We start from the raw sequence: 54606 nt of genomic DNA on the forward strand, positions 1-54606 counted from the left end.
GTCAGGGGGTTGTAGAGCAGCCGGTAGGCGGGCTCGGGCAGCATCCGGAAGAAGCGCTTGAGGCTCTTCACGTCGGAGAAGTCATACCCGTCCGCGAAGGCGGCGGCCTCGGCCAGCGGCCCCAGGCGCCAGCTGCGCGCCGGATCGGCCGCATCCGCGGCCCGGGCCTTCAGCCAGCGCATCCGGGCCGCCATCTCGATCTGCGGTTCCTGGAGCAGGATGGCCGTGACCATCAGGTCCGGCGTCATGAAGTTCTCGTAGCGCGGGATGGTCACGGCGCCCGACAGGAAGGCCGACGGGGCGGCCGGGCCGGCCAGGACGCAGCTCAGGATCTCGTCCGGCAGCTTGTGGATGCCGAAGTAGCAGTGCTGGAAATACGGGAAGAGCGCCGTCTGGAGGACGGTCTCGGGCTCGATGCCGGTGTTGATCAGCATGGTCCGCAGCCGGATCTGACCCTCGACCGGCATGCGGCGGTAGACCAGCACGTTGGTGTCGGCATCGTAGAGTTCGAGCCGCGGGATCTCGGACAGGCCCGGCACCTCGGCCTCGCTGACCACGAAGGTGCATTGCCCGGTGGCGTGCCAGCCGTTGCGCTTGAACGCCTCGTCGATGACGCTGGCCGGGACCTCGGCCACGCGTCGGCCGTCGACCGCGACCACGACCCGGCTGATGGCGAGGGGATTGTCCGGCACGATCCAGCCGCGGATCGAGTCGCCCTGATCGTGGTCGATGAAGTAGCGCATGTCCTGAAGCGTGAGGCGGCGGCATGCCGGCGCCGAGTGTCCGCCATGTGTCGCGGCGCGGCCGGATGCCGAGCGGCAGGGCCATAGCGCATTTTCCCGTCGGCGTGCACCATGGCGCGTTCGGCCCGGAGACGGATCCCGGCGGGTTGCCCCCGCCGGCTCGTTCTCCCCGTCTCTAAGCCATTGACGCAAAATGCGCTATCCGCGCGCGGCGCGGGGCGATCGGGTCGGCGCGCGCCGCGGCCGGACCATTGAGGGACGCGATCGATCGGCCTGGTCACGCAGGTTCCGCTTGCGCCCTCGCCGGGCAGCCGCTATAGGCCCCGCCCACCGGAGCCCGAACGGCGCCGGCCCGGACGCGCAGCTCGGCGGGAGAGCACTACCTTGACACGGTAGTCGGCACTCTCATAAGTTACTGAGCAGTCTGGACTATTTCGATGGCTTGCAGGTTCGTCGAACCTGATCGCGGTCGATACGGAGACGTAGCACAGCGGTAGTGCATTCCCTTGACATGGGAAAGGTCACAGGTTCGATCCCTGTCGTCTCCACCATTCGACGCCGTGACTCCCGGCCCGTCTCCAGATTGAACGCCCCAGACTGACGTCACGGCAGGATCGCCCACCGAGAGGGGTTCTCCGAACCCGTCGCGGCCTCCGGAATCGCGCCTGCCCGCTCCTCCCTCACGGCGTCGCTCGTGCCTCCTCTCGCGTGGCGAGACGGCGAGGCTCGAGCAGAACCGATGCCCGACCCGTCGGCGGGACCGGGATCCTACGGGATCGCGGCGCGGGCGAGGGCCGCGCGGCGCAGCCGACAGGCGGCCTCCGTGACACGGCGCGAGCGGTCCCGTCCCGCGTCCGGCCGCGCGCGGTCGCAGGTCTTCGCGACCGCGTCCAGCACGGCCGAGGCCGCCGCCATGAGGGCCAGCGTCGTCGCCGAACCGACCGAGACTAGGAAGAAGATCGTTGCGATGACTTGCGGAGCGGTCATGACGCACCTCCTCGGGTGCTTCGCGGTGATGCGGGAGACTTATGGCCGGTGCGGCGGGAACAGCGTGCGGCCGAGCACGGGCCGCGTCGCGTCGGGCGCACCGCCCGCGGGCTCCGGACGGGGGGAGAACCTCAGCTCGATCGTCCGGCCCTCGCGCGCGACGACCTCGCAGGCTTGGTTCAGCAGCAGGGCGATCGAGACGAGCCGGACGGCCTGCGGTGGCACCGCCTCCGGCTGGACCTCGATCCGCGCCCCGGATGTCCTGAGCTCCCAGATCAGGCAGTCACAGCATTCCTGCGGGTGCCCGAAGAAGATCTGTCCGGTCTTGAAGGCCGGCCTCCAGGCCTCTTCCATGCGGTTCCCGGCCATCGCGATCTCCTACAGAACAACCATTTCAGCCCGTACCGATGAGCTGAATACGCGGTCATTCCGGGCGCGAATTCCGTATCAAACAGCACATCCGGCGAGCGCGCCGGCAATCCTGCCGCCGGCTTCGATCCGGCGATCCGGGGCCCGGCGCGAGGCCCGCCCGGCCGTGGCCGACGCGCGCGGATCGGCCGCCGTCATCAATTGTCCAATACCCGATCGCCCGTCGTTTAATCCTTCGTTAACCATTCTAAACAGCTTAGTCGGATCAGAATCGCGTACACAGGGAGCAGGGGATCCGTGAGCGAGCTGCAGAGGCTTCTGAGCGATCCTCGGTTCCGGCCCGCAGACAAGGCCAAGCGCGGCGCCGCGTCCGAACCCGACCTCGGCAACGTCCTGCGCGCCGTCGCGTCGCTGCACGCGCGGGCCGAGTCCCCGACACCGCCGGCCGCGCCGCGGGACTGGGACGCGCTGATCCACCGGGTGCAGACCGCCGCCCGCCAAGCGCGCGTGATCGAGGCCCAGGCGCGCGAGCGGGAGGCGCGGATCGAGCAGGTGCTGGATCAGGTCCGCGAGGAGGTCCACGCCTCCAACGAGCGCGCCCGGATGGCCGAGATGCAGGCGCGCGAGGCCCAGCTGCGCGCCGAGGCGCAGGTCGTCGCCGCCGAGGAGCGCGCCAAGGCGGCCGAGGCCCGCGCCCGCGCCGCCGAGGATCGGGCCCGGCAGGCCGAGGACTGGCTGGACCGTGTCCAGCAGGCGATCCTGTCCGAGTTCTCGGACCTCACCGAGCAGGCCGCGGCATGAGTGCCGCCCGCGCGTGGGCCGAGCCGACGGTGCCCCATCCCCTGTCCGACCCGGCCCTGCCGCGCGACGGCCACGCCGACCCGATCGACCGGGTCGTGGCGCTGTTCTCCGGCGCCGCGGCCGCATCCCCCGCGCCCGCCTCCCCGGCGGCCGAGGATGACTGGTCGACCTCCCTGACCGCCGTGCGCGGCGCCGCGGCGCGGGTCCGCGCCCTGCAGGCGAGCGCCCGCGACTCCGTCCGGGAGGCTCAGAGTTCCGTGCGGGCGGCCGAGACGGCGCTCCGCGCGGCCGAGGAGCGGGCCCGCCACGCCGAGGCGCTCCTGCAGGCGGCGCTCGCCCGGGCCGAGCGGGCCGAGGCGCAGGCCCGCGCGTCGGACGAGCGGGCCGAACGGGCGGAGGCCCAGCGGGCCGAGGCGCGGGCGTGGCTGCGCCGGATGCACGAGTGCATGGTCAACGAGTTCGGCGCCCTGTCCGGAGCGGCGGATCAGCCCTGAGCCGGCGCGCACCGGCCGGGATCGCGCGGACCCGCGATGCGTCGGCCTCGGCCGAGCGTCCGACGCCGCCATCACGCGCGATGGCCGCCGCGACGCGGGCCGGCCGCGCAGATTTCCCTCAGGTTCCCGCAATTACGAGCACTCGCCTTAAGTCGTCGAAAACAATTCTCAGGATATGGAATTCTGATCTCGTCGCCTCGACACCGTCCGCCTGGCAGGATCGCCGTGACCCTCAGCCTCGTCCTCAGCACGTCCCTTCCGCTCCTCACCGGGGCGGTGGCCCTGCTGTGGGCGGGCTTCGTCGCTCCGGAGCGGGAGGAGCGTCCGGACGTGCCCGGCGCCCGCGACCTGCGCACGTGGTGAGCGCCGGATCCCGGTTCCGGCCGTGAGGCGCCCGCCGAACCGGCCCTCCGGAGGCGGAGAGACCCCGAGAGGCCCCGCGCCCCGTCCCGGGCCGCTTCCGGGGACGGCACCCGGCGCGCTATGACGCGCCGGACGCCCTCGCGGCGAGGGCCGGCTCACGGAGGCTTCCCATGGATCTCGGCTTGAGCGGACGCCGGGCGCTCGTCTGCGCGGCGAGCAAGGGACTGGGCAAGGGCTGCGCCCTGGCGCTCGCCCGGGAGGGCGTCGCGGTGACGATCACGGCCCGCACCGCGGAGACGCTGGAGCGGACCGCGGACGAGATCCGCGCCGCGACGGGCGTCACCGTCACCGCCGTCGCGGGCGACATCGCCACCGAGGCCGGCCGGGCCGCCGCGCTCGCCGCCTGCCCCGAGCCCGACATCCTGGTCAACAATGCCGGCGGCCCGCCCCCCGGCGATTTCCGCGAGTGGGACCGCGACGCCTGGATCCGGGCGCTCGACGCCAACATGCTGGCGCCGATCGCGCTCATCAAGGCGACGGTCGACGGGATGATCGACCGCGGGTTCGGCCGGATCGTCAACATCACCTCCGGCGCCGTGAAGGCGCCGATCGAGCATCTCGGCCTGTCGAACGGCGCCCGCTCGGGGCTGACGGGCTTCGTGGCCGGCCTGGCGCGCAAGACCGTGCGGCACGGCGTGACGATCAACAACCTGCTGCCCGGCCCCTTCGACACCGACCGGATCCGCGGCAACGCCGCCGCGGGGGCCGCCAAGGCCGGCACCTCCGTTGAGGCGTTCCTGGAGGCGCGGGCCCGCGACAACCCCGCCGGCCGCTTCGGCCACCCCGACGAGTTCGGCGCCGCCTGCGCGTTCCTGTGCAGCCAGCAGGCGGGCTTCATCACCGGGCAGAACCTGCTGATGGATGGCGGCGCCTATCCCGGCACGTTCTGACGCGGACCGGCCCGACCGGCCCTCCGCTTGCAGGGCCGGATCAGATCATGCGGTGAGGACCATGAGCGTACGCGAGACCCTCGAGGCCCGGCTGGCCCGGATCGCCGCGGGGGACCCGGCGGTCTTCACCCGCCTCTACCCGGAGCAGGCCCGCGCGGCGGCGGACGCCGCCGATGCGCGCCGCCGGGACGGGATCTCCCTCGGCCCCCTCGACGGCGCGATGGTCTCGATCAAGGACCTGTTCGACGTGGCGGGCGAGACGACGCGCGCCGGCTCGGTCCTCTTGGCCGACGCGGCGCCGGCGCGGTCCGACGCCCCGGTGGTCGCCCGCCTGCGCCGCGCCGGCGCGGTGATCCTGGGCAAGACCAACATGTCCGAGTTCGCCTTCTCGGGGCTCGGCCTCAACCCGCATTACGGCACCCCCGGCAACGCCGCCGATCCGGCGCGCATCCCGGGGGGCTCGTCCTCCGGCGCCGGGGTCTCGGTGGGGCAGGGGACGAGCGACATCGCGATCGGGTCCGACACGGGCGGCTCCGTCCGGATCCCGGCCTCGCTGAACGGCGTCGTCGGCTTCAAGCCGACCGCGAGCCGCGTGCCGCTGGAGGGGGCGTTCCCGCTGTCCTACGCCCTCGATTCCCTGGGGCCGCTCGCCCGGACGGTCGCGGATTGCGCGGCCGCCGACGCCGTGATGGCGGGCGAGGAGCCCGCGCCGCTGGAGGCGCTCGCCGTCGCCGGCCTGCGCATCGGCGTGCCGCGGGGCCTGCTGTTCACCGAGACGGAGGCGCCGGTCGCCGAGGCCTTCGAGCGGGTGCTGTCCCGCCTGTCCCGGGCCGGCGCCCGGATCGCCGATCACCCGATCGACGACCACCTCGCCGCCATGGACGCGGCGCTCCCGGACGGCTCCCTCGCGGCGATCGAGGCCGCGGCGATCCACGCCGACTGGCTGGACAGCGCGGCCGGCCGCTACGACCCGCGGGTGCATCGCCGCATCGTGGCCGGCCGGAATGCGACGGCCGCGGGCTACATCCGGACGATGCGCCGGCAGGCCGCGCTGATCGCCGCCTTCGACCGGCACCTCGCCCCGCTCGACGTGCTGGCGCTCCCGGCGACCGCCGCGACGGCGCCGCTCACCGCCCCGCTGGCGGCGGACGACGCGGCCTTCCTGGCGGCCAATCGCCTGATGCTGCGCAACACCGCCTTCGGCAACTTCTTCGATCTCACCGGCCTGTCCCTGCCGATGCCGGGCCTGCCCCGGCCGGCGGGCCTGATGCTGCTGGCCCGGCACGGACAGGACCGCCGGCTCCTGGCGATCGGGGCCGGGATCGAGGCCGCGCTGGCGGGGTGAGCGCCCCGCGCGGCCCGGGCCCGCTCAGCGGATCTGGCGGGACAGCGCCACGCCGAGGCGCTCCGCGCCGATCTTCGGCTGGCCGCCGGCCACGAAGACGACGAGATCCTTGCCCGGATTGACGACGACCACGCTGTTGAAGCCGTCGGTCCCCCCGACCTTCAGGAAGACCGGCCGCTGGCCCGCGTCCGGGTCGCCGATCTCCTCGATCCAGGCCATGCCCTGCCGGAAGGTCTGTCCCTCCGGCTGGTAGAGCGGCGTCATCGCCTCGCGCAGCGCCCGGGTGAGCGCTGGCGGCACGGGCGCGCCGTTCACCGCCTCGTGCCCGAGCGCCGCCTCGCCGAAGGCGAGCATGTCGGTGGCGGTCGAGCGGAGCGCTCCCGCGGCGTACCACGCGAAGACCGGCCAGGGCATGACCGGCTGGCCCTCCATCCCGTAGCCCTGCGCGAGACGCGCGCGGTCGGCCGGCTTCACGGTGACCGCCGTGCTGGTCATCCCGAGCGGCCCGGTGATCCGCTCGTGCACGAGGCTCTCCCACGGCGCGCCGAGACGTTCGGAGAGAACGTAGCCGAGCAGGCCGATGCCGGCATTCGAGTACCGGTAGGGGGCGGGCAGGGCGCAGCCGCCCGCCTCGGATCCCTCCGGGCTCCAGCGCGACACCCAGGCCAGGAACGCTTCCGGCGGGTAGGTCCGGACGCTGCGCTCCGCCAGGGCACGCGGCAGGTCGCCCGGCAGCGTCGGCATCCCCGAGGTGAAGTCGGCGAGCTGCAGCGGCGTGATCTGGGCCGTGCAGGGCCGGAGCCGCAGGTTCGGCAACAGCTCCTGCAGCGGCGTGTCGGGACGCAGGCGGCCCGCATCGACGGCCTCGGCGAACAGTGCGGTCGTGAACACCTTGGTGATCGAGCCGATCTCCACGATCGTGTCGGACCGGTAGGGCGCGCCGCCGGCCCCGTTGAACCCGAAGTAGCTGCGCCGCCCCCGGTGGCTCACGCCCACGATCAGGCCCGGGATCGCCCCGCGCGCGACCCAGGCGCCGGCCAAGCGCTCGACGACCGGCCGCAGCGCGTCCACCTCCGCGCCGGCCGCGAGGTCGGCCGGGCGCCCGGCCCCCTCACCGAAGCCGTCCTGCGCGCCGCCGGGACCGGCGGCGAGCGCGAGGACGAGGGCGGCGAGGCCGGCCGTCACGATGGGTCGAGACCGTCCGCCGGCCCGACGATCCGTGCTGTTCATGGTCCTCCTCCCGATCCGTCACCGGCGCGCCGGGTGCGTCAGATTGGAACGGATGCATTGACGAACACTGAATACAGAACGGAAATCGCGCGGCTCATAAATGATGATGCGTAGTTGATACAGGTATTGACTGAGTGCGGGCCATTGACATTAATCTTGGCTCGCAAGCAGCATGATGCACGATCCGGACGCGGACAGCGTGCCGGTCGCGGGAGGATCACGCCGTGCATTTCATGCGGATGATGGGGCTCGTGGCCCTTGTGTTGAGCGGCCTGGGCCTGGCGGGCCCGGCGTCGGCGGCCCCGCTCTCACCGGCGCCGCTGGCCGGCGACGCGAGCGGGCTGACCCGGGTCGGCTACTGGTGCGGGCCCGGATTCCACCTCAACCCGTGGGGCCGGTGCGTCCCGAACGCCCGCCGGTTCTACGGCCCGGGCCCGGCCTTCTACGGAGCCCGCTACTACGGAGGCCGGCGCTTCTACCGGACCTACAACTATCGCTGGCACCGCAATTACCGCTGGCATCGCAACTATCGCTGGCACCGCAACTATCATTGGCATCGCAGCTACCACTGGCGTCGCCGCTGACGAACGCGCCGGCGGCGCTCCTGACGGTCTCGCCCGGAGCGCCGCCGGCCCCACATACCGCTTCCCAGATCCGCGGCCGGCCGGACAGCGGCCGCCGCGGCGCCGTATTCGGAGACCTGTGACGATGCGCCTCCCGCTGATTGCCTTCGCGACCGCGATTGCCCTGACCACGGGGGCGGCGGCGCAATCCGTGCCGGAGCCACCCATCCAGAGCCCGCAGGACGCCGCCTGCCGCGAGCAGGCGCGGGCCCAGATCTTCAGCTACCCCAACCCGAACAACCTCAGCCTCTACGACCTCGGTTCGCAGATCTGGCACCTGTGCATGGCGTCCTATCACGGCCGCGGCCCCAACCCCGGCCGCACGGAGCAGCGCTTCTAGGCAGCGCTTCCAGGCAGCGCTTCCAGGACGGCCCCGGGCCGCGGTCGCGGCCGCCGGGACGGCCCCTCGAGACAGCTCAGCGGAACCGATCATGACGAGCAAGCTCCGCGGCACCGGGCAGCACGGCCACGCACCGCCCGTCGCGCCCGATGCGGGCCGGCGCGCGTTCCTCGGGGCCGCGGCGCTCGGCGTGGCGCTGTCGACGGGCGCGCGCCCCGCGTCGGCGACCACCGCCGCGCCGGCCACGGCCGCGGACGAGACCTTCATGCGGGCGGCCATCGCCGAGGCGCGCCGCGCCGACTTCCCGTTCGGCGCCGTCATCGTCGCGGAGGGCGAGATCCGCGCCCGGGGCCTGAATCTCGGGAAGCAGCAGCGCGATCCCACGGCGCACGGCGAGATGGTGGCGATCCGCCGCTTCCTCGCGGAGCACGGGCCGGAGGCGCTGCGGGGGACGACCCTCTACACGTCCGGCGAACCCTGCGCGATGTGCATGGGCGCGATCGTCTGGTGCGGGATCTCGCGCGTCGTCTTCGCCGCCTCGCTGCAGCAGCTCGCCACGAAGATCGACCAGATCATGATCACCTGCACGGAGGTCGCGGACCGGTCGCCGTTCCGCCCGATCGCGATCACGGGCGGCGTCCTGGCGGAGGAGGCGCTCGCGCTCTTTCCGCCCGGCGACCGCCCGTCCAAGTAAGGGACTGGAAGACGGCTCGGGCGACCGCCCGCGCGGCCCGGCAATCCGGTGGGACGCGGCCGTCGCTCCCCCGGAGGTCCCGCCGCATCCCACCGGATTGCCGGGCCGCCCGCCCTGGTGCACCCTGCCGGCGATTCCCGGACCTCGCCCCGAGCCCCCGCCTCGGGCGCCCGGGGATCGCGGGACCGCCTGCGCCGGGCGGCGATCCCGGAGGGCCGACAGGGCCGACCGGCAGGGAGCCGTCGCATGAGCGCAGCCACACCGTCGACCGTCGCGGACCGGGATACGGACCCCGCCGATCGCGCCGCGATCCGCGCGATGCGCGTCGACCTCGCGGCCGCCTACCGGCTGATCCATCGGCTGGGCCTCGACGACAGCATCTACACCCACATCTCGGCGCGGCTGCCGGGCGCCGGGCACCGGTTCCTGATCAACCCCTACGGGATGCGCTTCGAGGAGGTGTCGCCGGAGAACCTCGTCACCGTCGACATCGACGGGAAGGTGCTCGAGGATCCGATGGGGCTCGGCATCAACCCGGCCGGGTTCACGATCCACAGCGCCATCCACGCCGCGCGCCACGACGCGATCTGCGTGCTGCACACCCACACGGTCGCGGGCGTGGCGGTCTCCTGCCAGGAGGAGGGGCTCCTGCCCCTGAACCAGTGGTCGATGCAGTTCACGGGGCGCGTCGCCTACCACGCCTACGAGGGCATCGCCCTCGACCTCGACGAGCGGGAGCGGCTGGTGGCCGATCTCGGCGACAAGCCCGTGATGGTGCTGCGCAATCACGGCCTGCTGACCTGCGGCCGCACGGTCGGCGAGGCGTTCCGGCTGATGCACAACATGGAGCGCTCGTGCCGGGCGCAGCTGGCGATCCAGGCGGCGGGCGCGCCGGTGATCCGGCCCTCCTCCGCCGTCGCCACCAAGACCGCCGGGCAGTACGCCGCCGGCTACGACCGCGTCGTGGTCCAGGGGGCGCCCGACAACGAGTGGGCGGCGTTCAAGCGGATGCTGGCGCGGACGGATCCGGATTTCTTCGCGAACGGCTGAGGGCGGCACGGCCGCCGGCTGAGCCGTTCGGTCGATGCGCCGCTCTCCGTCATCGCGAGCGCGGCGAAGCGACCCAGGGCAGCGCGACGTCCGACCTCGTCACGCCGACCGGACTGCTTCGCTCCACCCGCAACGACGGCGGTGCCGCGATCGGCGACGGCGTGAGACGTCGAGCGGGCGTCTCCCGCTCAGCAGGAGCGAGACGCCGCAGCACGGGCCTCACCCGTCTGCCCAGGCCCCGCTCGACCGGTAGGTCTGCTTGAGGAACGCGATGAAGGCCCGGGTCTTGGCCGGCACGAAGGCCCGGCTCGGGTAGACCGCGAAGATGCCGGCCGAGGCCGCCGCCGCGTAGGCCGGCAGCACCACCTCCAGCAGGCCGTCGCGCAGCTCCGCGTGCACGTCCCAGGTGGAGCGCAGCGCGATCCCGAGGCCGCCGATCACGGCCTCGCGCACCACCTCGTTGGAATGGGTGCGCAGCGGCCCCGAGGCGCCGACCGTGCAGGGGCCCTCCGGCCCGACCAGCCGCCAGGGATTCTGGTTCTCGGTGGCGAGGCAGACATGGCCGCGCAGGTCGTCGAGGCTCTGCGGCCGCCCGGCCGCGTCGAGGTAGCTCGGCCGCGCGCAGAGGACCCGCTGCACCGGCGCGAGGCGCACCGCCGTCAGCCCGGAACTCTCCAGCGCGCCGACCCGGATCGCGAGGTCGTAGCCGCGCTCGACGATCGACTCGAAATCGTCGCTCAACTCCAAGTTGAGCACGATGCCGGGATGGAGGGCGAAGAAGGCCCGCAGGTGCGGGACGATGTGCAGGCGCCCGAAGGAGCTCGGCGCCGTGACCCGGAGCGTCCCCCGCGCCCGCGTCGCCGTCTGCGACACGAGGCTCTCGGCCTCCGCGATGGCGTCGACGATCGGCGCGATCCGCTCGAAGAAGGCCGCCCCGACATCCGTGGGCGCCACCCGCCGCGTGGTGCGATGCAGCAGGCGCACGGCGAGCCGTTCCTCCAGCCTCTTCAGCCGCTTCGACACCACCGCGACCGACAGGCCGAGCTCCGAGCCGGCCTGGGTGAGGCTGCCGGTGCGGACCACCCGGGCGAAGATCTCCAAGTCGCTCTGGTCGTGCATTGTCAACGCTGCGGAAAAAATCAAATCCCTTTTGCCGCCTTTCTCGCGGATGCCAAGCGATCTATCGAGGAGACATCAAAAAATTTTCACGGCGCGTTCGATTTTTTCTGACGCGCGTCGCCACGCATCCCCGAGGATCGCCATGTCGAAGCTCGTCGTCGCCGAGGATCTCCGCACCTTCGTCTCCGAGGAAGCGCTGCCCGGGACCGGTCTCTCGGCCGACCAGTTCTGGTCGGGCTTCGCCGCGATCGTCCGCGATCTCGCACCGCACAACCGGGCGCTGCTCGACCGGCGCGACGGCCTCCAGGCCGACATCGACTCCTGGCACCGCGACCATCGCGGAGCGCCGCACGATCCGGCGGCTTACGCGGACTACCTGACGCGGATCGGCTACCTGCAGCCGGAGCCCGAGACCGTGCGGGTGACCACCGAGAACGTGGACGCGGAGATCGCCGCCATCGCCGGGCCGCAGCTCGTGGTGCCGATCTCCAACGCCCGCTACGCGCTGAACGCCGCCAATGCCCGCTGGGGCAGCCTCTACGACGCCCTCTACGGCACCGACGCGATCCCGCAGGACGGCGAGCTCGCGCCCGGCGCCGGGTTCAACCCGGCCCGCGGCGCCGCGGTGGTGGCCAGGACCAAGGCGTTCCTCGACGCGACCGCGCCGCTGAGCGTCGGCTCCTGGGCGGATGCCGTGGGCTTCTCGGTGACGGACGGCCGCCTGGCCGCCGATCTCGGCGCCGGTCGCAGCGCCGGCCTGACCGGATCGTCCGCCTTCGCGGGCTACACCGGCGACGCCGCGGCGCCGACCGCGCTCCTGCTGCGCCACAACGGCCTGCACATCGAGGTCGTCATCGACCGCGCGAGCCCGATCGGCCGCACCGACCCGGCCGGCATCGCCGACGTGGTGCTGGAGGCCGCCCTCTCGACCATCATGGACATGGAGGATTCGGTGGCGGCCGTGGACTCGGCCGACAAGGTCGCGGTCTACCGGAGCTGGCTCGGCCTGATGCGCGGTGATCTGACCGCCACCCTGTCCAAGGGCGGCCGCACGGTCGAGCGGCGGCTCGCCGAGGACCGGACCTTCACGGCCCCCGATGGCGGGCGCCTGACCCTGCCGGGACGGTCGCTGATGCTGGTCCGGCATGTCGGCCACCACATGTACACCGACGCCGTGACCCTCGACGGCGCCGAGATCCCGGAGACGTTCCTCGACGCGGCCGTCACCGCGCTGATCGCCCTGCACGACCTGAAGGGCACCGGTCCGCTCCGCAACAGCCGGACCGGCTCGGTCTACATGGTCAAGCCCAAGCTGCACGGTCCCGACGAGGTCGCCTTCGCGGTGGCGCTGTTCGGGCAGGTCGAGGCGCTGGTCGGCCTCGCGCCGCGGACGCTCAAGATCGGCGTCATGGACGAGGAGCGGCGCACGACGCTCAACCTCAAGGCGGCGATCGCCGCGGCGTCGGACCGGCTGTTCTTCATCAACACCGGCTTCCTCGACCGGACCGGCGACGAGATCCACACCTCGCTGGAGGCCGGCCCCGTGGTCCGCAAGGATGCCATGAAGGCGACCGCCTGGATCCAGGCCTACGAGGACGGCAACGTCGATGCCGGCCTCGCCTGCGGCCTGCCCGGCCACGCGCAGATCGGCAAGGGCATGTGGGCCGCCCCCGACCGGATGGCGGCGATGCTCGACGCCAAGGGCGCCCACCCGGAGGCGGGCGCCAACACCGCCTGGGTGCCGTCGCCGACCGCCGCGACGCTCCACGCGCTCCACTACCATCAGGTGGATGTCCGCGCCCGCCAGGCGGCGCTCGCCGGCCGGGCGCCCGCGACCCGCGCCGCCATGCTGACCCTGCCCCTCGCCGAGGGCGCGTTCGCGCCGGAGGCGGTGCGGGAGGAGCTCGACAACAATTGCCAGGGGATCCTGGGCTACGTGGTCCGCTGGGTCGACCAGGGCGTCGGCTGCTCCAAGGTGCCGGACATCCACGAGGTCGGGCTGATGGAGGACCGCGCCACCCTGCGGATCTCCAGCCAGCACATCGCCAACTGGCTGCGCCACGGGATCGTGGACCGCGACGAGGTCGCCGCGGCCCTGCGGCGCATGGCCGAGGTCGTCGATCGCCAGAACGCCGGCGACCGGGCCTACCGGCCGATGGCCCCCGGCTTCGACGGGCCGGCCTTCCGCGCCGCCGAGGCCCTGGTCTTCGAGGGCGCCGGCCAGCCGAACGGCTACACCGAGTTCGTGCTGCACCGGTTCCGCCGGGAGGCGAAGCGCCTGGACGCCCGCGTTCGGGCGGCCTGAGGCCGCTCCCGGATCCCGGACGCGCAGCGCCCCGAGACCGCCCCGGGCCGGCCGACGGCCTGTGCGGCCTGAAACGCCGCGCCGCGGATCTGCCAGGGTCCGCGGCCTCTGCCGGTCGGGACGGGCCGACCGGTCAACGCCGCTGCCACGCCTCGGCCACGCCGTGCCGGTCAGCGGCGCTTGCGCGTCATCACGTAGACCAGCAGGTTCGCCACCGCCCGGTAGAATTCCGCCGGGATCGCCTGGTTGACCTCGACATGGTCGTACATCGCCCGGGTGAGCGCCTTGTCGACGACGACCTCGATCCGGTGCTTCTCGGCGATCTCGCGGATGCGGAGGGCGATCAGGTCCGCGCCCTTGGCCAGAACCGTCGGGGCGTCGTTCTCGCTCTGGTCGTAGCGCAGCGCGATCGCGTAGTGCGTCGGGTTCGCCAGGATCATGGTGGCGCGGGGCACCGCCGCCATCATCTGCTTGCGCAGCCGGTCCTGCGCCAGCGAGCGCATCTTCGCCTTCACGAGCGGGTCGCCCTCGAGCTGCTTGAACTCGTCCTTCACCTCCTGCCGCGACATCCGCAGGTCGCGCTGCCAGCGCACGCGGGTCCAGACCAGGTCGCCGGCGACCAGCGCGATCGTCGCGACGCTCACGGCCGAGACGAGGCGCACCGAGAGGGTCAGCAGGAATTCGGGCAACCCGACTGGATCCACGAACATGACATTGACGATCTCGTGGCGATCCGCGTGCAGGACCATGTAGGACATGCCGCCGATCGCGAAGAACTTGAACAGATTTTTCCCGAACTCGACGAACCCCTGCAGACTGAAGAGCCGATTCCAGCCGGCGACGGGGGAGATGCGGGACCATTTCGGCTGGATCCGATCGAACACCACGCGCGGCGCGTTCTGGAAGATCGAGGCGGCGATGCCGGCCACGAGCAGGATGACCAGGACCGGCAGCAGGAAGCGGCCCATCTCCAGGGCGAGGGCGTGGACGAGGCGCATCGCGTCGTGGCTCGTCTCCACGCTGAAGTTGCGCGGCTGCTCCAAGATCAGCGCGAGCCTCTGCACCAGCGGCAGCCCCTGATCCCGCGCCACGAAGACCAGGAAGATCAGCAGTCCCAGGATGGAGGCGAAGACGGGCGCTTCCCGCGAGAACGGCGTGTTTCCTTCCGCGATCGCGTCGCTGATCTTCTTCTCGCTCGCCGCCTCGGTCTTGCTCTCCCTGTCCTCAGACATCGCGGCGCCCCGAACTCGGGCCGCCGACGGCACCGCGCCGGTCGGCCCGGCGGGACGCGTCCGCCGGAGCGGCGCCCCGGAGCCGTCCCCGACCGGGGACGGTGCTAGCGGAAGTAGGTCTCATCCGAGTCGGCCGGGGTGAGTTCGATCTCGCCGCGCGACGCCATCTCGAGCGCCTGGTCGGTGATCGCGCGGCGCGCGTCGAGCACGTCCCGCTGGGCGGCGGGCTCGCCTCCCTCCAGCTCGTGCTCGACGAGGCGCCGGGCGCGGGCGGTCAGCGCGCTGAGCACGACGTTCCGCAACGGCCCGTTCGTGCCCTTCAGGGCGAGGATGACCTTCTCGTGCGGGACCTGATCGAAGAGCGTCGTCCGCGCCCGCGGCGTCATGTGGATGATGTCGTCGAAGGTGAAGAGCAGGCTCTTCAGGATCTCGGCCGATTTCGGGCGCGTCTGCGTGAGGTTGTCCAGGACCTCCTCCATGCTCTGGCGCTCCATCTTGTTGACGATGTCGGCCATGCGCGAGTGGGTATCCGCCGCGGCATTGCGCGCCAGGTTGATCATGAAGTCCTCGTGGATGGTCTGCTCGATCATCTTCATGGTCGCGTCGACGATCGGCTTGAACGTCAGCATCCGCCGCATGACGCCGTTGCGCAGCGGCGCCGGCAACTGCGCCATCACCTTGGCGGCGCAGGCCGGCTTGACCTTGGACAGCACGAGCGCCGCGGTCTGAGGGTGCTCCTTGATCAGGTAGCCCGCCAGGGCGGTCTCGGACCCGTTGGAGATGCGGTCCCAGATCGAGCGGCGTACATGCTCACCCGGGCCGGGATCGACGAAGCGCGGATCTGGCGCGTCGAGGGCGCCGCGGACCGGACGCCGCGCAACGCCGCGGATCCGAAGGCTCCGGAGAACCGGCGGATCGAGATTCTCCTGCAGGGATCTCCAGGATGAAGGTGTCCCGGACCGGGCGGATCGTGGCGGCCGCCCTCGGCCTGCTCATCGCGGGGAGGGCCGCCCCCGTCGCCGCGGAACCGGCGGGCGGCCCTCCCGCCGCCCCGGCCGCAGAGCCGCAGGCGCCGACGGGCGATCCGGTGCAGTCGGTGCGCACGCTCCAGTTGCTGCAGGATCGGGTCGCCGCCGGCTCCCGGGCCGCCCACGAGAGCCAGCCGCTGCTGATCGCCCGGATCAACGCGGATCTCCTGGCCGTCCCGCCCGAGATTTGGGGCCGCCGGAGCAATATCCGGGCCGCGATCACGTTCGCCCTCAGCGGCGGCGGTCCTTCCGTCCTGCGCCGGCTGACGGCGCAGGACGGCCTCGGCGAGCCCGAAGCGACGCTCGCGCGCGGGGCGCTCGCCTATGTCGAGGGGCGGGAGGCCGAGGCGCGGCGCCTGCTCCAGGACGTCGACACGACAGATCTGCCGCCGACGCTCGCGGGCGCCATCGGCCTGACGCAGGCGTCGCTCGCCGTGCCCGACCAGCCGATCCGGGCGATCGCCCTGCTCGACCGCGTCCGGGTGCTGCTGCCGGGCACGCTGACCGAGGAGGGCGCCCTGCGCCGCGAGATCTTCACCCTCGGTCAGATCGGCGACCTGAAGACGTTCGAGGCGCTGGCGATCCAGTACCTGCGCCGCTTCCCGCACTCGATCTACGCGGGCAACTTCCGGCAGCGACTGGCCTATCAGCTGACGCAGTTCGATATCGGCCACGACGCGGAGCGCTTCGCGACCCTCAACAGGATCCTGGACGAGCTCGGTCCCGAGAGCCGGCGCGACCTGTATCTGGTGGTCGCCCAGACGGCGATCCAGGCGGGTCAGACGGCCGCGGCGCTCCGCGCCAGCGAGAAGGCCCTCGCGCTGTGCGCGCCCGGAAGCGCGGAGGCGACCCGGGGCCAGCTCTACCGGGCTGCCGCCGAGATCGTGAGCCTGGCGACGTTCCAGTCCGGGTCGCGGACGCTGAGATCGCTCGACAGGGCCAAGCTCACGGCCCGCGACCTGCCCCTCCTCGAGACGGCCCTGTCGACCGCCGAGGCGATCGGACGCGGGCTCGCCGGCCGGCCCGGCCTGCCGGAGGCCGACGCCGCCGCGAAGCCGGCGCGGGCGGCGCCGGATCCCACCGACGGGCCCGCGAGCCTGATCCCGAAGGCGCAGGCCACGATCGACCGGATCGATCTGATGCTCAGCAAGGCGACCCCGTGAACACGATCTCCACCGCGGTCCAGAAACCCGTCCCCAAACCCGATCGGGATGTCGCACCGTCCCCGCATCCGGCGGCCGACCTTCAGGCGCTGCCGGATCCGGCGGTGCGGGGCGCCTTCGACCTGGTCCTGCGTGCGGTCTCAGGGGGAACTCCCGCGGCCCGACCCGAGACCGACGGAGGTGAGATGGACGAACCGGAGGGCGCGACCGGGGAGGATCGGCGGCCCGAAGCCGGCGCATCGCCCGCGCCGCCGCCGTCACCGGGCGATCCCGGCAGCGCCGCCGCGGCGCTCGCCGAGATCCTGAGCGCGGCCGTCCTGTCGGCCCGTCCGGAACTGCCCGCGGGACACGGAACCGGTGCTCCGGGACCGGCCCCATCCGCCGCATCCCCGGCGGGCCCCGACGCGGCCCCGGAGACCAGCCTCGTGGGAAATCTCGAGGCGGCCCGCGCGGACGCGTCGCCGCGCGCCGGGCCGAGCCCGGGCACCCTGCTGCAGGGCGGCCCCCCGCAGGTCGAGGTTCTCGACCGGGCGGTTCACTTCAAGCCCGTCCTGCCCGAGGCGGCCCGCCACGCCCTCCCGGCCGCCGCAGCGGCAACGTCCCCGTTGCCGGCCGTCCCGAACGCGGCGGACGCTCAGCCTCGACCCGTCCGCCCCGGACCGGTGGCTCCGGCCGTCGCCGGGCCCGATCCTGCTCCGATCGCGCCGGCCGCCCAGATCGCCGCCCAGATTGCCGCGCAAGTCGCCACCCAGATCGCCGGGACGGTCGCCGGGAAGGTGAACGCAGCGCCGCCGAAGGCGACGGTCGCCCTCGCGACCGATCCCGAGCCTCGAGCCGGCGATGCGTCGGCCCGCGCCGATGCGTCGGCCCGCACCGCGACGGGGATCGATGGGCCGGGGGGGCTCACGGCACGCGAGGACAACCGTCCCCGCTCCGGCATCGCCGGACTCCTCCTCGCCCCCACCGGCCGGCAGGGGCCGCCGGGCGTCCCCATCCCGGGTCCCGGCAACGGATCCGGGACCGAGCCGGCCCGACTCGCCGCCGTCCTGCCGACGATCGCGGCGGCCATCACGGAGGAGATTGAGCGCGCGACCGCGGCCGGACCGGAGCGTCGCGTCGGCGCCGATCCGGCGATCCCCGCGGCTCAGGACGGGCCGCTCCGGGTGCTCAAGATCCAGCTCCGGCCGGAGAGCCTCGGGATCGTCACGGTGGAATTGCGGCTCGTCGACGGTCAGCTCGAGACCCATCTGCGCGCCGCGCGTCCCGAGACGGCGGCGATGCTGCAGCGGGATTCGGCGATCCTCACCGAACTGCTCAAGCACGCGCATTACCGGCCCGAGATCATTGTCGAGCCGGTTCGCCCCGGCGACGCCGGGTTCTCCGCGGGCGGATCACCGTCCCAGGGCCAATCCGGGCTCACCGACGGCGGCGCCCGGCCGGGTCACGGCGGGGACGGGCAGCGGCAGGCAGACCAGCGCGCGGCGCAGCGGCCGACGCTCGGCAGGCGCGACGGGGAGCGGACAGATGAGACGGTACGTCCTCGCGACGGCGGCGTTTATCTGTAGCGCCGCCCCGGTCGCCGGGACCGTGTGCGAGGCCGAGATGGGCCGTGCCGCGGCCCGTTACGGCGTGCCCCTCGGCGTGCTCTACGCGGTCGGCCTCACGGAGACGGGTAAGCGCGGCTCGCTCCAGCCCTACGCCATGAACATCGAAGGGGCGGCCTATTTCGCGACCGGGCCCCAGGACGTGCTGGCCCACTTCGCCGCGGCGCGCCGCCGGGGCGCGCGCCTGATCGATCTCGGCTGCATGCAGATCAACCACCACTATCACGGCGAGAAGTTCGCCTCGGTCGAGGCCATGATCGACCCGCGCGCGAACGTGGACTACGCGACGCAATTTCTTCGGGATCTGAAGCGGCGGGAGGGCAGCTGGACGATGGCCGTGGCGCGCTATCATGCCGGCCCGCACAACAACGCGGCGCAGAAGATCTATATCTGCCGGGTCGTGGCCAACATGGTCGCCACGGGCTTCGGCCAGTGGACGCCGGCCGCGGCCCATTTCTGCCGGTGATCGTCCCGGCCGGGGCGGAAGAATGCGGACCGGGCCCGGTCAGGGAACCAACCGAAGGACCGGGCCCTTTCGGCAGAGGCCCCGTCACCGGCCCGGAGGAGCCGCATGACCGACGCCCCAGACCCGCCGGAAGGACCGCCCGGGAAAACGGCGCTGCTGGTGGTCCTCACCCTCACGGCCGTTGCCGCCGCCGCGTACGTCCTGATCCACATGGACTAGGTTGCCCGGCGACGCACCTACAGGGTCCGACAATTCCCGTAGCTGACCTTGACGTCGTTGCGCTCCTCGGGATTGAGCTGCGCCTCGACGAAGTTCATCTTGTTGAGGTCGATCAGAAGGAAGTAGACGCCGTTCTGACACTTGATCGCGTTGCGCGGCGTGCGCTCGTTCAGCCGCGGCGAGGCTGTCTGGCACTCGTAATAGTCGGAGCGCCCGGCCGAGATCACGGTCAGCAGGCCGCCGCTGGAGACCAGCGAGAATGTCCGGGCCTTCTGGGATTGCAGTTTGGCGCCTTCGGGTGCGGCGACATCGAGACTGGTCGACGCCTCCACCGTACACGTCATCGGACGGCGCAGCTGGGGGACCGCGGGCGTGATGCTCAGCAGGAGGAGCGCACCAGCGAGCGCTACCCGTTCGGCGATCATCGGCGAGGGATCCGTGATTCGTGGGTAGTTTCTACCCAGAAGCTAGACCGTTATCCATCCTTGTAAATGCCGCCTGCTCGGATCGATGGGCCGATCAACAGATTTGCCGCCCGCTCCATTGCATCGCGCCAAGGATTACGGGCCAGGCCGGTTCTTCCGCCGGGACCCGATCCGACCGGAATGCCGGCGAAGCGCGCTCTAATCCGCCAGGGCGTCCGGATTGTCGTTGGCGGCCGGATCGGGATCGCGCCGCGCCGCGATCTCCGTACCGATCTCCATGAGCAGCAATCGGGACAGGAGTTGCATCGTCGCCGTGCCGTGCGCGACCACGAGTTGATGGGCCAGGATCGTCGCCTCCACCATGCGGTCAAAACCGTCGTCGTCGGACATGGCGGTGCAGTAACCTGGTTGAATGCCGAGCATACAACTTAAAGGTAAGGATCCGGTTCGACCGCCCGCGCAGAAACAGGATTTCCCATGATCCCGACCGTCCAGGCCGACGCGCTCCTGGGGAGACTGGCCGAGGCCCTGGGGAGCCCGGTCGAGATCTTCTTCGCCGAATGCGCGCCGGCGACCGGGCGCACATCCGGGGACGCGTCGCCGGATTGCGACGCGCTGCCGACGCTGGAGCTGCTCCGTCTGTGGGAATCGCTGCGGGAGCCGGTGCGCCGGGAGCGGGTGCTGGCCGCCGCCCGGCAGGAGGCCCGAACCCTGCGGGCGAGCCGCGCCGAGGACGCGGCGGCCGGCTGACCGGAGCTCACCGCGCGCGCAGATCCGGGACGCGGCTGTCGGATCGGGCCGTCTCGATCAGGGGCCCGCGGCGGGCGGCGCGGGTACGGCCGCGAAGGTCAGGGCCGTCGCGGGCAGGGCGGGCGTGGCCAGCCTGTCCTGCTGAGCCGGCTTCTCCGGCTTCTCCAGCTTGGCCGTTCGCCTGTCGCGCTTCTCGTAGAAGGCGTTGCCGCCGGCGACGGCCACGTAGTGCATGTTCGTGTAGGGGAAGCGGTGGCCCGCGGTGTGGAAGAACATCGCCTTCCCGACCTTCGGGTGCCGCTCGCCGGCCAGGACGGCGTCGGCGGCGTCGGCGACCTTCTGCAGGTCCTTCTCCTGCATCGGCTTGGTGAGGACGCCCGGCGCGAACTGGCCCGGCTGCCCGACCACCGCGCAGATGCCGCCCGGGAAGATCGCGTTCTCGAGCCGGTTCATCACGACCGTGCCGACGGCGACCAGCCCGTCGCTGTCGCTCCTGTTCGACTCGAAGTACATGGCGCGGCCCAGACAATCGCGCTCGGCGTCGCTGACGACCATCGGCGGCTTGCGGTCGGGGATCGATCCCGTCGTGAGCACCGGCGACGCGGTGTTGCAGGCCCCCAGGCCGCCGGCCGCCGCCAGAACGATCAGTGCAGGACCGACCTTCGTCCTCTCGCTACCCCGCATGCATCCGCGCTCCGTGCTCCTCCAGCCTGACCAGCCAGGCGGTGTTCCACTCCGACCGGACGAAGGCCAAGCTTGACGGCACGTTCGCGGCGAGGATGTGGCGAGGCTGTCCCGTTTCGGGACCGGACCGGGAGCCTCAGTGCTGGCCCTGACCCGCGGCCAGGACGGTCACGCCCAGGGCGATCACCCCGATGCCCACCAGCATCGTCGGGTTGAGCGCCTCGCCGTACAGCCACGCGCCGCCGAGCGCCGCGCCGATCATGCCGATCCCCGACCAGATCGCGTAGACCACGCCGATCGGCAGCATGTCCATGCTGGTCGACATCAGCCACAGGGCGGTGCCGTAACCGAGCGCCACGATCACCGTCGGCCCCGGGCGGGTGAGGCCGTCGGCGGCCTTCAGCGCCAGGGTGGCGGTCACCTCCGCGCCGATGGCGAGCCCGAGGATCAGGTACGGATTCATGGCACGGCGGACTTTCGGGCTGCGCGGGCTGGGTGAGTCGGGCGGTCGAGGCGTGTAGAACCAGGTTCGAATCGGACGCCCGCGCGGACGGGGCGGCGCTGGGCCGGCCCGGATCCGCGTCGAAACGGCCGCGGACGTCGGCGGTCGCCGGACACAAGGCCACAGATCCGTGAACATTTCCGAACCGGCGGCTCGCCGCTTCGCGGGCGACGGACCGGCCCGGCGCCGGGGCCGATTGGGGCTTTCGTTAAGGCCTGCTGATCATGGTGACCGCGCGCCGTCCCGCCCCGGGGCCGGCCGCGCGACAGCGACGATCCAGAGCGACACAGATCCAGCATGACCGCGTCCTTGGCGATCCCGGATTCTCCGGCCCGCGCGCGCCGGGGCCGCCGCTGGGGCGCGATCGCCGCGGCGGGCGGCGCCGCGATCGCGGGCTGCGCCTGGACCGCGGCCGCGCTGATCAACGTCCCCGATCCCGTCACCCTGACGGCGCTCGCGGTCATCGAGCCGTCGTCGGTGGGCACGTGGTTCCCGAGCCGGATCGTCCAGGCCCCGGCCCGGGCGAGCGACCTGCCGGCGCGGCCGCGCCCGATCCTCGACCGCGTCCCCTGGAAGGGGAAGACGGTCCCGCTGATGACGGTGCTGGAGGCGACCCACACCAACGCGTTCCTGGTGCTGCAGGACGGCGTCCTGATCCACGAGTGGCAGCGCGCAGGCACCGGACCGGAGACACTGTTCCCCTCGTGGTCGGTGGCGAAGTCCATCGTCTCGCTGCTGGTCGGCGCCGCGGTGGCGCGGGGTCAGCTCGCCGAGACCGACCGGGTCTCCACCCTCCTGCCCGAGCTGCGGAACGGCGCGGTCTTCGGCCAGATCACCGTGCGCAACCTCCTCGACATGGCGAGCGGCATCGCCGTGCCGGAGAACTACGACCCCCGGCATCCCCTGACCGGCACCGCCGGCATGTACCTGACGCGCGATCTCACGGCCTTCGTGCGCGACAACGCCCACCTGGCGTTCAAGCCCGGCACCAAGGGCCGCTACCGCAGCATCGACACCGAGCTGCTCGGCCTGATCCTCGCCCGGGTCGAGGGCAAGCCGCTGGCCGACATCCTCTCGGAGCGGATCTGGAAGCCGATGGGCGCCCAGGCCGACGCCACCTGGAACCTCGACCGGCCCGGCGGCATCGAGAAGGCGTTCTGCTGCATCAACGCGACGGCCCGCGACTTCGCCCGCCTCGGCCTTCTGGTGGCCGACCAGGGCCGGTCGGGCGATCACCGCATCATCCCGGGCCGCTGGATCGAGCGGATCATGACGCCGGCCCGGCGCGACGTCGACGGCTGGCAGTACTCGGCCCAGTGGTGGCACGCCCCGGGCGGCGAGGACGACGACATCTCGGCGATCGGCGTCTACGGCCAGTACATCTACGTGAACCGCGCGACCGGCACGGTGATCGTGAAGCTCAGCGACCACGGCGCCGAGCAGGACGAGGTCGACACGCTGGCGGTGATGCAGGCCATCGCGGGCGACCTCGCCGCCGGCCGCCCCGCCGCCCGCAAGGACCCCTGAGCGGGCGACCGCGGTCCCGAGTCCCGATCGGGCCGGGATCGGGCCGGGATCAGGCTTCTGTCGGGCCGGCTCCCGGCACGGAGGGCTGCCGGGCGATCGGGCTCAGGGGCGCGAGGTCCCGCGCCCGCCAGTTGCGCAGGAGCCGCCAGCCGACCCGCTTCCAGGCGATCGACGGCACCGGCGAGGCCGGATCCACGAGGGCGCTCAGCGCCCGCGTGTAATCGAGCACGAGGCCCGGGGTCCAGGTCATGGACCGCGCCCCGTTGCGCAGGAAGGCCGCCGCCCAGAACTCCGGCGTGGTCAGCGCCGCCGCGAGGCGCCGCCAGGGATGCCCGCCGCGGCTGAACGCGCCCTCCACGGCGATGTCCAGCGCCCGCGCCACCGTGGTGGAGCAGTTGCGGCTGATGAAGTTGTAGGTGGTGTCGCGGCTGTACTGCGCCCAGAACGCCCGCAGCCGGGCGGCGTCGATGCCGTTCAGCGTCACCGCCACCGTCGCGGGGCACCAGTCCGCCACCTCCGCGGCGTGCGAGGGCAGGAAGCGCCCGGGCACGTCGTTCTCCGGGCCCGCGCGCAGGCTCGAGCGCAGGTTGGCGGGGGAGCGGTCGATCTCCACCGCGGGGTAGTGGCTGACGTAGAGGTCGTCGCCCTGCTGCAGGGCCGCGTGGCCGGTGGAGAAGCGCCCGGCCTTGTCGACGGAGGCGACGTAGCGCCGGATCAGCCGCTGGCCGGCGGGGGTGGTCGCCTGCCCGGTGGGCGTCCAGACATAGACCGTCAGGCTGCCGGGCTCGTCGCCGCCGACCGACACGACCGACACGGCCGGCTCGGCGGTGCCCAGGCGCCGGGTGCGCAGCCCGACCAGCGCGAGGTTGGCGCCGTTCAGGATCAGGAACATGCCGATGCAGTAGCCGACCGTGCCGGCGTACCAGGTCGGCCAGGGCTGGAGATGGAACAGGCCGAAGGCGATGCTGAGGCCGCCGAGGGCGACCGACATCCGCCAGCCAGCGAATTTCAGCAGGCCGGCGATCGTGATCCGGACGAGGCCGTCGACCACGAAGGCGACGCCGAAGATCATGGCGAGCAGGAAGGTGCTGTGCTTCGTGGCCATCATGATCAGCACGGCCATGACCGACAGCAGCGCGCCCTTGGCGAGGCGCAGGCGGCGCGCGGCACCGATCGCGGACGCGCCGACGAGGAGGGAACTCACGCCCTCGGCCAGGAGGATCAGGCCGAACCACCGGTCCGGGACGTGGAGCGCACCGTCGAGGGAATCGATCACCACCAGGAGGCCGAGCGACGACCACAGCAGGCCGGTGGCGGCGATGAGGTGCCAGTGACGGCGGACCGCGGCCCGGCCGACGAGCAGCATCCAGAGGGGCGGCATCCGGCCGCCGACCGCGTCCGCGGCGCCCGGTCCGGGCGCTTCGAGCGCGGAGAGCGCGCGCGGGATAGTGGTCGCACAGGGTCCGGACATAGGGGTCGCCCTCGATAGCGCGCGTCGACGGGCCTCTCGCACGGATGCCGCCGTGCCGTCACGGCCGGAACGAGGCTCCCGACGCGCGAGCGTTTCGCGACGCGCCCGGCGCGCACGATCCACGCCTTGCCTGAGAACTTTGTTAATCGCGGCCCGGTCGCGGCGCCAGCGCCCGCGGAGAGGCCGTGGAGAAGCGCCACGGCCCCCGGGATCCCGTCGCGCGCCGCCCGACCGATGGTCAGCAGGGACGCGGGCCGCGGTCCGATCGACCCGTAACCGGGCGGCATCCGCGATCCGTCCCTGTCTCCGCCGCTGATTCGCGCCCCTGCAGCCCGTCATCGCGCGGCCGTTCGCAGTCATCGCGGACAGCCTCACGGACCGGAGGCCGAAACTGCGCACTGTTTGCGAGACGCCGCAGGCCTGGCAACCTCATGTTGCCTCGCAAGAACAGAAAATGTTCAAAGAACATCCTAAGATAAAGTATAGACAAAATAGACAGTTTTTGTATAGTTACACGCCAATCTTGGCACACTCGAAGCAATTCGGCGCATGCTTGGGCGGTAAAAGCTGATCCTAGCCTCAGCTTTATCGATGCGCCGGTTTTCATGCCTCGAATTTCGGTACTGGGGGATTCATGAACACCATCGATCTGAACGAAAAGACCTCGGACCTGAACACAGACCTGATCAAGTGCACGGCATCACTGGTCGCGGCCTACGTGTCTCGGAATGCGGTGGGCGTGGGCGACCTGCCGGTTCTGATCGACCAGGTGCACACGGCCATATCGGTGCTGCAGGGCGGCGGCTCGGGATCCGGTCCCGGCTGGACCGGCCCGACGGCGGCGCAGATCGAGGCTTCGATCCAGCAGGACGGCCTGATCAGCTTCATCGACGGCCGGTCCTACAAGACACTGAAGCGTCACCTCACGGCGCACGGCCTCACGCCGGAGCGTTACCGGGCGAAGTACGGCCTGCCGGCCGACTACCCGATGGTGGCCCCGGGCTACGCCGCCAAGCGCTCGGAGATCGCCAAGGCGATCCAGCTCGGACACAAGGCGGCCTGAGGCGGCCAGGCCCGCACCGCCCTGGATCGGCGGCCCCGTCCGGGCCGCCGCGGGACACGGGCGCGGGAATGCCTGACGGCGGATCGCCCGATCCGCCCGTCCCGGTCTCCGCGCTGGGGTCGGGGGGCCCCCGGGGGGGCCAGCGCGGAGACCGACCCCGATGACCCGGTGGGGCGGGGCAGGGCGGATCCCGCGAGCGCCCGCCGGTCGCGGGATCCGCTCAGACCCGGGCGACCGCCAGGGTCCCGTCATCGATGGGGACGAACCGGACGCCCGCCCGGCGCAGCGCCTCGACCGCGTGCAGGCGGGACCGGCTTCCCCGATGCTCGCTGTCCTCTTCCAGACGCCGCACGGTGGAATGCGACAGGCCGCTCGCCTGAGCGAGCTCCATCATCGACCAGTCGAGGAGCGCCCGCGCGGCCCGCAGGTGGTAGCCGCTCACGGAATGCTCCAGCCCCTCGTGCAGGCCGCCGGGGGGCGGGGCGTGGTTGCGGACGGGGTATTTGAGCCCGCAGCGCCCGAGATAGGTCCCGTCCGGATCCCAGACGGGCATCGTGAGGATCCGGAAGTGCCAGAGCTCGCCGTTGGCGAGGCGCTCGTGGGCGCCCCCCTGGAAGAACGCCCGCCGCTCGATCTGCTCCAGGGCCGCTGCCCGGAAGCCCGCGCGCTCCTCGGGAACGATCAGGATATACGGCTCGGCGCAGATCTCCTCCAGCGGGAGCCCGTGGACCTGGGCGACGGCGAACGGGATGTCCCGGACGCGGTCGAGCCCCATCGAGAAGGTCGTGATGTGCTCCGTGAGGTAGAGCGCGCTCTGCCGGCGGCGCTCTTCCTGCCGCAGGCGCGCCAGCTGCTCGCGGTCGCTCACGTCGAGCGCCGTGCCGCTGAGGGCGACGGGCCGCCCCTCCGCCGAGACGCGCACCTCCATCGTCAGCGAGAGCGTGCGCACCGTGCCGTTCGTCCGGATCACCCGGACGATGACCTCGCGGGGCACGTGCCCCTGCCGGATGTCCGCCAGCGCCGGCATGAGAGGCCGGTCCTCGGGATGGATCAGGCTCAGCAACAGGTCGTAGCGCGCCTTCGCGGCGTTCGGAACGAGCCCGAGCAGCCGGTAGAACCCGGGCGACCAGACCTGCTCCTCGCCCGCGAAGATCCAGCTCCAGGCCCCACTCACGCCCCGACTTTCCGTGAGAGTCAGGAACTCTCCCGACGAGAAAGTCAGAGCGCTTAAAGCAGTATGGAACATCTCAGCACCGTTCGAACCGTATCACCGTTCCCGCCGTTCGGCCACGAGAATTTTTTCGGCACAACACTTCACCATTCATCCGGAATTTCTTCAGATCCGGCACGTATCTCCATCGATATGGCGCCCGCGATCGACAAACATCTTGCATCGACATTCCAGCCCGAGGCGGTTTGTTCCCGATCGAACGGATTCGTTCCTGCCGCGCTGTGAACGGAGGTTTCCGGGATCCCCGACCGCATCCCGCCCCTCCGCGCGTTCGGCACACACCGTCACGACAGCAACGCGACCGGATCTCGCTCGACAATGACCCCTGTCGCGAAGTAACTTCTCTGACCTTCGGTGTTTAAGAATGGTGATTTTCCGCTCTGGCATTGAATCGAACTTCAGAAAAGCGCGACGTCGATGTTCTATGACGAGTCATGCACGCATATTACAGATTTTATTGTGAATTTTATTGATTGTATATGATTCATAATCGGTCATTGTGCGAATATTACAATACGTTTGCCAAATTATCGATATGCAAATCCCACGAAATCGAGCGACTGGCGCGCTGATCCTTGGATCGTCGAGGCTCCTCAGACGGGCGCGCGACGGGGCCACGCGAGCGCGGCCGGCGCGGCGAGGTCGGAACCGGGACCGGTGGCGATTGACAGGCCGGGCCGTACAATGCGGGGACACGGGGTCGCGCACCGGGAGGAACCGCATGAGGGTCGCCTGCATCGGCGAGTGCATGGTCGAACTGTCCGAACGCCCGGACGGGAATCTGGTCCGGGGCTTCGGCGGCGACACGCTGAACACCGCGCTCTACCTCGCGCGCCTCGGCGTCGCGGTGGACTACGTGACCGCGCTGGGCGACGACATCTGGAGCGACGAGATGGCGGCGGCCTGGGGCCGCGAGGGCATCGGCCTCGACCGGGTCCGGCGCCTGCAGGGCCGGATGCCGGGCCTCTACATCATCCGCACGGATGCCGACGGCGAGCGCAGCTTCCACTACTGGCGCGACCGGGCCGCGGCCCGGGACCTCTTCACCGAGCCGGGCGCCGCCGAGACGGAGGCGGAGCTGGAGCGCTACGACCTCGTCTACCTGTCCGGCATCAGCCTCTCGCTCTACGGCGAGACCGGGCGCGCCGCCCTGTTCGAGACGCTGTCGCGCCTGCGGGAGCGGGGCGGGCAGGTCGCCTTCGACACCAATTACCGTCCCCGCGGCTGGCCCGACCGGGACGAGGCCTGGGCGGCCTTCCGCGCGGCCCTGGACCTGGCCGACGTGATCTTCGCCTCGGCCGAGGATCTGGACTGGCTGTTCGGCGCGGCGGGCGAGGACGAGGTGCTGCGCCACCGCGGCCGGGCCGAGATCGTGCTCAAGACCCTGGACGGATCCGGCCCCGTCGCCCGGGTGCTGCACGGCCCGGCCGACACCGCCGTGCCGGCCGGGCGCGCCGCGCGGGTCATCGACACGACGGCGGCGGGCGACAGTTTCGCGGCGGGCTACCTCGCGGCGCGCATCGCCGGGCTGGCACCGGAAGCCGCCGCCGCTGAGGCGCACCGCCTGGCCGGGGCGGTGATCGGGCATCGCGGCGCCGTGATTCCCCGGGACGCGATGCCGGTCCCCGCCGCCCGACCGCCGGGTCCGGACGTCTGAGGGAGGCGGGGCCGCCCTTGAGGCGGACAAGCGCAACCGCTACCTCTCTGCCAGCGGGGGACGGCTCCCGCAGCGTCATCGCCGCGCGTGGTGCGGCCGAGAGGGCACCCGTGGCGCCGATTCCCCCGCCGATCCAGGTTCCCGAACCCGACGCCGCGGCGGGCGGCGGCGCGCCGAAGACGCGGGTCAGCGCGCGCGGCCGGCTGCGCACCTATTTCCTCACCGGAATCATCGTCGCCGGCCCGCTCGCCATCACGGCCTACATCACGTGGTGGTTCATCGCGCTGATCGACTCGTTCGTGAAGCCGCTGGTGCCGGCGAGCTACCTGCCGGACCATTACCTGCCGTTCTCGATCCCGGGCCTCGGCCTCGTGATCGCGTTCCTGGCGGTGACGCTGCTGGGCTTCCTCACGGCGAACCTCGTCGGACGCTCGGTGATCGAGTTCGGCGAGGTCCTGCTGGCGCGGACCCCCGTGATCTCCGGCCTCTACAAGGGCCTGCGGCAGATCTTCGAGACGCTGTTCTCGGCCAACGGCACCTCGTTCCGCACGGTGGGGCTCGTGGAGTTCCCCGTGAAGGGCACGTGGTCGGTGGTGTTCCTGTCCGCCCCGGCGGCCCACGAGGTCGAGGGGGCGCTGCGGGCCCGGGGGGCGCCGGCGGACGACCTCGTCGGCGTCTTCCTGCCCTGCGCGCCGAACCCGACCACGGGCTTCTTCTTCTACCTGCCGCGCGCGGAGGTGGTGGAGCTCGCCATCAGCGTCGACGACGCCGCCAAGCTGGTGATGTCGGCCGGGGTGATCCAGCCGGAGGACCCGCAGGGCCGCCTCAACGCCATGGCGGCCACCCTGCGGACGGCCCAGCAGGCCGGCGGACCGCTGCCCCGCCGGGAGCCGCAGGACGCGTGATGCGGCGCCCGGTCGCCGGCTTCGTCGCCGTCTCGGCGGCCTGAGCCACCCCGTCTCGCGCCACGGTGCAGGACGTCCCGCTGCCCTGGGTCGCTTCGCTGCGCTCGCGATGACGGCAGCGTCGAAGCGGAGGCGACCTCCGGTCCGCTCAAGGGGCCTTCCCGAGGCGCCGGCGCGCGATCCAGGCCTCCTGCGCGCCGAGCTCACCGCTCCTCGGCTTGAGGGAGACCGTGGGATTGGCGGCCATCGTCCACGAGAAAGGCCGTCCCGCGCGCGCGGGACGGCCCTGAAATGATCAGACTGCTATCGGCTCAGCGCTGCAGCGAGGCGGTCTGCGGCGCGATGGTCGGCGGCGTCGCCTGCGCGACCGTCACGGCGCTGCGGGGCGCCGTCGGGCCCCAGCCGGAGGCGCATTGCAGGGTAAGGGCGAGGCCCAGCGCGATGCAGAGCCCGTTGGCGGCCAGCCAGAAGGGCCGGGACGCCCGACGCACGGCGGCCTGCAGCTCGTCCGCGGTCTTGCCCGCCGCCTCGGCGGCGCGATCCGAGATCGGCAGGAGCCAGGGCTCGGTCGGCAGGGCGTGGGCACCGGCCATCTCGTGGGAGCCCGGCAGGCCTTGGAACAGTCCGTTCGACATGTCCGTCCTCCAGATTCGTCCGTGATGTCCCGGCTTACCGGGCCATTCGTTCATCTCCAGTTAAGGGAAGAATATGGCTGATGCAAGGTCACGAGGCCTGTCCGGAGCCTCTTGGACCGCCCGTACGGCGCCGCCAAGCTTCCGCGCGATCCCGTCAAACCTCTGAAACGAAACACTTTTTCAGAGAGCCTGTGACATCGGCGCATCGGAGTACCGATCCGGTCGCGCGGCGGCGATTCCGGATCCGGCCGTTCAGGAAGGCCGGACTTTCCTGAACGGATCCGTTCAGGAAACCGTTCATCCGGCCCCGATCAGCCGGATCGCGGCCTCCCGCTCGAACAGGTAGAGCAGCACCCGCAGCGCCTGTCCCCGCGGACTCTTGAGGCCGGGATCGCGCTCCACGATCATCCGCGCGTCGTCGCGGGCGGCCTCCAGCAGGGCGGCGTCGCTCTCCAGCCGCGCCAGCCGGAACGCCGCCATGCCGGATTGCCGGGTTCCGAGCACCTCGCCCTCGCCGCGCAGCTTCAGATCGGCCTCGGCGATGCGGAAGCCGTCCTCGCTCGCGCGCATCATCTCCAGCCGGGCCCGGGACACCTGCCCGAGGGGCCCCCGGTAGAGCAGCAGGCACGAGGAGGCCTTCGAGCCGCGCCCGACCCGGCCGCGGAGCTGGTGCAGCTGCGCCAGCCCGAAGCGCTCCGCGTGCTCGATCACCATGATGGTGGCCTCGGGCACGTCAACCCCGACCTCCACCACCGTGGTCGAGACCAGGAGCTTGGTCTCCCCGGCGGCGAACCGCGCCATGGCGGCGTCCTTCTCGGGGCCGGGCATCTTGCCGTGGATCAGCCCGACCGCGTCGCCGAAGTGCTTCCGCAGATCGTCGAAGCGCTCGGCCGCGGCGGCGAGGTCGACGAACTCCGATTCCTCCACCAGCGGGCAGATCCAGTAGACCCGCTCGCCCCCGGCGATCGCCCGGGCGAGGCCGGCCACGACCTCGTCGATCCGCTCGGTCGGCAGCGTGATCGTCCGGATCGGCTGCCGGCCGGCGGGTTTCTCGTCGAGGATCGAGACGTCCATGTCGCCGAAGAAGGTCAGCGCCAGGGTGCGGGGGATCGGCGTCGCGGTCATGACCAGGAAGTCCACCGCCTCGCCCTTGGCGCCGAGCGCGAGGCGCTGGTGGACGCCGAACCGGTGCTGCTCGTCCACCACCGCGAGGCCGAGGTCGCGGAACGTCACCGCCTCCTGGAACAGGGCGTGGGTGCCGACGAGGATGTCGATCTCGCCCGCGGCGAGGTCGGCCAGCGTGCTCTTGCGCTCCGCGGCCCGGTCGCGGCCGGTCATCAGGCGCAGGCGCAGGGGGCCGGCCAGCGGCCTCAGCCGCTCGAAATGCTGCCGCGCCAGGATCTCGGTGGGCGCCATCAGGGCGGCCTGACGCCCGGCCTCGACCGCCGAGGCCATGGCGAGCAGGGCCACCGCGGTCTTGCCCGAGCCGACATCGCCCTGGAGCAGGCGCAGCATCCGCCGGGGCGCCGCGAGGTCGGCGCGGATCTCCGCCACCGCCCGGCCTTGCGCGCCGGTCAGCGCGAAGGGGAGGGCGGCCTCGAGGCGCCCGCTCAGGGCGCCGTCGCCGGCATTGACCCGGCCGGCCTTGCGCCGCTGGCGGGCGCGCAGGAGCGCCAGCGCCAGCTGCGAGGCGAGGAGCTCGTCGTAGGCGAGCCGCTTCCGGGACGGCGTCGCGGGCGGCGGCTGGAGCGGGTCCTCGGCCTTCGGCGGCGCCTCCTCGGGGCGGTGCTCGAGGCGGAGCGCGTCCGCGAAGGCGGGCAGGCGGTTCCGCTCCAGCCAGGCCGGGTCCTGCCATTCCGGCAGGACCGGCAGCCGGTCGAGGGCCGCGACCGCGAGCTTGTTGATCGCCCGGGAGGTCAGCCCCTCGGTGGCGCCGTAGACCGGCTCGACGGCGGGGAGTTCCGCGAGGCCCGCCTCGTCCACGATCCGCGACGGGTGGATCATCTGGCGGGTGCCGTCCCAGAGGTCGATCCGGCCGGTGATGTAGCGGTGCGACCCGAGCGGCAGCATCTTCTCCACCCGGGCGCGGGGCATGCCGAAGAAGACCAGGGAGATGTCGCCGGAGGCATCCTCCACCAGCACCCGGTGCGGGCGCCGGCCGGGCCCGGCCTGGGCCGGGCGGTGCGCCACCACGGTGACGCCGATCGTCACCGGCTCGCCGGTGGGGGCCTCGCTGATCGAGCCCATGAGCTTCCGCGCCACGCCGCCCTGGGGCAGGTGGAACAGCAGGTCCACGACCCGGGCCTCGCGCTCGGGGGTGCCGAGCAGCTTCTCGATGAGCGGCGCCATCTTCGGCCCGATCCCCGGCAGGGCGCGGGCCGGCGCGAAGAGCGGGTCGAGGATGCTCGGCCGCAGGGGCGGGGCGACGGCAGGCGCGGGGGCGGCCTCCGCCGCCGGCGCCTCGGCCGTGTCGGAATCCTTCAAGGCCGGGTCCTGAGTCGCGCGTGCATCTGTCATGGCGGTTCGGCGGACATGGTGCCGGAGGCGCCTTATCATCCGGTGCATCCCGGCGCGCCAGTGCGGCAGGATGGAGACCGACCCCGGAGACCGAATCCATGGCCCGCGACTTCCTGCCGGGTTTCGACCGGCACCGGATCGAGACCGCGCCCGGCGTGACGATCAACGCCCGCTCGGCCGGGTCCGGGCCGCCGGTGCTGCTCCTGCACGGCCACCCGCAGACCCTGTCGACGTGGCTCCACGTCGCGCCGCGCCTCGCCGAGCGGCACGCCGTGGTGGCGATGGATCTGCGCGGCTACGGCGATTCGGCCAAGCCCCCGGGCGGCGAGCGCCACGTCGCCTATTCCAAGCGCGCCATGGCGGCCGACGCGGTGGCGGTGATGCGGGCGCTCGGCCACGAAAGGTTCGCGGTGGTCGGCCACGATCGGGGCGGGCGCGTCGCCCACCGCCTCGCCCTGGATCATGCGCAGGCCGTGGAGCGGATCGCCGTGTTCGACATCGCGCCGACCGCGACCATGTACGCGCGCACCGACAAGGATTTCGCCACACGCTATTTCTGGTGGTTCTTCTTCATCCAGCCCTATCCCCTCCCGGAGACGCTGATCGGGGCCGATCCGGAATACTTCCTGCGCCACCACGTCGAGGGCCAGTCGAAGACCCCCGGCTCGACCCCGCCGGAGCTCTTCGCCGAGTACCTGCGCTGCTATTCCGACCCGGCCTGCCGCCACGCGATCTGCGAGGATTACCGGGCGGCCGCCGGGATCGACCTGGAGCACGACGCGGCCGATGCCGAGGCCCGGATCACCGCGCCGCTGCTGGCGCTCTGGGGCGCGAAGGGCGTGGTCGGCCGGACCTACGACGTGCTGGAGACGTGGCGCGAGAAGGCGACCGACGTGTCGGGCCGGGCGCTGGATTGCGGCCACACCCTCCAGGAGGAGCGGCCGGACACGGTTGTCTCGGAGCTTGCGGCGTTCCTGGGTTGACGGACTGCGGCGCCGTGGCCCCGCGTCGCCGGTCTTGGCAGATCCGCTGAAAAGCGCAGATACGAGACGTGCCGGGCTCGCGAACAGCGTCCCCGGTTGATGACTTCGACACCGCCGTCATCGCGAGCGGAGCGAAGCGACCCAGGGTGGCACCAGGCTTCCTGACGTCCCGCTGCCCCGGGTCGCTCCGCTCGCGAGGACGGGGCCGCGCATCAACCGGAACCTTGGGAAGCCCGACGCCACACTGTCCCGAGCGGGACGCGTCGATCGTGCAGGACACCATGCCGGAGGACACAAACACCGTCTTCGAGGTCGCCGTGGTCGGGGCCGGGGCCGCGGGGCTCGCCGCCGCCCTGGCGGTCGCCCGCGAAGGGATCCCCACGGCGCTGGTCGGGCGCCACGCCCCGGTGGCGGACGGACGGACCGTCGCGCTCCTCGACGGGTCGGTGCGCTTCCTGGACGCGCTCGGCGCCTGGGAGGCGGTGGCGCCGCACGCGAGCCCGCTCTGCACGCTGCAGATCGTCGACGACACCGGCAGCCTGTTCCGGCCGCCGCCGGCGCGGTTCCGCGCCGCCGAGATCGGCCTCGACGCCTTCGGGTGGAACGTCGAGAGCGCCCGCTTGGTCGAGAGCCTGCGCGCCCGCGCCCGGGCGCAGGACAACCTCACCCTGGTCGAGGCGGACGCCGCCGGCGCCGTGCCCGGCGAGGCGGCCGCCCGCGTCGCGCTGGCGGACGGGCGTGCCGTCGAGGCCCGGCTCGTGGTGGGGGCCGACGGGGCCCGCTCGCCGCTGCGGGCCGCCAGCGGCGTCCGCGTGCGCGACTGGACCTACCCGCAGAGCGCCATCACCACGATCCTGGCCCACGCGCGCCCGCACCGCGACGTCTCCACCGAGTTCCACACCCGGTCGGGGCCCTTCACCCTGGTGCCGCTGCCCGGCGGCCACCGGTCCAGCCTCGTCTGGGTGACCGGGGAGGGGGCGGCCCGGCGGCTCGCCGCCCTCGACGACGCGGCGCTGGGGCAGGCGGTGGAGCGGCAGGCCCGGGCGATGCTCGGCGCCATGCGGGTCGACGGCCCCCGCGGCCTCGTGCCGATGCGCGGCCTCGCGGTGGCGACCCCCGTGGCCCCGCGGCTGGCGCTGATCGGGGAGGCGGCCCACGTCTTCCCGCCGATCGGCGCGCAGGGGCTCAATCTCGGCCTGCGCGACGCCGCGACCCTGCGCGACGCGGTGCTGGCCGCCGTCCGCGACCGCCGCGATCCCGGCTCCCGCGCCGTGCTCGACGGCTACGCGCGGGCGCGCCGCGTCGACACGGCCGCGCGCACCGCCGCGGTCGATCTCCTCAACCGCAGCCTGCTCACCGACCTGCTGCCGGTCGACGCGCTGCGCGGTCTCGGCCTGCTGGCGATGACGCAGCTCGGACCGCTGCGGCGCCTGGTGATGCGGGAGGGCGTGCTGCCCCGGATCGGCGCGCCGGAGCTGATGCGCGCGGCGCGCTAGGACCGTTCCCGATCGTCTCGCGCCAGCGGCGCCCCCTTTCCCGCGCGGGAGAGGGGACCCGCGCCTCGTGCGGCACCGGCAGTGACAGGGAGCGGTCGGACGGCGCTTCCCGGAGGCGGCCTCAGGCCCGGCGCGAGCGCCCGGACGCCGCGACCTCGGCGCGCGCCGGGGCGGGCCTCAGAGATCCGGCTGGGCGGCGACGTAGGCGCCGAGCCGGGTCGCGAGATCGACCGGGCCGCCGCCTCGGGCCTCGCCCGAATCACCGATGAGGATCACCGGGATGCCGCGCTCGCGCAGCTGGCCGCGGAGGCGGGCCGCGCGGCGGGCGTAGGCGGGATTCCGGCGGGTGGGCGCCTGGAGCAGCACGGCCGCCGGACGGGCGATCACGGTCAGGACGTCGTCGGCCGCCTCCATCGAGGCGGTCACGCTCGCGTATCCGAGGCTGGCCAGCTCGCCCGAGAGGGACCGGTCCACGGCGCGGACGCCGTCGTCGACCACGAGCACTTGTTGCAGCGCACCCATAAGCTTGAGCGGTACTCCATCCCGGACGGCTTGGAAAGATAGCCGTCACGACAATCCGATGCAGAACCCGCGAAGAGGCGGATCGGATCCGTCGGTTCGTGTGCAGATGCGAGATTATCCGCGCCGCCTGAGTGCCGGATGAACCGGCGATCGTCCGCCGTTCAGGCGGAGGGGACGGTCGCGACGGTGGCGGCGATCGCCGCGACCGCCCCGTTCGCGCCCCCGTCCGCGCGGAGCGGGCGGAAGCCCGTGCTTCGCCACGCCAGGGGGTCCGTCGCCGGGATCACGCCGCGGGTGAGCGGGGAGGCGGCGCAGGCCGCCCCCCGGCAGGCGAGGTCGCCGTCGGCGCCGGCGGCGAGGTCCAGGAGATCGCGGGGTAGGAAGGCCTGCCCGGGCTCGGCCAGGGTCGCGGCGAGGTCGTCCGGGCCGGGGCGGGTCAGTACGAGCGCCTCACCCAGGACCAGCGAATCGAGGCGCTGCGGGCCCGCGGGCCCGGCGCCCCGCGGGGTCAGCCGGGCGGGCGCGCGGTGGACCACGTCGAGGACCCGGACGGTCCAGGGCAGCGGCAGGGCAGCGAGAGCCGATTCGACCCGCGCCGGGACCACCAGCCGGGTCGGAACCGGCCGCAGCAGGGCGGCGCGGAACCCGGTCTCGTCGAAGGGCAGAACGGTCTCCAGGCCGGCGCCGGCCGCCAGGGCGGTGCCCAGGCCGGTCACGAGGCCGCGCAGGTCGTGGCCGGGCAGGAGCGTCAGGACCCGCTCGTCCGCGGTCAGGGGCAGCGCGTCGAGATGGGCGGCGACCGCCGCCGCCAGCGCCGCGGCGGTGCGGTAGACCGGCCGGCCGGGATCGCCGCCCGCGAAGGTGACGAGGCCGCGGCCCGGCGCCGGCTCGACCACACCCCGCTCCAGGGCCATCGCGTCGAGGCTGATCACGCCGTCCGGCACGCTCGGGCCGAAGGCCGCGAGGTAGCGCAGGGCGAAATGGCGCATGGCCGCGCGGGTGAGGTCCTCGGCGGGCCGGCGCGCGCCGCGGCGGCCCTCCGTCAGCACAGCGACGAGGCCCGCGGCCTCGATCCCGGCAGAGAGCTCCGCCTCGTCCCAGAGGGCGGGCATCGCGCAGGGCAGGTGGCCGGCCGCCTCGACGGCGAGGTGGGCGAGGGCCGATTCGGCACCGCCCGAATACCATAGCCCGATCCGGCTGCCGGCCGGGAGCCGCCACGCGGCGATCCCGCGGGCGAGCCGACCGACGATCTCGGCGGCGGCCGCGTAGGTCCAGGTGATGGACGGGCGCCCGCACCACGCGACCCGGTCCCCCGAATCACGCAGGAGGGTGCGCTGCGGGCCCGCCAGGGCGGCGGCGAACAGGCGGGTCGCGAGACCGTCGGACAGGCGTCCGGACAGGACTCCGGACAGGCCGTCGGGCCCGTCCTCGGATCGCGCGGACGCGTCCGGTGCGGCGTCTTCCGCCCACTCCGCCACCGCCAACGCGCTCAAACCCGCCGCCCCCGCCGATCCTGCAGAACGCCTATCATCTCGGCCCGACAGGGTTAACCGACCGCTAAGAGCGGCCGCGCCGCTGGACGCCGCCGATCGCTGCCGGAGGGCGTCCGGAAGGCCTTCGGCGGCGTCCGGCGGCGCGGCCCGATCACGCGCTCGTGCCTCGCGGCCGCGCAACGTCGCGCTTGCGGCCGGGCGGATGGGAGCCTATCGGGGGCCGGGCGCGGTCGGGACGGTTCCGACAGCTTCCCCGGCCGCGGTGTCATGCCTTCGCCTCATTCGAGGGGAAAGGCAGGCCGCCCGGTCGCCGGGGAGAGGGATGCGCGCAGACGGCGCCCGTCCCGCCCGATGGCCGGACCGATTCATCCGGAGTTCCGGGCGGCGCGCCAACGCGGCGGGCAGCCGGACGCTCCGGCGGACCTGCCGCCAGGCCGGCTCCGCATCCTGCCAGCCACACCACGTCTCTTCCAAGGGGTCAGAGCCGATGTCCTTCACCCGCACCGCGACGCTCGCCCGCGCCGCCCTCCTCGGCCTCGCGGGCCTCGGTCTCGCGGCCGCGCCGGCCCTGGCGCAGCCGAAGAAGCCCGCCGCGCCCGCGCCGGCCGCCCCGGCGCCGACCGCCCCGGGCACCCCCGCGGCCAACACCCCGGCCGCCCAGACGGGCCCGCAGATCGTCGCGGTGAAGTCCGAGCCGAGCCAGGCCGACTGGACCAAGGTCTGCGGCAAGGACCAGGGTTCGGGCACCGACATCTGCTACACGACCCGCGACTTCGTGTCCGACCAGGGCCAGCCGGTGCTGGCCGTGGCGGTCTACGAGATGAAGAACGCCGCCCAGAAGCAGGAGGTGCGCGTGGTGCGCTACCTGCTGCCGCTCGGCCTGCTGCTGCAGCCGGGCATCCGCTTCAGCGTCGACGGCCAGGCGGCGACCGCCGGCCGCTTCGCGGTCTGCTTCCCGAACGGCTGCTTCGCCGAGGCCGGCGGTGTCGATGCCGGCGTGATCGCCGCGATGAAGAAGGGCACGACCCTGAACGTCTCGGTTCAGAACCAGACCCAGCGCGAGGTCACCTTCGCGGTGCCGCTGGCCGGCTTCGGCAAGGCCTTCGACGGCCCGGCCATCGACCCGAAGGTCCTCGAGGAACAGCAGAAGAAGCTCCAGGCGGAGCTGGAGAAGCGCTCCGAGGATATGCGCAAGAAGCTCGAGCAGCAGCAGGGCGCCGCCCCGGCCGCCGGCGCGGCTCCGGCGCCGGCCCCGGCCGCCAAGTAAGCGCCATCGACCCGCCGCGCGGCGGGTCCGTACCGGGGGCCGGGCCGCGAGGTCCGGCCCTTCGCGTTCGAGCCGCCCGGCGACGGGACCTAACGCGTCCCCGGGGTCGCCGAAGCCGGCTGGACGATCAGCACGCGCAGGTCCTGGTCGGGCACGTAGTCCCGGGCCTCCCAGCGGAACGTGGTCGGCCCGGTCTTCCGGATGTCCGTGCGGCAGAAGCTGACGACCGCCTCCGGGCTGCCCTTGTCGACCGTCAGGGTGAAGCGCCCGATCGGCGCGGCCCAGTTGCGCGCCGTGGTGACGATGTAGGGCACCACGGTCGCCCGCAGGGTGCCGCCGGGATCCGGCGCCTTCGCGTGCAGGCGCCGGATCGCCGCGAGCCCCGCCTCGTCCAGGCAGTAGGTCGCCCGGTAGGCCGCCCGGGATGCCGCCTTCGGGTCGAGCAGGTGGAAACCGGTCACCGGCGCGTAGCTGTGCGCGATGCGGACCTCCTGCCCGGGCGGGAAGGTCTGGAGCCAGTGGAACTTGGCCTCGCCGCGCCACAGCCCCTCGGTCATCCGGTCCGGCGTGTCGGGGACGTCGGGGAAGAGCCCGGCCTTGACCAGCGCGGCCCATTCGGGCGCGCCGATCCGCTTGGCCGCCGCGCTGATCGCCTCGAAGCGCAGCGGGTTCAGCGGCAGGCCGTGACGGCGCAGCAGGTCCGTCACCTCGCGCTCGCCCACGAAGGCGCGCTCCTCCAGCTCGGGCTCGAGGGGCTTGCCGTCCACCGTGACGGTGAAGCCGACGAAGTTCGGGCTGTCGGGCCGGGGCAGCGCCAGGGCCGAGAAGCTGAGTTCCCGCCCGTCGATCGGCGGCAGCGGGAAGGCGATCCGGACCGTGCGCGCCTCCTGAACCTGATTGCGGAACAGGTAGGACACGTCGATCCGGTCGCGGGCGATCGACAGGTCCTCGCTCACCAGCGCGATCCCGGGCTCGCGCCGCAGGACGAGGCCGCCGGCATCGAGTTCGGCCGCGCTGTCGTTGGCGCGCGCCGTGCCCGTGAGCAGGCCAGCGAGCAGGCCAGCGCGCAGGAACGCGGCGGCGAAGCGCGGTTTGGCGACTATCAGGCGGGCTCGTCCGACGGCACGGGCCGTCGCGGCAGACGAGCGCCCGCCGCTTGCCAGGACCTTCACGGACCGGGCGCCTCAGTTCGTGGCGCGGTCGCGCATCCGGTACGCGCCGGCGGCGTCGCGCTCGAACATCTCGGCGATGCCGGCGTGGCGCAGGGCCTCGCCCGACGTGTCGGGCAGGAGGTTCTGTTCCGACACGTAGGCCACGTACTCGGTCTCGGCGTTCTCGGCGAGCAGGTGGTAGAACGGCTGGTCCTTGCGCGGCCGGACCTCCTCGGGGATCGACAGCCACCATTCCTCGGTGTTGTCGAACACCGGGTCGACGTCGAACACGACGCCCCGGAACGGGTAGATCCGGTGGCGCACCACGGCGCCGATCGCGAATTTCGCGGTTCTCAGTGTTACGTCCGACATGGTTCAACCCGTCCAGATCGGACAGATAGGTCCGATGACGGATCGTGTCACCCGGTCGCCGCGGAAGTCGGCGTTTCCGCGGCGCGGGCCAAGCGGTCCCGGACGGCGATCGCCTCCGGCAGCGGCCGCCACGGGACGGTCATCTCGGCGATGCGCCCGGCCGCGTCGAGGCACCGCTCATCCATCCCGTCGAGCCGCTGCGGGCCGGCCGCCGCGCCGAAGAAGGCGGCGGCGTGCACGGGGCCTTCCAAGATCGCGCGGCTCTCGAAGGCGTCGACCACCGGCCGGATCGCCGCCGTCTCGCGCACGGGCTCGGCGGCGAGCGGGGTGTCGAGCACGCCCCCTCGGCCATCTGCGCCAGCATGGCGTCCCGGTCCTTCGCCGCCAGGACGGCCGCGAAGGCGCGAACGCGGGTCAGGTCCATCGGAGGTCCCCTACGGGATCCGGATGCCGAGCTCGGTCGCGATCGCCCGGGCCGTGGCCTCGCGCCGGGCCGTGATGTCGGCCGCCGCCGCCCGCACCCGCGCCACGGTGTCCGGGGAGGCCGTGTGGGGCGTGCCGCTGTCGAAAGGGGGCTCGGGGGCGTACTGGATGCCGAGCTGGATGGTCCGGGCGGCCTCCTCGCCGCGCAGCGCGGCGGCGAGCTGCAGCGCCCCGTCGATGCCCGCGGTGACGCCGGCCGCGAACACCCAGGTGCGCCCGTCCGCGTCGCGGTCGATCACCACGCGCGCGTCCACCGGCTCGGCGCCGAAGAACGGCAGCAGGTGCACGGCGTTCCAGTAGGTCGTGGCCCGCCGCCCGACCAGCAGGCCGGCCGCGCCGAGGATCAGGGCGCCGGTGCAGACCGAGAGGACGTGGCCGGCCCCGGCCGCCTGGTCGCGGATCCAGCCGAGCACGGCCGGGTCCCGCATCAGGGCCTCCTGGCCGGTGCCGCCCGGGACGTGCAGCACGTCGAGCCGCGGGGCTTCCGCGAGCGTGGCATCCGGCAGCATCCGGAGGCCGCGGACGTCGCGGACGGGCTCCGGGCCCGGCGCGTAGACCCGGTAGGTGCTGTTGGGCACCCGGGACAGGACCTCGAACGGGCCGGTGAGGTCGATCTGGTCCAGCCCCTCGAACAGGAGCGAGCCGATCTGCAGGTGGGTGTCGGGCGGGATCATGCCGGGTCTCCGTGGTGGACAGGGTGATCCTAGCGCGTCAGGATCTGGCCGAAATGCCAAAGAGCCCTCGTTTCTCGCCAGATCCGCCGCGCCCGGTCGAGGTGCTGGCCTTCCCGTCGGTGCAGCTCCTCGACGTGGCCGGGCCGCTCCAGGTCTTCGCCACCGCCAACGAGCACGGCGGCGCCGGGATGCCCTACGCGCCGCGGGTGATCGCGGCCGGCGACCCGGGGCTCACCGCCTCGGCGGGCCTGCGGCTGGTCGCCGACCCATTGCCGGATCCCGACGCGCCGGTGGACACGCTGGTGATCGCGGGCGGCCCCGGCGTCGTCGCGGCCTGCGACGACGCCGCTCTGGTGGCCTGGGTGCGGGCCCGGGCGGGCCGGGCCCGCCGGGTCGCGTCGGTCTGCACCGGCGCGTTCCTGCTCGGGGCGGCGGGGCTCCTCGACGGGCGGCGGGCCGTGACCCACTGGAAGCATTGCGGGGCGCTCGCCGCCCGCTACCGGCGCGCCCGGATCGAGCCCGACCCGATCTTCGTGCGCGACGGCCCGGTCTGGTCCTCGGCGGGGGTGACGGCGGGGATCGACCTGGCCCTGGCGCTGGTCGAGGAGGATCTCGGCCGCGCGACCGCGCTGACGGTGGCGCGCCACCTCGTGATGTTCCTCAAGCGCCCCGGCGGGCAGGCGCAGTTCAGCGCGGCGCTGGCGCTGCAGGCGGGCGAGGAGCGGTTCGGGCGGCTCCACGCCTACGTCGCCGAAAACCTGGCGGGCGACCTGTCGCTGCCGGCGCTCGCCGCAGCGGCCGGGATGAGCGCGCGCAGCCTGAGCCGGCACTATCACGCGGCGACCGGTCTGACCCCGGCCAGGGCCGTGGAGCGCCTACGGGTGGAGGCGGCGCGGCGCGCGCTGGCCGAGACGGCGCAACCGGTCAAGCGCGTCGCCCGGACCTGCGGCTTCGGCTCCGAGGAGACGATGCGGCGCAGCTTCCTGCGGCACGTCGCGGCGACGCCGCAGGAGTACCGGGCGCGGTTCGGCGGGTGATCACACGGTCTCGCGGCGTTCAAGAGCCGCCAGGATGGTCTCGCGCACGCCTTCAAGATGTTTGTGGATGTCCGCATTCGGGATGCGGAGGAGGGCGAAGCCGAGCGACTCAAGGATTTCGGTCCGCGCGGCATCCCGAGCGATCTCGGCGTCCGTCGAATGCGTCGCCCCGTCCACCTCGACGATGAGTCCGGCCTCGATGCAGGCGAAGTCGATGATGAATCGGTCGATCGGGTGCTGTCGGCGAAACTTCCAGCCGTTCAGGGCGCGGTTTCGCAGGACGCGCCAGAGCTTGGCTTCGGCCGAGGTTTGAGTGCGGCGCAGGTTGCGGGCCTGCGGGATTGACTTATTCACCGCCCGGCTCCGGCAGTTCGGCCGCTCATTCAGCGAATGATTTGGCCGTTCCGCTTGCGTGGGCCTGTCTCGACGAACCTCTCGGATCGGACGTCGACGCTGGCGGCAAAGCGCGACGCGCCCCCTCTCCCGTGCGGGAGAGGGTTGGGGTGAGGGTCGAGAAAGTCCAGGATAGGGCACGCCGTCGACGCGCGTGTAGGCACACGCCTTCTTCGGACAGACTTGATCCCTCACCCTGTCCCTCTCCCGCACGGGAGAGGGGACCCGCGCTTCATCCTGCCGCTGCTGTGCCGCACACGATGCGCCAATCGAGTAGTCCGCACGGGAAAGGCGTATCGCGGGCTCGGTAACCCTCACCCCAGCTTGTAGACCGCCGCCAGATCCGGGTCCTTGGCGGCCACGAGCTTCGCCAGGTCCACGATGACCTTGGCCTGCTTCCAGGTGGCGTCGTCCTGCATCTTGCCGTCGAGCATCACGGCGCCGGTGCCGTCCGGCATGGCCTCGACGATCCGCGCCGCGAAGGCGACCTCGGCCGGGTCCGGCGCGAAGACCCGCTTGGCGATCGCCACCTGGCTCGGGTGCAGCGTCCAGGCGCCGGCGCAGCCCATCAGGAAGGCGTTGCGGAACTGCGCCTCGCAGGCATCGCCGTCGGAGAAGTCGCCGAACGGGCCGTAGAAGGCCTTGATGCCGTTGGCCATGCAGGCGTCCACCATCCTGGCGATGGTGTAGTGCCAGAGATCCTGCTGGGCGGTGGCGCGGGGGGCATCGCCGGAGGGATCGCTGAGCACCCGGTAATCCGGGTGGCCGCCACCGACCCGGGTGGTCTTCATGCCGCGCGACGCCGCGAGGTCCGCCGGCCCGAGGCTCATGCCGTGCATCCGCGGCGAGGCCGACGCGATCGCGTCGACGTTGGCGACGCCCTCGGCGGTCTCCAGGATCGCGTGGACCAGGATCGGCTTCGTCACCCCGTGGCGCGCCTCGAGCTGGGCGAGCAGCTGGTCGATGTAGTGGATGTCCCACGGTCCCTCGACCTTGGGCACCATCACGACGTCGAGCTTGTCGCCGACCTCGGCCACGATCGTGAACAGGTCGTCCAAGATCCAGGGCGAGTTGAGGGCGTTGATCCGGGTCCAGAGGCCGGTGCCGGTGGCGGCGAAATCGGTGGCCTGGGCCATGGCGACGAAGCCCTTGCGGGCCGCCTCCTTCTGGTCGGCCGGGACCGCGTCCTCGAGGTTGCCCAGCACCACGTCGACGGTCCCGGCGAGCTCCGGCACACGGGCCCGGACCTTGTCGTTGTGGGGCGGCACGAAGTGGATCATCCGCTCCAGCCGCACCGGCAGTTCGCGGAACGGGGCCGGCGCGCCGGTGGCGAGGGGCTGGAAGAAGCGGCGGGGCAGTTTCATCGGGTGCCTCTTGTCAGGGCTGGCGTCTGAGCCCCGTTAAGGCAGCTTGGGCGGGCGCGTAAAGCCGCGCCGCGCGGAAGTGATCTCGGACTTTCGTGACGCTCGGGCTTCCGGCCCGGCGCGCCGCAGGGCCCGCGGAGCCTCAGCCCCGGCCGCCCCGGCGCCCGGCGAGGCCGATCCGGTTGAGGATGCCGCCGCCGTCGCCGCTGCCGGCCACCACCACGAGGCGCCGGACCTCGCCCCGCAGGAAGGCCTGCAGGAAGCGGTTGTAGTCGCGGAACGAGACGCAGCCGTTCGAGGCGCCGGGCTGCCGCAGCATGTAGGTGTGGGCCAGCAGGCCGTCGCGGCCGTGGATCGCGGCGCTGCCGCCCACCGGGTTGAGCCGGATCGCCCGGACCCCGTGGAACAGGCGCTCGCGCTCGGTCAGCGTGTAGGTGCCGGGCGGGGTCGAGCCGCGCATGCGCAGGTGGACGTAGCGCGGGTTGTCCATGTGCTCGCCGAGGCCGGAATGGGCCTCCAGCACCTCGCCGGAGGGCAGCGTCACCGTGCGGGCGGTGATGTCGTAGACGGCCGTTCCGGCCACCGAATCGGGCTCCGGGCTGATCCGGGTGCGCGGCGCCTCCTGCGGCAGGGCGTCCGGACTGGCATAGGCCAGTGCCTGACGGGGCTCCTGGCGGCTGTCCTGGCGGCTGTCCTGGCGGCTGTCCTGGCGGTTGTCCTGAGACGGCGCCGCGGCGCCGACGCCGAACAGCTTCTCGAAGAAGGACGGCTCCTCGGCCATCGCGGCGCGGAACACGTCGCGGGTCCGGGGCAGGGCGCGGCTCGCCACCCGCGCGGGCGGCGCCGGTGCGCGCCGCAGCTCGGGCGGGCGGGCCACCGGCAGCGGCACGAGGGCGGGAACGGGGGCGGGTGCGAGGGCGGCGGGCGTGGGCTCGGCCGCGGCCATCCGGACCGGCGCCCCCGTCCCCGTCTCGCCGGTCCTCTCGCCGGCCCTGTCCGCGACTCTCTCGGCGACTTTCTCCGCAGCTTTGACCTGGGCCATCCGGACCTGGGCGGCCCGCGCCCGCTCCGCCTGCGCGACCTGCCGGGCGATCTCCCGGACCGCCGGGGACGGGGCGGCGGCGACCTGGAAGCCGGCGACCGGCGGGGTTTCGCCCCCGAAGGCCGTGGCGGTGCCGGCGCCCAGCGCCGGGCTCCGGTCGAGCATCCAGGCGAGGCTCGGCCGCGGCGCCGCCGCGGCCTGCGGGACCGGGACGGCGGCCGGCCCGGCCGCCGCGACGGACTCCGCCTCGGGGCGGGCCGGCCCCTGCGGGTGGCTGAACACGGCCCAGCCGGCGAGGCTCACGCCGGTGAGAGCGATGAGCGTCGTCAGCCGGGCGCGGCGACGGGCGCGCCGCATGGCGCTCGGGTAGGGCGCCCGGGTGCGGACGACCGGGTCGTAGGCGGTCTCGACGTAGCTGGGGCGCGGGGGCGCCGGTCGCCGGGATTCCGCGCTCGGATACGCGGTCTGGAACGCGGCGAGGGACAACGCAGCCTGGGCCATTCGGGAACTCGCGTACGCGCTTCCCCTGGGCAGCCGCCGCCGTTCGCCCGCGAGAGCCGTTCTCGCGCACGTGGCCCGGGTCACCCGTCTGGGGAGGACATCAACCGTCCACCCCATTAAGCCGTGCTGTGGTTAATCCCCGCTAAAGAGACAGTTTCCGCCGGCGTTCCCGTGTTGGGACACAGCCTCAGGTGGCCCGATTCGGCGCGTCCCCGGCCGCGTCGGCCGCCGGCTCCATCGGCCCGTGCCGGCGCGCGACCAGCAGGCAGAGCAGGGCCACCGGCACGCCGATGAGGGACGTGCCGACGAAGAACCACGCGAACCCGGTCCACTCGATCACGAAGCCCGAGAACCCCGCGAGCAGGCTGCCGGGCAGGGCGCAGAGCGAGGTCAGCAGGGCGTACTGGCTCGCCGCGTGCGCGGTGGCCGAGAGCCGCGACATGTAGGTGATCAGCACGATCGACGCGAAGGCGTAGGCGAAGCCGTCGATCCCGACGGTCAGCGCGAAGGTCCAGAACGCCGCGCCGCCGTGGCCGCCGTGCCAGGCGAGGTAGGCCAGCGCGAGGTGGGAGGCCGAGGCCGTCACGGTGCCGATGAGCAGGCTCGCCATCATGCCGATCCGCGGGATGATGGCGCTCGCCAGGAAGGTGCCCCCGAGCGCGATCCAGAAGCCGAACAACTTCGTCACCGTCGCGATGTCGGTGTTGGTGTAGCCGAGCGTCTTGAACAGCGGGATCGCCATGGCATTCGAGACGTAGCCGGGCATCCGGAAGCCCGCGACCAGCGCCAGCACCGGCAGGGCGAGCGGCCCGAGCCGGGCGAGGAGATCGCGGATCGGCGCCCAGACGGTCTCGACGAAGCCGCCGGTGGCGGGGGTCTCGGGGACGGGGGGTTCGGGCGCCAGCAGGGCCGCGACCGTGCCGGGCGCCATGAGCGCGGCCATGCACAGGTAGGCCACGCGCCAGCCATACGCGTCGGACAGGTAGAGCGCGCCGGCGCCGGCCGCGAGGTTGCCGATCCGGAAGCCGATCTCGGCCCAGGACGACATCAGCGCCTGCTGCTCGGGGGGCGCGGCGGTGATGCGCCAGCCGTCGATCACCACGTCCTGGGTGGCGCCCGCGACGCCGAGCGCCAGGGAGAACGCCACCGTCCAGGCGAGCCAGTGGGCCGGGTCGCCGAAGGCGACGCCCGCCAGCGCCAGGGCGACGAGGATCTGCGTGGCGACGATCCAGCCGCGGCGCCGCCCGAGCCAGCGGCCGATGAGCGGCGCGTCGTGGCGGTCGAGGAAGGGGGCCCAGAGGAACTTGAGCTTGTAGGCGATGGTGAGCTCGCTCATCAGCCCGATCGTGGCGAGCGGCACCTTCGCCTGGACGAGCCACGCCGACTGCGTCGCGTAGACGAGCAGGAACGGGATACCCTGCGCGAAGCCGAGCCCCAGCACCGCGGCGACGCGCCGGTCGGTGAACAGGGGCGTGAGGAAGGCGCCCGGCGCGGCCTTCACCGGCTCGGGCGCGCCGGTGATCGGCGCCGGGTCTGCCATCCACGCGTCTCCTCAAGCCGCCCCGCAGGATGAGGGGTCTCGCCGGGGCGCGACGCCCCCGCCCCTCACGCCGCCTTCTTCCCCCGCTCGGCGATCTTCACGAGACTGCGCAGCACCTCGGTGGCGGTCTTGAGCCGCGCCGGGACCGTGGTCAGCTCGCGCACGAACACCACGCTCATGTCGGGCCGCACCTTCGCGAACGAGGCCTGCTCGGCGACGAAGGCCACGAGACCCTGCGGGTTGGCGTAGGACTTGTCGCGGAAGTGGACCACCACACCCTTCGGCCCGGCCTCGACCTTCTCGACGTTCGCCTTGAGGCACAGGATCTTGATCGTGCCGATCTTGAGGAGCTGCTCCACCTCCGGCGGCAGCGGCCCGAACCGGTCGATCAGCTCGGCGCCGAAGCCCTCCATCTCGGCATCGTCCTGGATGGTGGCGAGCCGCCGGTAGAGCGCCAGCCGGACGCCCAGATCCTCGACGTAATCCTCCGGGATCGTGACCGGCGCGCCGAGCGCGATGGTCGGCGACCACGCCTCCTCGGGCACGTCATCGATGCCGGCCTTGAGCGCGGTGACCGCGTCCTCCAGCATCTGCTGGTAGAGCTCGTAGCCGACCTCCTTGATGTGGCCCGACTGCGCGTCGCCGAGCAGGTTGCCGGCGCCGCGGATGTCGAGGTCGTGGGAGGCGAGCTGGAAGCCCGCGCCCAGCGTGTCGAGGCTCTGGAGCACCTTGAGGCGCTGCTCGGCCTGGGCGGTGAGCTGGCGGTTCGCCGGGGTCGTGAACAGCGCGTAGGCGCGCGCCTTCGAGCGCCCGACCCGGCCGCGCAGCTGGTAGAGCTGCGCGAGGCCGAACATGTCGGCCCGGTGGACGATCAGCGTGTTGGCGGTGGGGATGTCGAGGCCGGATTCCACGATCGTGGTCGAGAGCAGGACGTCGAACTTGCCCTCGTAGAAGGCCGTCATCACGTCCTCGAGCTGGCCGGCCGCCATCTGGCCGTGGGCGACCGCGACCTTGATCTCGGGCATCTCGGCGTCGAGGAATTTCTTGACCTCGGCCAGATCCTCGATCCGCGGCACGACGTAGAAGGACTGGCCGCCGCGGTAGCGCTCGCGCAGCAGGGCCTCGCGGATGGTCAGCGGGTCGAACGGCGTCACGAAGGTGCGCACCACCAGCCGGTCGACCGGCGGGGTGGCGATGATCGAGAGCTCGCGAACCCCCGTCATGGCGAGCTGGAGCGTGCGCGGGATCGGCGTCGCCGAGAGCGTCAGCACGTGGACGTCCGCCTGGAGCGCCTTCAGCCGCTCCTTGTGGGCGACGCCGAAATGCTGCTCCTCGTCCACGATGATCAGGCCGAGATCCTTGAAGGCGATGTTCTTCGCCAAGAGGGCGTGGGTGCCGACCACGATGTCGACCGTGCCGGCGATGAGCCCGGCGCGGGTCTGCTTCATCTCCCCCGCCGAGACGAAGCGGGAGAGCTGCGCCACCTGGACCGGCAGCCCTTTGAAGCGCTCGGCGAAGGTCCGGTAGTGCTGGCGGGCCAGCAGCGTGGTCGGGACGATCACCGCCACCTGCTTGCCGGAGATCGCCGCCGCGAAGGCGGCGCGGAGCGCCACCTCGGTCTTGCCGAAGCCGACATCGCCGCAGACCAGCCGGTCCATCGGACGCCCGGCATTGAGGTCGTCCAGCACCGCGTCGATGGCGTTGGCCTGATCCTCGGTCTCCTCGAACGGGAAGCGGGCGGCGAACTCGCCGTAGAGCCCCTCGGGCGCCTGCAGGGACGGGGCCTTCCGGACGAAGCGCTGGGCCGCGACCTTGATCAGCTCGCCCGCCATCTCGAGGATGCGGCGCTTCATCTTGGCCTTGCGGGCCTGCCACGCGCCGCCGCCGAGCCGGTCGAGGGCGACCTCGGAATCCTCCGAGCCGTAGCGGGTCAGGAGCTCGATATTCTCCACCGGCAGGAGCAGCAGGCCGCCGGTGTATTGCAGTTCCAGGCAATCGTGCGGGGCGCCGGCGGCGTGGATCGTCTTGAGGCCGACGAACCGGCCGATGCCGTGGTCGGCGTGGACTACGAGGTCGCCGGGCTGGAGCGCCTGCACCTCCAGGATCACGTCCTGGGGCCGCTTGGCCTTGCGCTTCTGGCGGACCAGCCTGTCGCCCAGGATATCGCCCTCGGAGACGACGGCGAGTTCGCCCGCGGTGAAGCCCGCCTCCAGGCCCCAGACGGCCACGGCCGCGTCGGTGCCGCGCTTGAGCGCGTAGACGTCGGTGAGCCGGGTGATCGCCACGGGCTTCCTCAGGCCGTGGTCGGTGAGCACACCGCAGAGCCGGTCGCGCGACCCGTCGGACCAGGCTCCCAGGATCACGTGATGACCGGATCCCTGGAGATCGCGGATATGCGCCACCGCGGCGTCGAACACGCTGGCATTCTCGTCGGCCCGCTCGGGGGCGAAGCTCCGTCCGGCCTTGGCGCCGCAATCGATCACCGCGCGCTCGGACGATTCGGGCTGCGCGAACGGGGTCAGCCGCGCCACGGTGGCGGTGCCGATCCGCTCCTTCAGCTCGTTCGGCGTCAGGTAGAGGGCGCGGGGCGGCAGGGGCTTGTAGGGGGCGACGCCGGGCTGCGGCGTCTTCATCGCGCCCTCGCGGGCCTGGTAATAGTCCTGGACGAGCGCGATCCGCTCGGCGGCAGCGTCCTCCACCTGCGGGTCGAAGACCAGCGGCACGCCGCCGAGATAGTCGAACAGCGTGTCGAGGTGGTCGTAGAACAGCGGCATCCAGTGCTCGAGGCCGGCGTAGCGCCGCCCCTCGCTCACCGTCTCGTAGAGCCGGTCGTCCCGGGTCGCCGCCCCGAAGCTCTGGATGTAGTTCTGGCGGAAGCGGCGGATGGTCTCCGTGGTGAGCTGGACCTCGCTCATCGGCATCAGGTCGAGCGAGCGGAGCTGCCCGGTGGTGCGCTGCGTCTCCGGGTCGAAGGCGCGGATCGATTCCAGCGTGTCGCCGAAGAAGTCGAGGCGGATCGGGGCCGGCAGGCCGGGGGGCGACAGGTCGAGGATGCCGCCGCGAACCGCGTACTCGCCGGTGTCGCGCACCGTCCCGGTGCGCAGGAAGCCGTTGGCCTCGACCCAGGCCACCACGTCGTCCATCGACACGACGTTGCCGATCGCCGCCGAGAACGCCTCCTTGGCGATGTGGGCGCGGGGCGGGACCCGCTGCACCAGGGCGTTGACCGTGGTGCAGAGGATGCGCGGGCGGTCCTCGGCCGAGCGGGTGCGGGCGAGGCGGGCGAGCGCCGTCATCCGGGCGGCGGCGACCGCCGTCGTCGGCGAGACCCGGTCGTAGGGCTGGCAGTCCCAGGCCGGCAGGCTCATCACGTCCATCTCGGGCGCGACGAAGCCGAGGGCCGCCTGGAAGGCCGCCGAGCGCCCGGAATCGCGCGCCACGTGGACCAGCACCGCCGGCGCGTCGACGGTGGGCGCCAGGGCGCGGGCGAGGTCGGCGAGCGCCAGCGCGTCGAAGCCCTCCGGGGCGTTCGCCAGGACCGGGCTGTCGCCGCGCTTGAGGGCGTCGATCGCCCGGGCGAGCGCGGAGGATTTCGGCAGCGCGAAGCGCGCGACCTGCGGCTTGGCGGCGGGGGGCTTCGGCTGAGGCTTGGCCATCGGGTCTTTCGCGGGAAATCCCGCCGGGCGCGTCAGGGGAGGAGGTCGGGTGGCGTTAGCCGATCGGGCCGCCGCGATAAAGCGTCCCCGCGGTTACGGCTGAACGCATCCTATATGGCGGTTCTGCCGCGGCATGGAACGGCTGTTCGGCCGCGCTTCGGGGACACGCATGGCCCGGCCCAGAGCACCTTGCGGATCGCCTCTCCCAGGGGAGAAGAGACAGCCCCATCGTCTTTGCGAGCGCAGCGAAGCAATCCAGCGCCGCCACACCTTCGGACGTCGCGCTGCCATGGGTCACGTCGCTGCGCTCGTGATGACGGAGCGGGCCGCATCGGCCGAGAACTCCGATCGGATGAGACGGAAGCCCGCGGCTTACGCCCCTCAGGCGTCCGGCCCGACGATCTCCGCCAGCGCCGCCTCGACCCGGCCGCGGAAGAAGTCCGCGTTGGGCATGTGCTCGGTCATCGCGGCGGCGCGCGCCGTCGCCTGCCGCAGGATCTCGGCGCGGAGCGCCGGATCGGAGCGCTCCATCATCTCCAGCATGATGCGCACCACCAGCTCGGTGGCGATCGACCGGGCCGGGTGATCGTAGTTGGGCTTCGGTTCGTCCATCGCGGGCTCTCTCGACCGGTCGCTCTCAGGAGTGGATCGGCGCGTCGTGCCGGTGGAACGCCCGCACCCGCCGCCAGACCGACGTGTCGTAGTTCGTGGGCGTCTCGACCTCGCCGGTCAGCCACTTGAACAGGTCGCGGTCCGGCACCTCGATCAGCGCCTCGAACTGGTCGAGCTCCGCTTCCGAGAGGTCGCCGATCTCGGCATCGGCGAAGCGGCCCATGATCAGGTCCATCTCGCGGATGCCCCGGTGCCAGGCGCGGTAGAGGAGGCGGCGGCGGCGCGGATCGAGGTCGGCGCTCGTGCGGGTGGTGCCGGACATGGATGTCGGACCTCGGCTCAGGGAATGGCAGGGCCTAGATAGGCGTCCGGGTCCGGCGGATCCAGAACGGGGCCGCGGCCGGGCGGGTTACAACCGGGGCGCGAGAGGCCAAAAACGAATTGCCTCCGGCGGGCGGTCCGTTATCTCGGGCTGCAACGCCCCGGACGGGGCGGCGAGCGGGAGTCCAACGATGCCGAAGGCGATCCGGGTCTACGAGTACGGCGGTCCCGAGGTGATGCGCTTCGAGGACGTGCCCCTGGCCGAGCCGGGCCCCGGGCAGATCCGGGTCAGGCAGGCCGCCATCGGCGTCAACTTCATCGACATCTACTTCCGCACCGGCGCCTACAAGTCCCCGCACATGCCCTACACCCCCGGCAAGGAGGGCGCCGGCACCGTCACGGCGGTGGGCGAGGGCGTGACCCAGTTCAAGGCCGGCGACCGGGTCGCCTACGGCTCAGTGGCAGACGGCTGCTACGCCGAGGAGCCGGTGATCCCGGCCTCGGCGGCCGTGCCGATCCCCGACGGGGTCGACGAGAAGACCGCCGCCGCCATGATGCTCAAGGGCCTGACCGTCGAGTACCTGCTGCACCGGACCTACGCGGTGAAGCCCGGCGACACGATCCTGTGGCAGGCCGCCGCCGGCGGCGTCGGCCTGATCGCGTGCCAGTGGGCCAAGCACCTCGGCGCCACCGTGATCGGCACCGCCGGCAGCCCCGAGAAGGCGGAGCTCGCCAAGCAGAACGGCTGCGACCACGTCATCCTCTACCGCGAGGAGGACGTGGCCAAGCGCGTGCGCGAGATCACCGGCGGCAAGGGCGTGCCGGTGGTCTACGACGGCGTCGGGCAGGCGACCCTGATGGGCTCCCTGGACAGCCTCGCGCCGCTCGGCCTGCTGGCGAGCTTCGGCTCGGCCTCCGGGGCGATCACCGGGCTCGACCTCGGCCTGCTGGCCCCGCGCGGCTCGCTCTACGTGACGCGCCCGACGCTCGCGACCTTCTCGTCGAACCGCGCCACCCTGGAGGAGGCGGCCGCCCGCCTGTTCAAGGTGGTCCGCGACGGCGCGGTGAAGATCGCCGTCAACGCCACCTACCCGCTGGCCGAGGCGCAGCAGGTCCACCGCGACCTCGCGGGCCGGGAGACCACCGGCTCGATCGTGATGCTGCCGTAGGGAGCGGCCGTGACGCCCGGCAACGCCGACCTGCTCCTCGTCGTCGACGTGCAGGTCGACTTCCTGCCGGGCGGGGCGCTCCCCGTCCCGGGGGGCGACGCGGTGATCGGCCCGATCAACGCGCTCCAGCACCGCTTCCGGCACGTGGTGCTGATGCAGGACTGGCATCCGGCCGATCACGTCTCCTTCGCCGAGACCCATCCGGGGCGGGCCCCGTTCGAGACCGTGACGCTGCCCTACGGACCGCAGGTGCTGTGGCCGCGCCACTGCGTCCAGGGCAGTCGCGGGGCCGCCTTCGCGCCGGACCTCGCCACCGACCGGGCGAGCCTGGTGGTGCGCAAGGGGCTGGATCCGCGGGTCGACAGCTACTCGGCCTTCCTGGAAGCCGACCGGGCCACGCGCACCGGCCTCGCCGGGGCGCTCCGGGAGCGCGGCATCACCCGCGTCGCCGTGTGCGGCCTCGCCACCGATTTCTGCGTCGCCTGGAGCGCGCTCGACGCGCGCGACGCGGGGTTCGACGTCCTCGTGGTGGCGGACGCGGTGCGCGGGATCGACGTGGACGGGTCGCTCGCGCGGGCCTGGGCGCGGATGGAGGCGGCGGGCGTCCGCCGGATCGCCGCGGCGGAGATCGCTTGAGGGCGTGCAGGGACCGGGAGGCGAACCGCCGCACGCCGCGCGGGAGACCGGCCCCGCGCCGACGCGTTGGCCCGACATCAGCATCCGACAGGAGCCTGCATGTCATCCAAGCACCCGAAGACCGACACGCCCACGGACGCCGACCTCAAGGGCAATCCCGGGATCGGCACCTCGAAGGGGATGAGCGGCGCCGACCCCGCGGATCTGCAGGCGGATTCGACCTTCGAGGGCGACGTCGACAACGAGACGAAGCTCGATGGCGGCATCGACCCCGACCACCGGCCGCGCAAGAACGCGTGACCGAGAACGCGTGACCGGATGCCCGGGCCGGTGCGGCCCGGGTCGATCTCAGCGACTGCGCGCCGGCGCCTTCGGCCGGTGCGGTGCGGGGGCCGCGGGCCTGGCGCTCGGGCCGCCTGCCGGAACGTAGACCTGGGCCGGGCTCGCGGTGTAGCCCCGGAGCTGGGCCGCGTTGGCGGCCCCGAAAGCGGATGTGCCGTCCGCGCGGGCGGCGCCCGCCGCGAGGGCCGATAGAAGCGCGGCGGCCAGGGCCAGGCGGGCGTGCTTCGGCATCGACAGGGTCCTCGTGTTCGCGCGGGCTCGAGAAACCCTGATCCGTACCGGATCGCTCCGCCCTGCGATCGACCCGGCCTTCCCGACGTGCGGAACCGCACAGGCGCCGTGTCGTGCATGACGGCGGCGGCTCCATCGCTTTCCGGTTGATCGCTTCCCCACCGTCGTCGTTGCGAGTGGAGCGAAGCGATCCAGGGTAGCGCCACGCTGACCGATGTCCTGCTGCCCGGGGCCACTTCGCTGCGCCCGTGATGACGGAGCGGGGGCCTGCCCCGGAGGCCGTGTCAGAGCGCCAGCCCGAGCTGGAGCGGCGCCTCGGGCGCGTCCTGCGCGAAGCCCGACAGCGACACCCCGATCAGCCGCGCGCTGCGGCGCAGGGGGAACAGGCCGGCGAGCAGGTCGAGGCCGATCCGCTCCAGGGCGGCCCGGTCGGCCACCGGCACGGCGAGGGACTTCGCCCGGGTGACCTGCGCGAAATCCGAGAACTTGAGCTTCAGGGTCACGGTCCGGGCGCGCATGCCCTTGGCGTCGGCGCCCGCCCAGACCTTGTCGAACAGCGGCGCCAGCCGGGCGGCCAGGACCTCGAAAGCGGCGGTGTCGTCCGAGAAGGTGGTCTCGGCCCCGATCGACTTGCGCACCCGGTGGGCGCGGACCGGCCGCGCGTCGATCCCGCGGGCGACCGCGTGGTAGTAGGCGCCCGCGGAGCCGAAGGTCTCGCGCAGGCGCTCCGGCGTCCAGGCGCGCAGATCCGCCCCGGTCTCGATCCCGAGCCGCTTCATCTTCGCCTCGGTGACCGGGCCGACGCCGTGGAACCGGCCGATCGGCAGCG

56 protein-coding genes, 1 tRNA gene and 1 pseudogene (2 of these 58 cut by a window edge) are annotated in these 54606 nt (G+C 72.6%); 28 read left to right on the forward strand and 30 right to left on the reverse strand.

Features of this window, described 5'->3' with window-relative positions:
- Positions 1–743, reverse strand: the 5' portion of a protein-coding gene (locus LXM90_RS14790) for a hypothetical protein (protein ID WP_020093239.1). It extends 301 nt beyond the left edge of the window; only the first 743 of its 1044 coding nucleotides appear in the window; the start codon lies at positions 741–743; its stop codon lies off the left edge, out of view.
- Between the two features lie 476 nt (positions 744–1219).
- On the opposite strand from LXM90_RS14790, the gene LXM90_RS14795 reads away from it, so the two are divergent.
- A tRNA-Val gene (locus tag LXM90_RS14795) sits at positions 1220–1294 on the forward strand.
- A gap of 217 nt (positions 1295–1511) precedes the next feature.
- Here LXM90_RS14795 and LXM90_RS14800 read toward each other — a convergent pair.
- Positions 1512–1730, reverse strand: a complete 219-nt coding sequence (locus LXM90_RS14800) for a hypothetical protein (RefSeq protein WP_020093240.1) — start codon at positions 1728–1730, stop codon at positions 1512–1514.
- Positions 1731–1769: 39 nt separating this feature from the next.
- Positions 1770–2099 carry a hypothetical protein gene (locus LXM90_RS14805; RefSeq protein ID WP_020093241.1) on the reverse strand — a complete coding sequence of 110 codons (330 nt, stop codon included), beginning with the start codon at positions 2097–2099 and terminating at the stop codon, positions 1770–1772.
- Between the two features lie 297 nt (positions 2100–2396).
- Between LXM90_RS14805 and LXM90_RS14810 the strand changes: the two genes are divergently transcribed.
- The 5 genes from LXM90_RS14810 to LXM90_RS14830 all read left to right on the forward strand — a co-directional run bounded on the left by LXM90_RS14810 (position 2397) and on the right by LXM90_RS14830 (position 6052).
- Positions 2397–2900 (forward strand): hypothetical protein, encoded by a 504-nt coding sequence (locus LXM90_RS14810; protein ID WP_020093242.1) that lies wholly within the window; start codon positions 2397–2399, stop codon positions 2898–2900.
- Positions 2897–3394, forward strand: coding sequence for a hypothetical protein (locus tag LXM90_RS14815; protein ID WP_020093243.1), 498 nt, complete (start codon positions 2897–2899; stop codon positions 3392–3394). Before LXM90_RS14810 ends, LXM90_RS14815 begins: the two co-directional genes overlap by 4 nt.
- 225 nt (positions 3395–3619) lie before the next feature.
- Positions 3620–3757, forward strand: a complete 138-nt coding sequence (locus LXM90_RS14820; protein WP_020093244.1) for a hypothetical protein — start codon at positions 3620–3622, stop codon at positions 3755–3757.
- Positions 3758–3927: 170 nt separating this feature from the next.
- Entirely contained in the window at positions 3928–4707 is a 780-nt protein-coding gene (locus LXM90_RS14825; protein WP_020093245.1) for an SDR family oxidoreductase, read from the forward strand.
- Positions 4708–4768: 61 nt separating this feature from the next.
- Positions 4769–6052, forward strand: coding sequence for an amidase (locus LXM90_RS14830; protein WP_234080750.1), 1284 nt, complete (start codon positions 4769–4771; stop codon positions 6050–6052).
- 24 nt (positions 6053–6076) lie between these two features.
- Here the strand turns inward: LXM90_RS14830 and LXM90_RS14835 are convergent, their stop codons facing one another.
- Positions 6077–7282 (reverse strand): serine hydrolase domain-containing protein, encoded by a 1206-nt coding sequence (locus LXM90_RS14835; protein WP_081636480.1) that lies wholly within the window; start codon positions 7280–7282, stop codon positions 6077–6079.
- Between the two features lie 233 nt (positions 7283–7515).
- Here LXM90_RS14835 and LXM90_RS14840 point away from each other — a divergent pair, with 233 nt between their 5' ends.
- From LXM90_RS14840 to LXM90_RS14855, 4 genes are all read left to right on the forward strand, one after another.
- A complete protein-coding gene (locus tag LXM90_RS14840; protein ID WP_234082999.1) occupies positions 7516–7866 on the forward strand; it encodes a GCG_CRPN prefix-to-repeats domain-containing protein in 351 nt (116 codons plus the stop codon).
- Between the two features lie 124 nt (positions 7867–7990).
- Positions 7991–8245, forward strand: coding sequence for a hypothetical protein (locus tag LXM90_RS14845; protein WP_020093249.1), 255 nt, complete (start codon positions 7991–7993; stop codon positions 8243–8245).
- Positions 8246–8336: 91 nt separating this feature from the next.
- Entirely contained in the window at positions 8337–8939 is a 603-nt protein-coding gene (locus tag LXM90_RS14850; RefSeq protein WP_020093250.1) for a nucleoside deaminase, read from the forward strand.
- A gap of 246 nt (positions 8940–9185) precedes the next feature.
- The gene (locus LXM90_RS14855; protein WP_020093251.1) at positions 9186–9989 is read left to right on the forward strand and encodes a class II aldolase/adducin family protein; all 804 of its coding nucleotides are present in this window, start codon (positions 9186–9188) and stop codon (positions 9987–9989) included.
- Positions 9990–10208: 219 nt separating this feature from the next.
- Here the strand turns inward: LXM90_RS14855 and LXM90_RS14860 are convergent, their stop codons facing one another.
- Positions 10209–11108: a LysR family transcriptional regulator gene (locus tag LXM90_RS14860; RefSeq protein WP_020093252.1), complete on the reverse strand. Its 900-nt coding sequence runs from the start codon at positions 11106–11108 to the stop codon at positions 10209–10211.
- A 142-nt stretch (positions 11109–11250) separates the two neighbouring features.
- Between LXM90_RS14860 and LXM90_RS14865 the strand changes: the two genes are divergently transcribed.
- Positions 11251–13413 carry a malate synthase G gene (locus LXM90_RS14865; RefSeq protein ID WP_234080751.1) on the forward strand — a complete coding sequence of 721 codons (2163 nt, stop codon included), beginning with the start codon at positions 11251–11253 and terminating at the stop codon, positions 13411–13413.
- Positions 13414–13583: 170 nt separating this feature from the next.
- On the opposite strand, the gene flhB is transcribed toward LXM90_RS14865, so the two are convergent.
- Both flhB and LXM90_RS14875 read right to left on the reverse strand, forming a co-directional pair.
- Positions 13584–14645, reverse strand: a complete 1062-nt coding sequence (gene flhB, locus LXM90_RS14870; RefSeq protein WP_091978276.1) for a flagellar biosynthesis protein FlhB — start codon at positions 14643–14645, stop codon at positions 13584–13586.
- 104 nt (positions 14646–14749) lie between these two features.
- Positions 14750–15445, reverse strand: a pseudogene (locus LXM90_RS14875) (flagellar motor switch protein FliG); the annotation flags it as partial.
- Positions 15446–15451: 6 nt separating this feature from the next.
- Here LXM90_RS14875 and LXM90_RS14880 point away from each other — a divergent pair.
- The 4 genes from LXM90_RS14880 to LXM90_RS14895 all read left to right on the forward strand — a co-directional run bounded on the left by LXM90_RS14880 (position 15452) and on the right by LXM90_RS14895 (position 18906).
- Entirely contained in the window at positions 15452–15592 is a 141-nt protein-coding gene (locus LXM90_RS14880; protein ID WP_020093256.1) for a hypothetical protein, read from the forward strand.
- The gene (locus LXM90_RS14885; protein ID WP_234080752.1) at positions 15589–16836 is read left to right on the forward strand and encodes a chemotaxis protein; all 1248 of its coding nucleotides are present in this window, start codon (positions 15589–15591) and stop codon (positions 16834–16836) included. The genes LXM90_RS14880 and LXM90_RS14885 overlap by 4 nt, the downstream gene beginning before the upstream one ends.
- A gap of 185 nt (positions 16837–17021) precedes the next feature.
- Positions 17022–18401: a flagellar hook-length control protein FliK gene (locus LXM90_RS14890; RefSeq protein WP_234080753.1), complete on the forward strand. Its 1380-nt coding sequence runs from the start codon at positions 17022–17024 to the stop codon at positions 18399–18401.
- Positions 18361–18906: a transglycosylase SLT domain-containing protein gene (locus LXM90_RS14895; protein WP_042670687.1), complete on the forward strand. Its 546-nt coding sequence runs from the start codon at positions 18361–18363 to the stop codon at positions 18904–18906. Before LXM90_RS14890 ends, LXM90_RS14895 begins: the two co-directional genes overlap by 41 nt.
- A gap of 236 nt (positions 18907–19142) precedes the next feature.
- Here the strand turns inward: LXM90_RS14895 and LXM90_RS14900 are convergent, their stop codons facing one another.
- Both LXM90_RS14900 and LXM90_RS14905 read right to left on the reverse strand, forming a co-directional pair.
- On the reverse strand, positions 19143–19550 hold the full coding sequence (locus LXM90_RS14900) for a hypothetical protein (protein ID WP_020093261.1): 408 nt from the start codon (positions 19548–19550) through the stop codon (positions 19143–19145).
- A gap of 198 nt (positions 19551–19748) precedes the next feature.
- Positions 19749–19940, reverse strand: coding sequence for a hypothetical protein (locus LXM90_RS14905; RefSeq protein ID WP_020093262.1), 192 nt, complete (start codon positions 19938–19940; stop codon positions 19749–19751).
- Between the two features lie 87 nt (positions 19941–20027).
- On the opposite strand from LXM90_RS14905, the gene LXM90_RS14910 reads away from it, so the two are divergent.
- Positions 20028–20300, forward strand: coding sequence for a hypothetical protein (locus LXM90_RS14910; RefSeq protein ID WP_020093263.1), 273 nt, complete (start codon positions 20028–20030; stop codon positions 20298–20300).
- A 57-nt stretch (positions 20301–20357) separates the two neighbouring features.
- Here LXM90_RS14910 and LXM90_RS14915 read toward each other — a convergent pair whose 3' ends face one another.
- Positions 20358–20984, reverse strand: a complete 627-nt coding sequence (locus LXM90_RS14915) for a cell wall hydrolase (protein WP_020093264.1) — start codon at positions 20982–20984, stop codon at positions 20358–20360.
- 136 nt (positions 20985–21120) lie between these two features.
- Positions 21121–21447, reverse strand: coding sequence for a DMT family transporter (locus LXM90_RS14920; RefSeq protein ID WP_020093265.1), 327 nt, complete (start codon positions 21445–21447; stop codon positions 21121–21123).
- Between the two features lie 336 nt (positions 21448–21783).
- Here LXM90_RS14920 and LXM90_RS14925 point away from each other — a divergent pair, with 336 nt between their 5' ends.
- On the forward strand, positions 21784–23013 hold the full coding sequence (locus tag LXM90_RS14925; RefSeq protein WP_020093266.1) for a serine hydrolase domain-containing protein: 1230 nt from the start codon (positions 21784–21786) through the stop codon (positions 23011–23013).
- 49 nt (positions 23014–23062) lie between these two features.
- Here LXM90_RS14925 and LXM90_RS14930 read toward each other — a convergent pair whose 3' ends face one another.
- Positions 23063–24484 (reverse strand): DUF4105 domain-containing protein, encoded by a 1422-nt coding sequence (locus LXM90_RS14930; RefSeq protein ID WP_020093267.1) that lies wholly within the window; start codon positions 24482–24484, stop codon positions 23063–23065.
- Between the two features lie 634 nt (positions 24485–25118).
- Between LXM90_RS14930 and LXM90_RS14935 the strand changes: the two genes are divergently transcribed.
- Complete coding sequence (locus LXM90_RS14935; RefSeq protein WP_020093268.1) at positions 25119–25547, forward strand: MucR family transcriptional regulator; 429 nt, start codon at positions 25119–25121, stop codon at positions 25545–25547.
- Between the two features lie 220 nt (positions 25548–25767).
- Here the strand turns inward: LXM90_RS14935 and LXM90_RS14940 are convergent, their stop codons facing one another.
- A complete protein-coding gene (locus LXM90_RS14940) occupies positions 25768–26721 on the reverse strand; it encodes a PAS domain-containing protein (RefSeq protein ID WP_020093269.1) in 954 nt (317 codons plus the stop codon).
- A gap of 63 nt (positions 26722–26784) precedes the next feature.
- Here LXM90_RS14940 and LXM90_RS14945 point away from each other — a divergent pair, with 63 nt between their 5' ends.
- From LXM90_RS14945 to LXM90_RS14955, 3 genes are all read left to right on the forward strand, one after another.
- Entirely contained in the window at positions 26785–27003 is a 219-nt protein-coding gene (locus LXM90_RS14945) for a hypothetical protein (RefSeq protein ID WP_158684214.1), read from the forward strand.
- A 496-nt stretch (positions 27004–27499) separates the two neighbouring features.
- Positions 27500–28435 (forward strand): sugar kinase, encoded by a 936-nt coding sequence (locus LXM90_RS14950; RefSeq protein ID WP_020093270.1) that lies wholly within the window; start codon positions 27500–27502, stop codon positions 28433–28435.
- Positions 28436–28545: 110 nt separating this feature from the next.
- Entirely contained in the window at positions 28546–29340 is a 795-nt protein-coding gene (locus LXM90_RS14955; protein ID WP_020093271.1) for a DUF502 domain-containing protein, read from the forward strand.
- Between the two features lie 311 nt (positions 29341–29651).
- Here the strand turns inward: LXM90_RS14955 and LXM90_RS14960 are convergent, their stop codons facing one another.
- Entirely contained in the window at positions 29652–29975 is a 324-nt protein-coding gene (locus LXM90_RS14960; protein ID WP_012318646.1) for a hypothetical protein, read from the reverse strand.
- Between the two features lie 297 nt (positions 29976–30272).
- On the reverse strand, positions 30273–32492 hold the full coding sequence (gene recG, locus LXM90_RS14965) for an ATP-dependent DNA helicase RecG (RefSeq protein ID WP_234080754.1): 2220 nt from the start codon (positions 32490–32492) through the stop codon (positions 30273–30275).
- 98 nt (positions 32493–32590) lie between these two features.
- On the opposite strand from recG, the gene LXM90_RS14970 reads away from it, so the two are divergent.
- Together LXM90_RS14970 and LXM90_RS14975 are read left to right on the forward strand one after the other, a co-directional pair.
- Positions 32591–33475 (forward strand): alpha/beta fold hydrolase, encoded by an 885-nt coding sequence (locus LXM90_RS14970; RefSeq protein ID WP_020093273.1) that lies wholly within the window; start codon positions 32591–32593, stop codon positions 33473–33475.
- A 281-nt stretch (positions 33476–33756) separates the two neighbouring features.
- On the forward strand, positions 33757–34971 hold the full coding sequence (locus tag LXM90_RS14975; protein WP_020093274.1) for a UbiH/UbiF family hydroxylase: 1215 nt from the start codon (positions 33757–33759) through the stop codon (positions 34969–34971).
- A gap of 177 nt (positions 34972–35148) precedes the next feature.
- Here LXM90_RS14975 and LXM90_RS14980 read toward each other — a convergent pair whose 3' ends face one another.
- Together LXM90_RS14980 and LXM90_RS14985 are read right to left on the reverse strand one after the other, a co-directional pair.
- Positions 35149–35493 carry a hypothetical protein gene (locus LXM90_RS14980; protein WP_020093275.1) on the reverse strand — a complete coding sequence of 115 codons (345 nt, stop codon included), beginning with the start codon at positions 35491–35493 and terminating at the stop codon, positions 35149–35151.
- Positions 35494–35654: 161 nt separating this feature from the next.
- On the reverse strand, positions 35655–36986 hold the full coding sequence (locus LXM90_RS14985; RefSeq protein ID WP_234080755.1) for an AMP-binding protein: 1332 nt from the start codon (positions 36984–36986) through the stop codon (positions 35655–35657).
- Positions 36987–37473: 487 nt separating this feature from the next.
- Here LXM90_RS14985 and LXM90_RS14990 point away from each other — a divergent pair, with 487 nt between their 5' ends.
- Entirely contained in the window at positions 37474–38253 is a 780-nt protein-coding gene (locus LXM90_RS14990; RefSeq protein WP_020093277.1) for an invasion associated locus B family protein, read from the forward strand.
- Positions 38254–38342: 89 nt separating this feature from the next.
- Here LXM90_RS14990 and LXM90_RS14995 read toward each other — a convergent pair whose 3' ends face one another.
- From LXM90_RS14995 to LXM90_RS15010, 4 genes are all read right to left on the reverse strand, one after another.
- Positions 38343–39425, reverse strand: a complete 1083-nt coding sequence (locus LXM90_RS14995) for a DUF4424 domain-containing protein (RefSeq protein ID WP_020093278.1) — start codon at positions 39423–39425, stop codon at positions 38343–38345.
- A 12-nt stretch (positions 39426–39437) separates the two neighbouring features.
- On the reverse strand, positions 39438–39776 hold the full coding sequence (gene hspQ / locus LXM90_RS15000) for a heat shock protein HspQ (RefSeq protein ID WP_012318638.1): 339 nt from the start codon (positions 39774–39776) through the stop codon (positions 39438–39440).
- Positions 39777–39823: 47 nt separating this feature from the next.
- On the reverse strand, positions 39824–40114 hold the full coding sequence (locus LXM90_RS15005) for a hypothetical protein (protein ID WP_020093279.1): 291 nt from the start codon (positions 40112–40114) through the stop codon (positions 39824–39826).
- 96 nt (positions 40115–40210) lie between these two features.
- Complete coding sequence (locus LXM90_RS15010; RefSeq protein ID WP_020093280.1) at positions 40211–40933, reverse strand: DJ-1/PfpI family protein; 723 nt, start codon at positions 40931–40933, stop codon at positions 40211–40213.
- Between the two features lie 53 nt (positions 40934–40986).
- Here LXM90_RS15010 and LXM90_RS15015 point away from each other — a divergent pair, with 53 nt between their 5' ends.
- The gene (locus LXM90_RS15015; protein WP_026604942.1) at positions 40987–41970 is read left to right on the forward strand and encodes a GlxA family transcriptional regulator; all 984 of its coding nucleotides are present in this window, start codon (positions 40987–40989) and stop codon (positions 41968–41970) included.
- Here LXM90_RS15015 and LXM90_RS15020 read toward each other — a convergent pair whose 3' ends face one another.
- The 7 genes from LXM90_RS15020 to LXM90_RS15050 all read right to left on the reverse strand — a co-directional run bounded on the left by LXM90_RS15020 (position 41971) and on the right by LXM90_RS15050 (position 51400).
- Positions 41971–42324 carry an endonuclease domain-containing protein gene (locus LXM90_RS15020; RefSeq protein WP_020093282.1) on the reverse strand — a complete coding sequence of 118 codons (354 nt, stop codon included), beginning with the start codon at positions 42322–42324 and terminating at the stop codon, positions 41971–41973.
- Positions 42325–42677: 353 nt separating this feature from the next.
- Complete coding sequence (locus tag LXM90_RS15025; RefSeq protein WP_020093283.1) at positions 42678–43727, reverse strand: HpcH/HpaI aldolase/citrate lyase family protein; 1050 nt, start codon at positions 43725–43727, stop codon at positions 42678–42680.
- A 142-nt stretch (positions 43728–43869) separates the two neighbouring features.
- Positions 43870–45270, reverse strand: coding sequence for a DUF2778 domain-containing protein (locus LXM90_RS15030; protein ID WP_020093284.1), 1401 nt, complete (start codon positions 45268–45270; stop codon positions 43870–43872).
- A gap of 187 nt (positions 45271–45457) precedes the next feature.
- Entirely contained in the window at positions 45458–46810 is a 1353-nt protein-coding gene (locus LXM90_RS15035; RefSeq protein WP_020093285.1) for an AmpG family muropeptide MFS transporter, read from the reverse strand.
- A gap of 65 nt (positions 46811–46875) precedes the next feature.
- On the reverse strand, positions 46876–50466 hold the full coding sequence (gene mfd / locus LXM90_RS15040; protein ID WP_020093286.1) for a transcription-repair coupling factor: 3591 nt from the start codon (positions 50464–50466) through the stop codon (positions 46876–46878).
- A 381-nt stretch (positions 50467–50847) separates the two neighbouring features.
- On the reverse strand, positions 50848–51078 hold the full coding sequence (locus LXM90_RS15045; protein WP_020093287.1) for a hypothetical protein: 231 nt from the start codon (positions 51076–51078) through the stop codon (positions 50848–50850).
- 25 nt (positions 51079–51103) lie between these two features.
- Positions 51104–51400 carry a succinate dehydrogenase assembly factor 2 gene (locus LXM90_RS15050; RefSeq protein ID WP_020093288.1) on the reverse strand — a complete coding sequence of 99 codons (297 nt, stop codon included), beginning with the start codon at positions 51398–51400 and terminating at the stop codon, positions 51104–51106.
- Between the two features lie 190 nt (positions 51401–51590).
- Here LXM90_RS15050 and LXM90_RS15055 point away from each other — a divergent pair, with 190 nt between their 5' ends.
- The 3 genes from LXM90_RS15055 (at position 51591) to LXM90_RS15065 (ending at position 53504) form a co-directional block, all read left to right on the forward strand.
- On the forward strand, positions 51591–52568 hold the full coding sequence (locus tag LXM90_RS15055; RefSeq protein ID WP_020093289.1) for a quinone oxidoreductase family protein: 978 nt from the start codon (positions 51591–51593) through the stop codon (positions 52566–52568).
- Positions 52569–52577: 9 nt separating this feature from the next.
- A complete protein-coding gene (gene pncA / locus LXM90_RS15060; RefSeq protein WP_020093290.1) occupies positions 52578–53204 on the forward strand; it encodes a bifunctional nicotinamidase/pyrazinamidase in 627 nt (208 codons plus the stop codon).
- A 99-nt stretch (positions 53205–53303) separates the two neighbouring features.
- Positions 53304–53504, forward strand: coding sequence for a hypothetical protein (locus tag LXM90_RS15065; RefSeq protein WP_020093291.1), 201 nt, complete (start codon positions 53304–53306; stop codon positions 53502–53504).
- Positions 53505–53552: 48 nt separating this feature from the next.
- Here LXM90_RS15065 and LXM90_RS15070 read toward each other — a convergent pair whose 3' ends face one another.
- A complete protein-coding gene (locus LXM90_RS15070; protein ID WP_020093292.1) occupies positions 53553–53777 on the reverse strand; it encodes a hypothetical protein in 225 nt (74 codons plus the stop codon).
- Positions 53778–54061: 284 nt separating this feature from the next.
- A protein-coding gene (gene dinB / locus LXM90_RS15075) for a DNA polymerase IV (RefSeq protein WP_020093293.1) crosses the window boundary here: on the reverse strand, positions 54062–54606 show its 3' portion. 538 nt of this gene lie beyond the right edge of the window; the window shows 545 of its 1083 coding nt (coding positions 539–1083); its start codon lies off the right edge, out of view; its stop codon occupies positions 54062–54064.

Source organism: Methylobacterium oryzae, assembly GCF_021398735.1.
Lineage (GTDB): Bacteria > Pseudomonadota > Alphaproteobacteria > Rhizobiales > Beijerinckiaceae > Methylobacterium.

Bases quoted from the DNA above. Each gene is read 5' to 3' on its own strand.
- flhB (WP_091978276.1), bottom strand. From the start codon at position 14,645: ATGTCTGAGGACAGGGAGAGCAAGACCGAGGCGGCGAGCGAGAAGAAG.
- LXM90_RS14910 (WP_020093263.1), top strand. From the start codon at position 20,028: ATGATCCCGACCGTCCAGGCCGACGCGCTCCTGGGGAGACTGGCCGAG.
- LXM90_RS14845 (WP_020093249.1), top strand. From the start codon at position 7,991: ATGCGCCTCCCGCTGATTGCCTTCGCGACCGCGATTGCCCTGACCACG.
- recG (WP_234080754.1), bottom strand. From the start codon at position 32,492: ATGACAGATGCACGCGCGACTCAGGACCCGGCCTTGAAGGATTCCGAC.
- LXM90_RS14915 (WP_020093264.1), bottom strand. From the start codon at position 20,984: ATGCGGGGTAGCGAGAGGACGAAGGTCGGTCCTGCACTGATCGTTCTG.
- LXM90_RS14980 (WP_020093275.1), bottom strand. From the start codon at position 35,493: ATGGGTGCGCTGCAACAAGTGCTCGTGGTCGACGACGGCGTCCGCGCC.
- LXM90_RS15050 (WP_020093288.1), bottom strand. From the start codon at position 51,400: ATGTCCGGCACCACCCGCACGAGCGCCGACCTCGATCCGCGCCGCCGC.
- LXM90_RS14825 (WP_020093245.1), top strand. From the start codon at position 3,928: ATGGATCTCGGCTTGAGCGGACGCCGGGCGCTCGTCTGCGCGGCGAGC.
- LXM90_RS15010 (WP_020093280.1), bottom strand. From the start codon at position 40,933: ATGATCCCGCCCGACACCCACCTGCAGATCGGCTCGCTCCTGTTCGAG.
- LXM90_RS14975 (WP_020093274.1), top strand. From the start codon at position 33,757: ATGCCGGAGGACACAAACACCGTCTTCGAGGTCGCCGTGGTCGGGGCC.
- hspQ (WP_012318638.1), bottom strand. From the start codon at position 39,776: ATGTCGGACGTAACACTGAGAACCGCGAAATTCGCGATCGGCGCCGTG.
- LXM90_RS14990 (WP_020093277.1), top strand. From the start codon at position 37,474: ATGTCCTTCACCCGCACCGCGACGCTCGCCCGCGCCGCCCTCCTCGGC.
- LXM90_RS14815 (WP_020093243.1), top strand. From the start codon at position 2,897: ATGAGTGCCGCCCGCGCGTGGGCCGAGCCGACGGTGCCCCATCCCCTG.
- LXM90_RS14800 (WP_020093240.1), bottom strand. From the start codon at position 1,730: ATGACCGCTCCGCAAGTCATCGCAACGATCTTCTTCCTAGTCTCGGTC.
- LXM90_RS15070 (WP_020093292.1), bottom strand. From the start codon at position 53,777: ATGCCGAAGCACGCCCGCCTGGCCCTGGCCGCCGCGCTTCTATCGGCC.
- LXM90_RS15015 (WP_026604942.1), top strand. From the start codon at position 40,987: ATGCCAAAGAGCCCTCGTTTCTCGCCAGATCCGCCGCGCCCGGTCGAG.
- LXM90_RS14970 (WP_020093273.1), top strand. From the start codon at position 32,591: ATGGCCCGCGACTTCCTGCCGGGTTTCGACCGGCACCGGATCGAGACC.
- mfd (WP_020093286.1), bottom strand. From the start codon at position 50,466: ATGGCCAAGCCTCAGCCGAAGCCCCCCGCCGCCAAGCCGCAGGTCGCG.
- LXM90_RS14805 (WP_020093241.1), bottom strand. From the start codon at position 2,099: ATGGCCGGGAACCGCATGGAAGAGGCCTGGAGGCCGGCCTTCAAGACC.
- LXM90_RS15035 (WP_020093285.1), bottom strand. From the start codon at position 46,810: ATGGCAGACCCGGCGCCGATCACCGGCGCGCCCGAGCCGGTGAAGGCC.
- LXM90_RS14950 (WP_020093270.1), top strand. From the start codon at position 27,500: ATGAGGGTCGCCTGCATCGGCGAGTGCATGGTCGAACTGTCCGAACGC.
- LXM90_RS14895 (WP_042670687.1), top strand. From the start codon at position 18,361: ATGAGACGGTACGTCCTCGCGACGGCGGCGTTTATCTGTAGCGCCGCC.
- LXM90_RS14860 (WP_020093252.1), bottom strand. From the start codon at position 11,108: ATGCACGACCAGAGCGACTTGGAGATCTTCGCCCGGGTGGTCCGCACC.
- LXM90_RS14935 (WP_020093268.1), top strand. From the start codon at position 25,119: ATGAACACCATCGATCTGAACGAAAAGACCTCGGACCTGAACACAGAC.
- LXM90_RS14835 (WP_081636480.1), bottom strand. From the start codon at position 7,282: ATGAACAGCACGGATCGTCGGGCCGGCGGACGGTCTCGACCCATCGTG.
- LXM90_RS14830 (WP_234080750.1), top strand. From the start codon at position 4,769: ATGAGCGTACGCGAGACCCTCGAGGCCCGGCTGGCCCGGATCGCCGCG.
- LXM90_RS14840 (WP_234082999.1), top strand. From the start codon at position 7,516: ATGCGGATGATGGGGCTCGTGGCCCTTGTGTTGAGCGGCCTGGGCCTG.
- LXM90_RS14905 (WP_020093262.1), bottom strand. From the start codon at position 19,940: ATGTCCGACGACGACGGTTTTGACCGCATGGTGGAGGCGACGATCCTG.
- LXM90_RS14855 (WP_020093251.1), top strand. From the start codon at position 9,186: ATGAGCGCAGCCACACCGTCGACCGTCGCGGACCGGGATACGGACCCC.
- LXM90_RS14865 (WP_234080751.1), top strand. From the start codon at position 11,251: ATGTCGAAGCTCGTCGTCGCCGAGGATCTCCGCACCTTCGTCTCCGAG.
- LXM90_RS15025 (WP_020093283.1), bottom strand. From the start codon at position 43,727: ATGAAACTGCCCCGCCGCTTCTTCCAGCCCCTCGCCACCGGCGCGCCG.
- LXM90_RS14880 (WP_020093256.1), top strand. From the start codon at position 15,452: ATGCTCACCCGGGCCGGGATCGACGAAGCGCGGATCTGGCGCGTCGAG.
- LXM90_RS14920 (WP_020093265.1), bottom strand. From the start codon at position 21,447: ATGAATCCGTACCTGATCCTCGGGCTCGCCATCGGCGCGGAGGTGACC.
- LXM90_RS15045 (WP_020093287.1), bottom strand. From the start codon at position 51,078: ATGGACGAACCGAAGCCCAACTACGATCACCCGGCCCGGTCGATCGCC.
- LXM90_RS14930 (WP_020093267.1), bottom strand. From the start codon at position 24,484: ATGTCCGGACCCTGTGCGACCACTATCCCGCGCGCGCTCTCCGCGCTC.
- LXM90_RS14925 (WP_020093266.1), top strand. From the start codon at position 21,784: ATGACCGCGTCCTTGGCGATCCCGGATTCTCCGGCCCGCGCGCGCCGG.
- LXM90_RS14900 (WP_020093261.1), bottom strand. From the start codon at position 19,550: ATGATCGCCGAACGGGTAGCGCTCGCTGGTGCGCTCCTCCTGCTGAGC.
- LXM90_RS15065 (WP_020093291.1), top strand. From the start codon at position 53,304: ATGTCATCCAAGCACCCGAAGACCGACACGCCCACGGACGCCGACCTC.
- LXM90_RS14885 (WP_234080752.1), top strand. From the start codon at position 15,589: ATGAAGGTGTCCCGGACCGGGCGGATCGTGGCGGCCGCCCTCGGCCTG.
- LXM90_RS14890 (WP_234080753.1), top strand. From the start codon at position 17,022: ATGGACGAACCGGAGGGCGCGACCGGGGAGGATCGGCGGCCCGAAGCC.
- LXM90_RS14945 (WP_158684214.1), top strand. From the start codon at position 26,785: ATGGAACATCTCAGCACCGTTCGAACCGTATCACCGTTCCCGCCGTTC.
- LXM90_RS15030 (WP_020093284.1), bottom strand. From the start codon at position 45,270: ATGGCCCAGGCTGCGTTGTCCCTCGCCGCGTTCCAGACCGCGTATCCG.
- LXM90_RS14850 (WP_020093250.1), top strand. From the start codon at position 8,337: ATGACGAGCAAGCTCCGCGGCACCGGGCAGCACGGCCACGCACCGCCC.
- LXM90_RS14960 (WP_012318646.1), bottom strand. From the start codon at position 29,975: ATGTCGAACGGACTGTTCCAAGGCCTGCCGGGCTCCCACGAGATGGCC.
- LXM90_RS15055 (WP_020093289.1), top strand. From the start codon at position 51,591: ATGCCGAAGGCGATCCGGGTCTACGAGTACGGCGGTCCCGAGGTGATG.